Here is a 57671-nt window from a genome sequence, read left to right as displayed (position 1 = left end):
GACGTCGCCTCAGCGACCTCGAGAAGCAGCTGCGCAAGGACTCCCACGCCTCGCACGCGGCGCGACAGGAGCGGCAGCGCGAGATCCAGGGCCTGCGGCGGCAGCTTCAGCGGCACCCGTGCCACAGCTGCCCGGACCGCGAGAACCATGCCCGGTGGGGGGAGCGGTACTGGAAGCTCACGCGCGACACCGACCGCATCCGGCGCCAGATCCAGACGCGCACGGGGACCGTCGCGCGCCAGTTCGACCGGGTGGTCGACGTGCTCACGGCGCTGGACTACGTGCAGATCACCGACGACGGCACGGCGGCGCTGACTGACGCCGGGCGCACAATGCGGCGGATCTACGGGGAGCGCGACCTGCTCGTGGCCGAGTCGCTGCGCACGGGCATCTGGTCGGACCTGGATGCCGCGGCCCTGGCCGCGCTCGTGTGCTGCCTCGTCTACGAGCCGCGCCGCGACGACACCGCCGGCGAGCACGGGATGCCGCGCGGACCGTTCCGCGCCGCCCTCACCGAGACGCAGCGACTGTGGGCGCAGCTGGACGACCTGGAGCACGACCATCGGCTGCCGGGGTCGGCGGAGGTCGCGACCGGTCTCGCGCAGGCCATGCACTCCTGGGCCCGCGGGGCGAGCCTCGAGCGGGTCCTCGTCGAGGCGGACATGGCAGCGGGGGACTTCGTCCGGTGGGCGAAGCAGACGATCGACCTGCTCGACCAGCTCTCGCTCGTCGCCGCCGGCGACGTCGCGGTCACCGCCCGCCGCGCTCTGGACGCGGTGCGGCGCGGCATCGTCGCGTACTCGTCGGTGTGACCCGCGGGGCCGGCCCCGTGCGCTGACCTAGGCTGGAGCGGTGCCCGAACGCCGTGCCCTGCCATGCCCGCCGCCGCTGCTGCCACTGGGCATGGCGACGTTCGCGGCCGCCGTCGCGGGATTCGTGCTGACCCTCGCGTTCCCGGCGCTCGGCTGGTGGCCGATGGCGTTCCTCGCCGTCCCGCTCGCCCTGATCTGTCTCATTGGGCGCGGCGGGTGGGGTGCGGTCCTGGTCGGTTTCGTGTTCGGCATGGTCTTCTTCCTCGTCAACGTCTCGTTCACCGCCCGCTATCTCGGTCCGGTGCCGTGGCTCGCGCTGTCGATGCTGGAGGCGCTGCTCACCGCAGCGCTGGCCCCACCCCTCGCATGGGCGTACCGATGGCTGCCGAGGCTGGCACCCGGAGCGGTCGGCCGGCTTGTCCTGCTTCCGGCGCTCGTCGCCGGGCTGTGGACGATGCGGGAAGAAGTGCTGGGGACGTTCCCGTACGGCGGGTTCCCGTGGGGGCGCGTCGGGGTGACGCAGGTGGACGGACCGGCCGCGCAGGTCGCATCCTGGGGCGGAATGAACGGCCTCACGTTCCTCGTCGTGTTCGTCTGCGCGGCGGGGATCGAGTACGTCCGGCTCCGCCGGCTGCACGATCTGCGCGCGGCGGTCCCCGTCGTCGCGGCCGCCGCTGTGCTGCTTCTGCTGCCGCAGTTCCCCACGACGCCCGCCGGCTCGATCCGCGTCGGCGCGGTCCAGGGCAACGGGCCCACCGGCTACTTCGACCAGCGCACCCCCGGTGCGGTGCTGGATGCGCAGCTCGCGGCGACGGCGCCCATCCTGAACGAGCGGATGGACGTCCTGCTGTGGCCGGAGGGCGGCATCGACTCCGACCCGCTGCGCGACGACACGACGGCTGCGGTCCTGGACGGCCTGTCCGGCCGGCTGCGCGCGCCGCTGCTCGTGAGCGCCATCACCGAACGCGGCGCGGACCTCTTCAACTCTGCGCTGCTGTGGCAGGCAGGCAAGGCCAACCCCGTCGCGGTGTACGACAAGCGACATCCCGTGCCGTTCGGGGAATACGTCCCGGACCGGGCCGTGTACAGGTTCTTCGCCCCGGACCTGATCGACCTCATCCAGCGCGAGTACACGCCGGGCGTGAAGCCGCCGGTGTTCGACGTGCACGGCGTGGGTGTGGGGCTGGCCATCTGCTTCGACGTCATCTATGACGACGTGATCTGGGACGGCGCCCGCGGCGGCGCCGAGGTGTACATGTTCCAGACGAACAACGCCGACTTCCGCGGCACCGACGAGAACCTGCAGCAGCTGGCGTTCGCGCGGATGCGGGCCATCGAGACCGGCCGCTCCGTGGTGAACATCTCCACCGTGGGCACCAGCCAGATCATCGCCCCGGACGGCACCGAGATCGCCGGTCTCGCCGCGGACAGGCCGGGTGCCCTTCTCGAGGACGTCCCGGTGCGCACCGGGCTGACGCCCGCCGTGACGATCGGCCCCGTCCTGTCGTGGATCCTCGGCTGGGGGAGCGCCGTCGCCCTTGCCGCCGTCGGCGTGCTGGTGCGCTCTCGGCGGCGATACCGCGCAGACGCCGGCGATGCCGGCCCCGACGGGACCGGCATCGTGGAAACGCCGTGAAGGTCAGGCGGTGAGCTTCGCCGACTCGCCGTCCGCGCCCCGACGGGAGCGGATGTAGGCGAGACGCTCCTCGAGGAGCTCCTCGAGCTCGGGAATCGTGCGGCGCTCCAGCAGCATGTCCCAGTGCGTGCGAGGCGCCTTCTGGTCACTGTGGTCGACCGTCACCGTGCCCTCGCCGACCCGCAGGACCGCTTCGGCGCCGCACGTGCGGCACTCCCACGTCTGGGGCACGTCGGCGTCGGCCGCGAATGTCAGGGTCGTGTCGCGCTTGCACTCGGTGCACGCGTACGTCTTCTGCATGCGCTCATGGAAAATGACGCCCTCTTCGCTCTGTAGGCTCTGGGCGCCGAGTCGGATGCCGCGCAGGCTCCGGTCTGCCATTGTGTGGTCCTCTCGTCGCTACCCAGGTATAACGTGGCGACCTGTGCGCATCATCCGAACGGAGCGGGATGCGAAGGGTTTCACAGCGGATGCTCAGCGCCCGGCGTTCCCGCGCGTGTCGACCAGTGCCAGGGCCGCGTCTGCGCGGTCGGTGACAAGTCCGTCCACGCCCATATCGAGCAGCCGCGTCATGTCGTCGGGGTTGTTGACGGTCCAGACGTGGACCTCGACGCCGTTGCGGTGCGCGGCGTCCAGCAGCCGCCGGGAGAGGATCCGCACGCCGCGGTGACGCTCGGGGATCTGCAGCGCGTCGACGCCGCTCAGCGCCCGCGCCTCGAGGCGGCGCGACGATGTGGACACGGCAGTCAGAGTCCGCGTGATGGTGGCAGTGCCGGCGGATGTCGCGGGGGTGCCGCCCTCCGCGGCGGCCGCCGCCAGTGCCGTCCGCCGGCGCCGGTCGGAGAAGCTCGTGAGCAGGACCCGGTCGGCATACGATGCGACGATCCGGCCGGCGGGCTCTGCCGCGGCATCCGCCTTCACGTCGACGTTGAACAACACCGACGGGAACGCGTCGAGCGCCTGCGCGAGCGTGGCAAGGCCGCCGCGGTCGCCCATCACGTCCTCGAGCTCGTGCACCGTGACCTCGGCGATCCGTCGCGGGTCGCCGGTGACGCGCAGGAGGCTGTCGTCGTGGAACAGCACCACCGTGCCGTCCGCCGTGAGGTGGCAGTCGGACTCGACGTAGACCGCGCCCGCGCTCTGTGCTTGAGCTATCGCCGCGAACGAGTTCTCGGCGATGCCGTGTGCGGCGACATCCCGGGTCACCAGTCCGCGATGCGCGAGCACGCGGGGCGTCGCGGCGGCGGTGAACCAGGGATGGGTCACGGGGTGGGCGGTGTGAGCGGCGTGTCCGGGCCGGCCTCGTGCGCGGGGTGCGCGGGACGTCCGGATGCCGCGCCGCCCATCACGCCGCCGAACGCGCCGGTGAGGCCCTTCAGGGCGTCCGTGAACTCGCTGGGGATGATCCACAGCTTGCTGGACGCGCTGTCGGCGATCTTCGGCAGCGTCAGCAGGTACTGGTAGGCCAGCAGCTTGTCGTCGGCATTGCCCTCGTGGATCGAGGTGAACACCTTCTGGATCGCCTGCGCCTCGCCCTCGGCGCGCAGCACCTGCGCCTGCTTGTCGCCCTCCGCCTGCAGGATCGCCGCCTGCCGGCGCCCTTCGGCCTCGAGGATCTGCGACTGCTTGGAGCCCTCGGCGGTGAGGATCGCCGCCCGCCGGTCGCGCTCGGCGCGCATCTGCTTCTCCATCGAGTCCTGGATCGACACCGGCGGGTCGATGGCCTTCAGCTCGACGCGAGACACGCGGATGCCCCACTTGCCGGTCGCCTCGTCCAGCACTATCCGCAGCTTGCTGTTGATCTCGTCACGGCTGGTCAGCGCCTGCTCCAGGTTCAGCCCGCCGACCACGTTGCGCAGCGTCGTGGTGGTCAACTGCTCGACAGCACCGAGGTAGTTCGCGATCTCATATGTCGCGGCGCGGGCATCCGTGACCTGGAAGTAGACCACGGTGTCGATCGACACCACGAGGTTGTCCTCGGTGATCACCGGCTGCGGCGGGAACGAGACGACCTGCTCGCGCATGTCGATCAGCGGACGCAGGCGGTCGATGAAGGGCACCAGCAGGTTCAGACCCGGCTCGAGCGTCTTGTGGTACCGGCCCAGCCGCTCGACGACGCCGGCGGAGGCCTGCGGGATGATCCGGATGGCGCGGACGATCACGACCAGGACGAAGATGACGATGGCTATCGCCAGCAGCCAGCCGATCGCGGTGGGGAGGATCTCCTCGGGGGTCATGACTGCTCCTCCTGCGGAACGAAGTGGACGAAGGCGGTCGCGCCGTCGATGCGAACAACGCGCACGAGCAGCTGCGGCGGGATGTCCTCGGGGTCGGCAGTGCGCGCGGTCCAGGTCTCGCCATTGTCCAGCTTCACGATGCCGCCCAGCCGGGTGACGGTGGACAGCACGCGCCCGCCCATGCCGATGAGGGCGGCCACGTTCGACGGGGTGGGGTCCTCGCCGCGGCGCAGCCGCTGCAGCAGCGGGGGACGCAGCACGAAGATCAGAAGGACCGCGACGACCGCGGCCACCACGACCTGGGCCCACAAGGGTGCGCCGAAAAGGTCGGAGATGAGGCCGGCGAGTCCGCCGATCCCGAGCATCAGGAACGTGAAGTCGAGCGTCAGCATCTCGATCACCAGGAAGATCGCGATCAGCGCGATCCAGCCGATCCACGCGAACTGCTCGATCCCCGCGATGAGTTCCACTCCGCCTCCCTGGATGCCGTCGAGTGTGCTCTGAACCTAGCATGCGGGCACCGGCGGCAGCGCTTTGCGCACGGTGCCCGACGGGCGGGATTGGTAAGGTCGAAAGGCCCCGAGTGTGCGGCAGCGCACGGGGAGACATCCACGTCCGAACTCAGGAGCTCCCGTGTCCCAGACCCTCCCCGTCGACGCCCTGCGGGGCAAGACCGCGCTTGTGACCGGCTCGTCCCGCGGCATCGGCGCCGACACCGTCCGCTACTTCGCCGAGGCCGGCGCAGACGTCGTCATCAACTACCGCAACAAGGCCCCGCGGGCGCAGAAGCTGGCCACCCAGCTGGGCGAGCTCGGCGTGCGCGCCGTGCCGATCGCCGCAGACCTCACCGATCAGGCGTCCGTCGACGCCATGTTCGCCGAGGTGGCCGAGGCGTTCGGCGGGCTGGACGTGCTCGTATTGAATGCCTCCGGCGGCATGGAGGCTGGGATGGCGGAGGACTACGCGCTGCTGCTGAACCGCGACGCGCAGGTGCGCGTCCTCGAAGCCGCGATGCCGCTGATGCCGGCCGGTTCCCGCGTGGTGTTCGTGACCAGCCACCAGGCGCACTTCATCCGCACGACGCCGACGATGCCCGAGTACGAAGCCGTCGCACTGTCCAAGCGGGCGGGGGAGGACGCTCTGCGCGAGAAGATCCCGGCGCTGACGGAGCGCGGCATCGACTTCGTCGTGGTCTCCGGCGACATGATCGAGGGCACCATCACGGCCACGCTGCTGAACCGGCTGAACCCGGATGCCATCGCCTCACGCCGTGAGGCGGCGGGGCGTCTCTACAACGTCGCCGAGTTCGCGGCCGAGGTGGCGCAGGCCGCTGTCGAGCCGGTGCCCGCCGAGCACCTCCGGCTCGTGGGCGACACGTCCTCGTTCATCGCCTGACCGGGGCTGTTTTCCGGCTCAGTCAGGCCGTGGTGGTCCCGAACGAGAACGCGCGGGCAATCTGCAGGATGCCCAGGACGACCAGCGAGATCCCGAGCAGCCACCACAGCACCACGGCGCCCCACAACGGCGACAACAGCAGGACGATGCCGGCGGCGATGCTGAGGATGGCGAAGAACGCCGTCCACCCCTTCGACCGCGCCCCGGCGAGCGTGGTCAGCGCGACGACGCCCTCGACGATCCACATGATGCCGACGAGGATCCCGAGGAACGCGGCGAGGAACACGGCTGTGCGCGTGAGGTTGGCGAACGCTATCACGCCCGCCGCGACGTAGATGGCGCCGAGGATGATGTGGCCGATGCGCGCCCAGCCGCGCATCGTCTTGGAGAAGATGCCGAGACCGAGGTAGACGAGCCCGCCGACGACGGCGTAGATGGCGATGATCGCCGTCATCACGACGGCGGTCTTGCCGGGCCAGATGAGAATCAGGATGCCGACGATGAGCCCGATCAGGCCGCTGAGGCCGAGCGCGGTGCGGATTCCGTTCGTGGCGAAGCGGCCGAGGGGTGACGTTTCCGTGGACATGACGCGTCCTTTCGTGAGGCAACTGCCTGCGGCACAGGGTAGCCCCGCGCGAGTGCGCGGTCTACGCCGGCACGCGACCGGGCGGGGCTCGCAAAACGGGGTCTGACCAGGGGAGGGGCATCGTCTCCCGTATACGCTGGAGCCCATGATTGCCGCCGACAGCCATGACGCCATTCGCGTCCGCGGCGCCCGTGAGAACAACCTCAAGGGTGTCGACATCGATCTGCCCAAGCGCCGCCTGACGGTGTTCACCGGCGTGTCCGGGTCGGGGAAGAGCTCGCTGGTGTTCGCGACGATCGCCGCGGAGTCGCAGCGGATGATCAACGAGACCTACAGCGCGTTCGTGCAGGGGTTCATGCCGTCGCTGTCCCGCCCGGACGTCGATGTGCTGGAGGGTCTGACCACCGCGATCATCGTCGATCAGGAGCGTCTGGGTGCGAACCCCCGGTCGACCGTGGGCACGGTCACGGATGCCAATGCCATGCTGCGCATCCTCTTCTCCCGGCTGGGGGAGCCGTACATCGGGGGACCGACCGCGTTCTCGTTCAACATCCCGACTCAGAAAGCCAGCGGGATCATGACCTCGGCGAAGGGGGAGAAGCGGATCGTCCGCAACGAGGTCTATCTCGGCGGTATGTGCCCGCGCTGCGAGGGACGGGGCCAGGTGTCCGACATCGACCTGGCCGCGGTGGTGGACGAGTCACTGTCGCTGAACGAGGGGGCCATCCTCGTCCCGGGGTACACCCCGGACGGATGGATGGTGCGCGGATTCGCCGAGTCGGGGTTCTATCCCGCGGACCGGCCCATCTCCAGCTTCACGCAGAAGCAGCGGCACGCTTTCCTGTACAGCCTGCCGACGAAGGTGCGGATCCAGAACATCAACATGACGTACGAGGGGCTCATTCCCAAGATCACGAAGTCGATGTTGTCGAAGGATCTGGATGCGCTGCAGCCGCACGTGCGACGGTTCGTAGAGCGCGCGGCGACGTTCACGGTGTGCCCGGAGTGCGACGGCACGCGGCTCACCGCGGGGGCGCGGTCCTCGATGATCGACGGCGTGAGCATCGCGGATGCGTGCCGGATGCAGGTCACCGACCTGGCCGCGTGGGTGCGCGGGCTGGACAAGCCGCAGGCGGGGCCGCTGCTGGACGGGCTCAGCGCCAACCTCGACGCCTTCGTCACGCTGGGCCTCGGATATCTGAGCCTGGACCGTCCGTCCGGGACACTCAGCGGCGGGGAGTCGCAGCGGATCAAGCTGCTGCGACACCTCGGGTCGTCGCTGACCGATGTGACGTACGTGTTCGACGAGCCGACGATAGGGCTGCACCCGCACGACATCCAGCGCATGAACACGCTCCTGATGCAACTGCGCGACAAGGGGAACACGGTGCTGGTCGTGGAGCACAAGCCCGAGACCATCGTGATCGCCGATCACGTCGTCGACATCGGCCCCGGCGCCGGTCGCACCGGCGGCGAGATCTGCTTCGAGGGCACCGTCGACGGGCTGCGGGCAAGCGGCACCGTTACCGGCCGGCACTTCGACGACCGCGCGGCGCTCAAGGACACGGTGCGCGAGGCATCCGGCGCCATCCCGGTGCGGGGAGCGGCGACGCACAACCTGCGGGACGTGGACGTCGACATCCCGCTCGGCGTGCTGACGGTGCTGACCGGCGTCGCCGGCTCCGGCAAGAGCTCGCTGATCCAGGGCTCCGTGATCGGCCGCGACGGGGTGATCTCGGTGGATCAGGGGGCGATCCGGGGCTCGCGTCGCAGCAATCCGGCCACGTACACGGGGATGCTGGAGCCGATCCGCAAGGCGTTCGCGAAGGCGAACGGCGTCAAGCCGTCGCTGTTCAGCGCGAACTCGGAGGGCGCGTGCCTGTCCTGCAAGGGATCCGGCGTGATCGTCACCCAGCTGGGTTTCATGGATACGGTGGAGACGCCGTGCGAGGACTGCGGCGGGAAGCGGTTCCAGGCGGCGGTGCTGGACTACACGCTCGCGGGCAAGGACATCACGGAGGCCCTCGACCTGCCGGTGGCCGATGCGCAGCGCTTCTTCGCGACGGGGGAGGCGGCGATCCCGCCTGTTGCAAAGATCCTGGACCGGCTGGCGGATGTCGGTCTCGGATACCTGACGCTGGGGCAGCCGCTGTCGACGCTGTCCGGCGGGGAACGGCAGCGGATAAAGCTGGCCACGCAGATGGCCGAGGGCGGAGACGTGTACGTGCTGGACGAGCCGAGCTCGGGCCTGCATCTCGCGGATGTCGAGAACCTCCTGGGGCTGCTGGATCGGCTCGTGGATTCGGGCAAGACCGTGATCGTGATCGAGCATCACCAGGCGATCATGGCGCACGCGGACTGGATCATCGATCTCGGTCCCGGCGCCGGCCACGACGGCGGCCGCGTCGTGTTCGAGGGCACGCCGGCGCAGCTCGTCGCCGACCGCTCGACGCTGACCGGCCAGCACCTCGCGGCGTACGTCGGGGCGTGACGCTGTCGGCGCCGCTCGGCGTTCATCCCGCAGGACGATTGTGCGTGCGGGATGCCGCGCGCGGCGTGTCGCTGCCGTCGCCGCCGATTGTCCTGCGATGTGATCACAGCCCGATTCCAGCACCGATAATGCCCATTATGTCAGTTCGAGTCGAGCCGGTCTCGAGAACAGGCGATGCGGCGAGAACAGGCCGATCATGGGTGTGAACCGCCTGTTCTGGCCGCATCGCCTGTTTTGGCGATAACCGGGGCGCGCCCGACGGGCACGCCCCGAGCCCCCGACTACGCTGGAGGCTGCTGTCTCGCTCGAACGGAATTCCGGTGCCCACTGCTCTGTCCCCCGCGCCACCGTGGCGCGCCTGGCTGATCTGGGGCGTAGCGGTGGCGGCCTACGTGCTGTCGGTGACGAACCGCACCTCACTCGCGGCAGTGGGCGTGGACGCGGCTCACCGCTTCAACGCGGATGCTTCCACGCTGTCGATGTTCGCGGTGCTGCAGCTCGCGGTGTACGGGGCCATGCAGTTGCCGATCGGTGTGCTCCTGGACCGGATGGGGACGCGGCCCGTCATCGTGGCCGGAATGACGGTGATGGCGTTCGGCCAGCTCGTGATGGCCCTCTCCCCCAACGTCGGGATAGCGATCGTGGCGCGCATGCTTCTTGGCGCCGGCGACGCCGCGGTGTTCCCGAGCGTCCTGCGGGTCGTGGCCACCTGGTTCCCCGCACAACGCGCGTCACTCATGGTCCAGCTCACCGGACTCGTCGGCATGTCCGGACAGCTGGCCGCTATCGCGCCCCTCGCGGCGCTCGTCCACGCGACGACCTGGACCGTTGCGTTCGGCTCCCTCGCCGGCCTCTGCGTGCTGTTCTCGATCCTGCTGGTCGTGACGGTGCGAAACCGCCCGCCGGGAGTGCCCGCCGACGTGTCGGTGAACACCGACACCGGCGCCATCCGCGTCGTCACCTCCACCGTCGATACCCGCATCGGCGTGCGCGCCACACTCTCGCACCCCGGCACCCGTCTCGCATTCTGGTCGCACTTCACCACACCGTTCGCGGGCACCGCGTTCATCATGCTGTGGGGCATCCCGTTCCTGACCGCCGGTGAAGGCCTCTCCGCCGCCCAGGCGACGCTGGTCACGACCGTGTACATCGTCGTCGGCATGGTCGTCGGACCCATCATGGGAACCCTGTCCGGGCGGATGCCTAATCACCGGTCCCGCGCGCTCGTGCTCCCGTCGATCGCGTTCCAGATGGTCGCGTGGCTCGCCGTGATCGCCTGGCCCGGCCCCGCGCCGCTGTGGCTCCTGTTCACGCTCGCCGTGGCGATGGGCATCGGCGGGCCGGCCTCGATGATCGCGTTCGACCATGCCCGTACGCACAACCCCACGCATCGCCTGAGCACCGCGACCGGCATCACGAACACCGGCGGGTTCATCTCGAGCCTGGTCGCCATCTTCCTGATCGGGGCGGCCCTCGACCTGCAGGGCGCGGGGACGCCGGAGACCTACTCCCTCGAGGCGTTCCGCGTCGCCGCGCTGACGCTCGTGCCGCTGTGGGTGATCGGTTCCTTCTTCATCGTCCTGGAGCGGCGCCGCACCCGTGTCCTGCTCGGCATGGACCAGCCGCGTCGGCGGCGGTCGCCGCGACCCTGACCGTCAGCCCACGGGCGCTATCGTCTCCCACCGCGCGTACTTCGCGGCGTGCCCGTCACCGGACGAGGTGCCGGTCAGGCGTCGTCGCACCCAGGGCAGGACGTGCGCGCGGTAGTACGCCGCTCCCCCGATGCGGACGACGTCGGATGCCGGGAGTGACCACCACTCGGGCGGGGCTTCGTGGCCGAGCGCGCCGAGCACCCGGGCCGCCACCCGATGATGACCCCGCGCGTTCATGTGCAGACGGTCCTCGGACCAGTACCCCGGCGACCCGAGCTCGACGTCCGGCCAGTTCCAGGCGGTGACGACGTCGGGCCGGGTGTGCAGGCGCTCCTCCACGGCCGCCGCCAGAAGGTCGCCGCGCCGCTGCACGACGCGGCCCAGCGGAAGCTGGCGCGACGGGTTCGCGCCGGACAGGGCGATGAGGATGACGCCCTCCTCGTCGCACCGGCGCAGCACCGTCGAGAAGAGGTCCGCGACGTGCGCGATCGACGTGCGCGGGCGCAGCATGTCGTTCCCGCCCCCGTTGAACGAGAGATGCGTGGGTTTCAGGGCGAGCGCCGGCTCGAGCTGCCCGGCCACGATCGGCTCGATCAGCCGGCCGCGGATAGCGAGGTTCGCGTACGCTATGGGCTCGCCCAGTGCATCCGCCCAGCCCTGCGCCACAAGATCCGCCCACCCTCGGGGACGGCCGTCCGGCAGCTCGTCGCCCACCCCCTCCGTGAACGAGTCGCCGATGGCCACGTACCGCACAGAGGATGTCACTGTCACAGCCTACGACCGGCGCCGCCGCCCGCCCGGCGGCATAAGGTGGCGCTATGGCGCTGTTCACAGACCGCGCCGATGCCGGCAGGGTCCTGGCCGCGCGCCTGGCACGGTGGCGCGGCACTGACGCCGTGGTCGCCGGGATCGCCCGCGGCGGGGTCGTCGTGGCCGCAGCGGTGGCGCGCGCGCTCGAGCTTCCGCTGACCGCCGTCGCGGTGCGCAAGCTCGGCGTGCCCGGCCATGAGGAGTTCGCGCTCGGCGCGATCGCCGACGGCGTGCGCACCGTGGACGAACGCATCCGCCGCGCGAGCCGCACCTCCGCCGCGGCCCTCGCCGCCGTCGAGCGACGTGAGCGCGACGTGCTCCGGCGGCGTACCGCGATCGTCGGGGCCCCGGATGTCGCCGGGCGGACGGTGCTGCTCGTCGACGACGGGATCGCCACCGGCGCGACGGCGAACACCGCGGGCCGGGCGATCCGTGCGGCGGGCGCGGCCAGGGTCATCCTCGCCGTTCCCGTCGCGCCGTCGGACTGGTGGCCGGATCCGGATGCCGCGGACGACTACGTCTGCGCGCACCCCGCCGCACAGTTCTGGGCCGTGGGCGCGTTCTACGACCACTTCCACGAGACCACGGACGAGGAGATCGCCCGGATCCTCGACGCGGGATGACCGCTCCGCGCGGCTACCGGTCGCGCAGCAGCGCGTGCCGCAGTGTGTCCAGGCCGACACCGCCGAGGTCCAGGGCCGTGCGGTGGAACTCCTTGATGTCGAACGCGTCGCCACGGGAGGCACGGTACTCGTCGCGCAGCTGCTCCCAGATCCGCTGGCCGACCTTGTAGGACGGCGCCTGGCCCGGCCACCCGAGATACCGGTTCACCTCGAACTGCACGAACGCGTCCGGCATGTTCACGTTGTGCCGCATGAACTCGAGCGCGAAGCCCGCATCCCAGGTGGATCCCCCGTCCCCCAGGTGCGCCCATGCCGCCGGGCGCGGCTTGCCCAGGTGCACGCCGATGTCGAGCACGACGCGCGCGGCGCGCATCCGCTGACCGTCCAGCATCCCGAGCCGGTCCGCGGGGTCCTGCAGGTAGCCGAGCTGCTCCATCAGCCGCTCCGCGTACAGCGCCCAGCCCTCGGCGTGTCCGGAGGTGCCTGCGAGCAGGCGGCGCCACGAGTTCAGCTGTCCCCGGTTGTACACGGCCTGCGCTATCTGCAGGTGGTGGCCGGGCACGCCCTCGTGATACACGGTGGTCAGCTCGCGCCACGTGTCGAAGTCCTCGACGCCCTCCGGGACCGACCACCACATCCGGCCGGGCCGCGAGAAGTCGTCGGTGGGGCCGGTGTAGTAGATGCCGCCCTCCTGCGTGGGCGCGATCATGCACTCGATGCGGCGCACCGGCTCCGGGATGTCGAAGTGCGTGGCGGCGAGGTCCGCGACGGCCCGGTCGGCCGTGGCCTGCATCCACCGCTGCAGAGCCTCGGTGCCGTGCAGTCGCCGGGACGGGTCCGTCTCCAGGAAGGCGATGGCCTCGTCGACCGAGGCGCCGGCCCTGATCTCGCGGGCGACGGATTCCTGCTCGGCCACCATCCGGGCCAGTTCCTCGAGCCCCCACTCGTACGTCTCGTCCAGGTCGACGGCAGCGCCGAGGAACTGCCGGGAGAACAGCGTGTACAGGTCCCGGCCGACACCGTCCTGGTCGGTGGCGGCGGGCGCCAGCTCGCTGCCGAGGAACTCCGCGAGCCGGTCGTACGCGACCCGGGCGCCGCCGGCGGCATCAGACAGGGAGCGGGCGAGGGATGCCGGCAGCTGGCCCTCCGCGGGCGCCGCGTCGCCGACGAACGTGGCGAAGAACCCGTCGTCGGCACTGTACCGGCCGATCTGCGTGATCACTTCGGCGACCTGGCGGCGCGCGGGCACGACGCCCGCGTCGATGCCGGTGCGCAGGGTCTCGATGTACCCGTCGACGGCGGCGGGCAGCACCGTCAGCCGCGCGGCGATCGTCTCCCAGTCCTGCGCCGTCGCGGTGGGCATGAGGTCCAGCACATTGCGGATCTCCTGCGCCGGCGACTCGATCACGTTCAGGGCGCGCAGGTGCACGTTCGCGTCGTGGAGTTCGAGCTCGAGTTCGAGCTCCCGGCTGAGGTCCTCTTTTGTGACCTCGTCGATCCGGTCCACGGGGACGGCGGCGCTCAGCTCCCGCAGCCGCGCGCGTGCGCGGTCGCGCGCGGCGTCGGCGCCCGCCGGCGAGTAGTCGCCGTAGCGGTCGTTGTACTCGTCGCGCCCGATGTACGTCGCGACGGTCGGGTACAGCTCTGCGATGTCGTCGACCCATGCCTCGGCGATCGTGTCCACCGGGGTCGGGGTGCGTTCGGAACCGGTCATGGCCGCCATTCTCTCAGTGTCCCGCCTGATCCCAATCGCCACCGCGGCCGATCTGCACATCCAGCGGGACGGACAGGTCCGCGGCATCCCCCATCCGGGCGCGGACGATGCGCACCGCGGCATCCCACTCCCCCGGCGCGACCTCGACGACGAGCTCGTCGTGGATCTGCAGCAGGATCCGGGACGCCAGCGACTCCTCGCGGAACTGCTGGTGGATGCGGAACAGGGCGATCTTCATGATGTCGGCGGCGCTGCCCTGGATCGGGGCGTTCAGCGCCGCCCGCTCCGAGTTCTCGCGCAGCACGCGATTCGGGCTGGTCAGGTCCGGGAACGGCCTGCGCCGGCCGAAGATCGTCTCGGTGAACCCGTCGATGCGGGCCTTCTCGACGGACGAGCGCAGATAGTCGCGCACCGCGCCGAACCTCGCGAAGTACTCGGTCATCAGCTGCTTCGCCTCGGCCTGCTCGATGCGCAGCTGCTTGGACAGCCCAAAGGCGCTCAGCCCGTACACGAGCCCGTACGACATCGCCTTGACCTTCGTGCGCATGAACGGGGTCACCTCGGCGGGCTCGACACCGAACACGCGGGCGCCCACGAACCGGTGCAGGTCCTCCCCGGTGCGGAACGCCTCCACGAGCCCGGGGTCCTCCGACAGGTGCGCCATGATGCGCATCTCGATCTGCGAGTAGTCCGCAGTGAGGAGGCTCTCGTATCCCGCCCCGACCTCGAACGCCGACCGGATCCGATGGCTCTCGTCCGTACGGATCGGGATGTTCTGCAGGTTCGGGTCGGTGCTGGACAGGCGGCCGGTCTGGCTGCCGGTCTGCAGATATGTGGTGTGGATGCGGCGGTCGGCGCCGATCGCGACATCCAGCGACTCGATGATCTGGCGCAGCTTCGTGGCCTCGCGGTGCTGGAGGAGGAGGTCGAGGAACGGGTGCGGATGCGTCTCCTGCAGCGTCGTCAGGGCGCCGGCGTCCGTCGAGTACCCGGTCTTCGTCTTGCGTGTCTTCGGCAGGGCGAGCTCGTCGAACAGCACTTCCTGCAGCTGCTTCGGGGACCCGAGGTTGACCTCGCGGCCGATCGCTGCGTACGCGTCCTGGGCGAGCGCGTCGGCGCGCACGCCCAGCTCGGCGGAGTACGCGGTGAGCTTGTCGTGCGACACGGCGACGCCGGCCAGCTCCATGTCGGCCAGTGCCGCGAGGGTCGGCAGCTCGATGTCGGCGAGGACCGTCGCGACGGTGGCCGGCAGCCGCTCGCGCTGGGTCGCGGCGACGCGCAGCGTGTACCAGGACAGCTGTCCGGGGGTAGCCCCTTCGGTCTCGGGGACGAGCTGGGTGGGGTCGGCTTCGGGCAGCCGCTCGTCGAGGTAGCGCCCGACGAGGTCGCCGAGCGTCTTGTCGGGAAAGCTCGGCCGGTCCAGCCATCCCGCGAGGATGACGTCGTACGCGAGCCCCGCGACCGGGGCGCCGGCGCGGATGAGCGCCTTCACCTGCGGTTTCGCGTCGCTGAAGACCTTCGGTGCGTCCGCGGCGAGCCAGGGGGCGACTGCTGCGGCGACGTCGTCCGACCAGGTCGCCTCGGCCGCCGTGTCGGCGGTGGCCAGGCCCAGCCGGTGCGGTCTGCCCCCCTGGACGACGACGGTGACGCCGACCTCTCCGGATGCCGCGGCGAGCCACCCGGCCAGGCCCGCGGCATCCAGCTGCACGGCCACCGGTGCGGCGACGATCGGCGCATCCGCATCGGCGGTCTCCAGCGCGCCGGTCGCCTCGAACACGCGCGGCAGCAGCGTGCGGAACTCCAGCCGGGAGAAGATATCGCGCACCGCCTCCGCGTCGATCGGCTTGACCTCGAGCTCGGCGGGCCCGAGCGGGAGTTCGACATCCCGCAGCAGCCGGTTCAGGCGACGGTTGCGGCGCACGTCCTCGACGTGGTCGCGCAGATTCCCGCCGACGACGCCCTTGATCGTGTGCGCGTTCTCGAGGAGCGCCTCGAGCGTGCCGAACTGGCCGAGCCACTTCACGGCGGTCTTCTCCCCGACCTTCGGCACGCCGGGAAGGTTGTCGCTGGTCTCGCCGACGAGGGCGGCGATGTCGGGGTACTGCTCGGGTTCGACGCCGTATTTCTCGCGCACCGCGGCGGGGTCGTAGCGTTTGAGCTGCGAGACGCCCTGGACGCTCGGGTACAGAAGCGTCACGCGGTCGGTCACGAGCTGGATGCTGTCGCGGTCGCCGGAGCACACCAGGACGTCGTAGCCGAGGTCGGCGCCCTGCGCGGCGAGGGTGGCGAGGATGTCATCGGCCTCGACATCCTCCTTCGTCAGCACCGGGATGCTCATCGCGGCCAGGCAGTCCTGCAGCAGCGGGATCTGGCCGCGGAACTCGGCGGGCGTCTCGGACCGGGTGGCCTTGTACTCGGGGTACTCGCGGGTGCGGAAGGAGACCCGGGACGTGTCGAACGCCACCGCCATGTGCGTCGGCTTCTCCGCCTTGATCAGGTTCACGAGCATCGACAGGAACCCGTAGATGCCGTTCGTGTGCTGCCCGTCCTTCGTGGAGAAGTTCTCCACCGGAAGCGCGTAGAACGCGCGATATGCCAGCGAATGTCCGTCGACGACCAGAAGGGTAGGCTTTGCGGAGTCCGTCACCCTGTCAGCCTAGTCAGCGGCGTCGACATCCCCCGTCGCCGCCGGTGAGGGGAGAGCCATGTCCGCCGAGCCGTCCGCACCGTCGTGGGACGACCGTCCCGCCGACCCGCTGGAGTGGGCGCGGGCGCGGGGAACGGGTGCCCTCGCGGAGAAGATGGGCTTCGAGTGGATCGCATTCACCGCGCAGCAGTGCGTCGGCCGGATGCCGGTGGCCGGCAACACGCAGCCGGTGGGCCTCTTCCACGGCGGCGCATACGTGGTGCTGGGCGAATCGCTCGGGTCGATGCACGCGAACTGGCACGCGGGGCCCGGCCGGCTGGCGGTGGGCGTGGACATCAACGCGACGCACACCCGCTCCGCGCGCAGCGGATTCGTGACCGGCGTGTGCACGCCGATCCACCTCGGCCGCACGATCGCGGTGCACGAGATCGTCATCTCCGATGATCACGGCCGCCGGTGCTCGACGGTGCGGATCACGAACATGATCACCGAGCGAGCGCGGTCCTGATCCGCGCGGCGCTCAGCCCTTCTTCGGCGCGAGCTGCTCGATGATCGCCTTGGCGACATCCTGCATCGTCAGGCGCCGGTCCATTGACGCCTTCTGGATCCAGCGGAACGCCTCCGGCTCGGTGAGGCCCATCTTCTCGTTGAGCAGGCCCTTGGCGCGGTCGACGAGCTTGCGGGTCTCGAAGCGCTCGACCATGTCCTGCACCTCGGCCTCGAGCGTGATGATCTGCTCGTGCCGGGCCAGGGCGATCTCGATCGCCGGCAGCAGGTCGTTCGGGGTGAACGGCTTGACCACGTAGGCCAGGGCGCCGGCTTCGCTTGCGCGCTCGACGAGCTCCTTCTGGCTGAACGCGGTGAGCAGGACGACGGGGGCGATGTGGTTCTTGCTCAGCCGCTCTGCGGCGGAGATGCCGTCCAGCTGCGGCATCTTGACGTCCATGATGACCAGGTCGGGCCGCAGCTCGGTGGCAAGGGCGACCGCGGTCTCCCCGTCGCCGGCTTCACCGACCACGTCGAACCCGTTGTCGCGGAGGATCTCGACGATGTCGAGGCGGATGAGCGATTCGTCCTCGGCGACCACGACGCGACGCGGTGCGGATGCGGACCCGGAGTTCTGTTCCTGCTCAGTCACCTTTCGATCCTACGGTATCGCCGTTCCGCGGCGTGCGGTGGGGCGGCCGGCGGGGGGCGGCGGTGGGGACGCTGTGGGTGGGTAGGTAGGTGGGTGGGTGGGTGCGCGCCGTCGGCCGGGTCGCAGAAGATGCGGGATGAGGCGCCGTCGCGTCGCAACTTGTGCGACATCCCTCGGCGGGGTCTCACAAAAGGCGGCTTCACAGGTGCGTGACCCACCTGTTCTGCGACATGGGGAACGCCGCTGGCTCCCGCTGGCCTGCGATAGGCTCGACTCCAAGTGCGCCGGTGTGGCGGAATGGCAGACGCGACCGACTCAAACTCGGTTGCCCGCGAGGGCGTGTGGGTTCGACTCCCACCACCGGCACATTTTCCGCCCCCAGCGTTTTCACGCCCTTCTTCAGGCCGTGCGCCTCGTGAGGCGGATGACCGGGAGCACGCGGTCGGTCTTCTTCGTATAGCCCGCGAACCGGGGAGCTGCCTGTGTGATCTGCCGCCATGCAGAGTCCCGTTCGGCGCCGTGAAGCTCTTGTGCGGCGACGGGGATTTCCTCGCCGGCGAGGACGATGCGCGCATCGTCGGGTGCAGCGGCGAGGTTCCGGTACCAGGCGGGGTTCTTCGCCGCGCCCCCCGCCGACGCGCACACCAACCAGGACCCGCCGTGCTGCACCCAGTAGCCCACCGGCGTCTCGTACGTCTTCCCCGACGTGCGGCCCATCGTGACCAGCACGAGGACCGGGATGCCCATCATCTTCGTCTGCTTGCCCTTGCGGATCACTGTGACCTGCCGGGCCATGAACCACTTCATGGCCCGGTTCGGTTTCATGGTGATCCCGTAGGTGCCATCGGGTGTGGTGAAAGCCATCATCGGCTCCTGTTCGGATCTCCTGGGCGCGGGATTGACGCGGGCGTGAGACGGAGGACGGGGATCTTCCGCGCGGTGCGGCCCTCGTATGAACGGAATCCCGGGCTGGCTGCGGTGAACTTCGCCCAGGCCGCGTCTCGTTCCGGTCCGGTCAGATCGGCGACATGGACCTGCAGCGTGCCGTCGTCGGGTGTTTCAATCTGGATGTCCGGGTGGGCGACGAGGTTGTGGTACCAGGCCGGGTTGTCGTCGGCCCCGGCCTTGGATGCTGCGATGAGCCAGCTGTTCCCGTCGCGGATGCCCATCACCGGGGTGACCCGTGCCGTGCCGGTCTTCGCGCCGGTGTGGTGCAGCAGGACAAGGCTCCGCCCGAACCGGGCGACGGTGCCGCCGGTGGCGCGGAACTCGGCAATGACGGCGTCGTTGAACTGCGCATAGGGGTTCGTGGCCATGGTCTGCTTCCTTGTCTCTCGTTCCGAGCGGGATGTCAGTCGTGGTCCAGGATCATTGTCACGCCACCGCTGTGGCGCCGGACGCGTTCACACCCGGCGCCTCGCACAGTCCCCGCGTCGGCGCTCAGACCTGACGTGCCCTCCGCACGGCCACCCGGTGCGCGTTCAGCGATACGGCCGTCGCGTAGAGCACGACGATGCAGGCGAGCGCGATCAGCACACCCACCGCCGACAACAGCGCACCGAGCGGCATCAGCACCCACGGCAGGACGACGCCCACCGGTGCCCACGGTGCGACGTCGCGCCACGGCGCTCCGTACCGCAGGGACTCCGCGACGCTGGCCACCGCGAACAGGCTCACCCCGGCCGCCAGGCAGATCAGTGCCCCAGGCGGCAGCACCTCCGGCGCGTCGGCGATAGCAGTGCCGACGCCGGCGGCCAGCATCACTATTCCCGAGATGAGCAGGAACGGGAGGTACATCACGGCGTCCCGCAGCGGCGCCAGGCGCCCCGCTGCCGCGAGGCGATGCAGCCCGCGCTCGACGGCGGCGGGCGCGAACGCGAAGAACGCCCACGCCAGGGCGACGACGGCGGTGAACCCGAGCGCCGCGGCGGCCATCGACGCGGCCGCCCAACGGCCGTCGAGGGCCGAGATCACCGACAGCAGCGCCTCGCCGAACGCGATGACGACCACGAGCGTCACCCGCTCGATCAGGTGATCGAGGTCCATGCGCTCCGCCAGCGGACCGCCGCGGCGTCCGAGCCCGCTCAGCAGCGCCACCTCCAAGCCGACGGCGACGGCCCACAGCACCGCACCGTACGGCATCGGCACCGGGATCGATCCGAGCCACAGCGCCGCCGGCACCAGGCAGTACACGACCGGCCGCCACCACGGCCGGCCCACCGCGCGGCGCTTGAGGCTCCACGGCACCATCCACACCAGCCGGATCAGCCCGTTGCCGAGCGCGAACGCCCAGGCCCGCTCGCCGAAGGCGCCGGGGGCGGCGACCGCCATCATCCCCACCAGCGCCATCGCCGCGAACACGCACGTCCAGATCGCCGGTGTCACCCGCGCGCCGAAGATGTTCATGGTGACGCTGACGTTCACCCATGCCCACCACACGACGGCCAGCAGAGCCGCCGTCGCAGCGAACCGCCACCCGTCCGGGTCGCCGTGCAGTCCGCGGGCGATCTGTCCGACCGCGGTGACGAGCACGAGGTCGAACAGCAGTTCGGCCCAGTGCACGCGGCGCCCGCCGGTGGGCGCCGCCGGGTGCTCGACTGCGGCGTCGTGACCGGCACTGGCCATCGCGTCCTCCCGTTGCTGCCGGATGACACCGCGAACATACACCGAAGACGACGAAGCGGGATGCCTCGACAAAGGCATCCCGCTGTTCCGCGCTGCGCGACTACCGGCCGTCGCGATAGATCGGTGCGGCGCCATGCACCGCGTCGCCCACCTTGTGGATGCGGATGTCGTTCGTCGAGCCGATGATCCCCGGAGGGGATCCCGAGATCACGACGACCTTGTCGCCCACCTGCGCGAGGTTCTTGCCCAGCAGGTACTCGTCCACCTGGATGAACATCCGGTCCGTGTGCGGCACGTGTTCGGCGAGGGTGGCATGGATGCCCCACGTCAGCGCCATCCGGCGACGGATGGCAGGATCTGGAGTGAACGCTATCATCGGCATCTTCGGGCGCAGCCGCGACATCCGCCGGGCCGTGTCGCCGGACTCCGTGAAGATGCACACGTACTTCACGTCGATGAACTCCGCGAGCTCGAGTGCCGCGGCGGTGATCGCGCCGCCCTGCGTGCGCGGCTTCGTGCCCAGCGGCAGGATCCGCTCCAGCCCGTGATCCTCGGTGGATGCGATGATGCGCGCCATCGTCTCGACCACCACCACGGGATACTCCCCCACGCTCGTCTCGCCGGACAGCATCACCGCGTCCGCACCGTCCAGCACCGCGTTGGCCACGTCGCTGGTCTCGGCGCGCGTGGGCACCGGACTGCTGATCATCGACTCCAGCATCTGCGTCGCGACGATGACCGGCTTGGCCATCCGGCGGCACAGCTCGACCGCGCGCTTCTGCACTATCGGCACCGCCTCCAGCGGCAGCTCCACGCCCAGGTCGCCACGGGCGACCATGATGCCGTCGAAAGCGTCGATGATCTCCTCGAGATGGTCCACGGCCTGCGGCTTCTCGATCTTCGCTATCACCGGGACGCGGCGGCCTTCCTCGGCCATGATCTCGTGGACGCGCTGCACGTCCTTCGCGTCGCGCACGAACGACAGCGCGATGATGTCGGCGCCGATGCGCAGTCCCCAGCGCAGGTCCGCCTCGTCCTTGTCGCTGAGCGCCGGGACGTTCACGGCGACTCCGGGCAGGTTGATGCCCTTGTTGTTGGACACCGCGCCGCCCACGACGACCTTCGTGGTCACGGTGGTGCCGTCGGTGTCCACGACCTGGACGCGGACCTTCCCGTCATCGATCAGCAGGAAGTCGCCGGCCAAGACATCCGCCGGCAGCCCCTTGAACGTCGTGGAGACGATCTCCTTCGTCCCCGGGATGTCGTCGGTGGTGATCTTGAACACGTCGCCGACGGCGAGGTCGTGCGGGCCGTCCGCGAAGCGGCCGAGCCGGATCTTCGGGCCCTGCAGGTCCACGAGCACGGCAACCGGGCGCCCAGCATCGTCGGCGGCCTTGCGCACGTTGGCGAAGTTGCTCTCGTGCACGGTGTAGTCGCCGTGGCTGAGGTTGAAGCGGGCGACGTCCACGCCGGCGTCGATGATGGCGCGAACCATCTCGTACGACGACGTGGCGGGTCCGAGGGTGGCGACGATTTTCGCGCGTCTCATTCCGAGCAGTTCTCCGGGGATTGGTTTGTGAGGGGTACTTGCAAAAGAGGCTCCAGCCAGACTACGCGGGCTGTACCCCGATCGCGACATCGGCGGGGGCCACGAACGCGGGCAGCGTCGTGCGTCCGGTCAGGTACGCGTCCACGTTCGCCGCGGCCGCCCGCCCTTCCGCGATGGCCCAGACGATGAGGGACTGGCCGCGGCCGGCATCCCCGGCCACGAACACGCCGGGAACGGTCGATTGGAAGTCCGGGGTGCGCTTGACGGAGTGCATCCGTGTGAAGCCGACGCCGAGCTGGCCGGCCGCTGTCTCCTGCTCGGCGCCGGTGAATCCCATCGCAATCAGGACCAGGTCGGCGGGGATCTCGTGCTCGCTGCCGGCGCGCGGAATCCGCCTGCCGTCCACGTACTCGGTCTCCGCGACCCGCAGGGCGCGGACGTGCTCGTCGTCGCCGGTCAGGAACTCGACGGTCGATGCCAGATACGAGCGCTCCCCGCCCTCCTCGTGCGAGGTCTGCACCTCGAACACGGCCGGCATCATCGGCCACGGCTGGTGCTCGGGCCGCTCCTCGGGCGGGCGCCGGCCGATCGCCAGGTTCGTCACGCTGCGCGCACCCTGCCGGTGGGCGGTGCCGATGCAGTCCGATCCGGTGTCGCCGCCGCCGATCACTATGACGTGCTTTCCCTCGGCCGTGATCTGGCCCGGAATCGCGTCGCCCGCAACGGCCCGGTTCGACTGTACGAGGTAGTCCATGGCGAAGTGGATGCCGTCGGCGTCGCGCCCCGGCAGCGACAGGTCCCGCGGGACGGTGGCGCCCGTGGCGATCACCACGGCGTCGTAGCGGGCGCTGAGCTGGTCCCACGTGATGTCGCGGCCGATCTCCACCCCGGTGCGGAAGATCGTGCCCTCACCGCGCAGCTGCGCCAGTCGCAGTTCCAGGACCGCCTTCTCCAGCTTGAAGTCCGGGATGCCGTAGCGCAGCAGCCCGCCGACCCGGTCGTCCCGCTCGAACACGGCCACGGTGTGGCCGGCGCGCGTGAGCTGTTGCGCGGCGGCGAGGCCCGCGGGCCCGGAGCCGACCACCGCGACGGTCTTGCCCGTGAGCCGCCCGGGCGGCTGGGGCCTGACCCAGCCGTGCGCGAAAGCCTCGTCGGCGATCGTCTGCTCGATGCGCTTGATCGTGACCGCGGGCTGGTTGATGCCGAGCACGCATGCGCTCTCGCAGGGCGCGGGGCACAGCCTGCCGGTCAGCTCCGGGAAGTTGTTCGTCGCGTGCAGCCGCTCGCTGGCGAAGGCCCATTGGTCGCGGCGGACGAGGTCGTTCCACTCCGGGATGAGATTGCCCAGCGGGCAGCCGCGGTGGCAGAACGGGACGCCGCAGTCCATGCAGCGCGACGCCTGCCGGGCGACCATGCCGGTGTCGGTCCGCTCATAGACCTCGTCGAAGTCCATGATGCGCACCGAGACCGGGCGACGCGGCGGCTGCTCGCGGTACGTGAGCTTCAGGAATCCGCGTGGATCAGCCATGGGTCGCCTCCAGGATGCGGTGCCAGGCGACGTCCCCGTCTGGGTCGAGGCCCTCGTCGATGGCGTCACGACGGGTGCGCAGGACCGCGGCGTAGTCGCGCGGAAGGATGCGGACGAACTCCCCGATCCGGGCCGGGAAGTCGGCGAGCAGCTCGGCGGCCAGCGCCGATCCCGTCTCCGCACGATGCCGCTCCAGCAGGTCGCGCAGGATCTCGGCGTCCGCGGATCCCAGCTCGTCCAGGAGAAGGTCGCCCTCGGCCTGCGCCTGTTGATTGACGTGCGCGGGATTCAGCCGGTGCACGTACGCGGTGCCGCCGGACATCCCGGCCCCCAGGTTGCGCCCGGTCGCCCCGAGGATCACCGCGAGACCGCCGGTCATGTACTCCAGCGCGTGGTCGCCCACGCCCTCGACCACCGCCGTCGCCCCGGAGTTGCGCACGAGGAACCGCTCCCCCACGACGCCGGAGATGAACATGGTCCCGCTCGTGGCGCCGTAGCCGATGACGTTGCCGGCGATCACGTTGCGGGCGGCGTCGAACGTGACGCCCTGCGGCGGCCGGATCACAATCTGCCCGCCGGACAGACCCTTGCCGACGTAGTCGTTCGCGTCGCCCTCCAGGCGCAGCGTGATCCCCGCCGGCAGGAACGCGCCCAGCGACTGACCCGCGGAGCCGGTCAGGTCGACCTCTATGGCGTCGGTGGGCAGGCCGTTCTCGCCGTGGGCCTTCGTGAGGTGGTGGCCGAGCATGGTGCCGACGGCGCGCTCGGTGTTGCGCACCGGCAGCGCGACGCGCACGTGCCCGCCGTGCGCGATCACGTCGCGGGCGCGCTCCAGCAGCTGCACGTCGAAGTGGGAGCCGAGGTCATGGTCCTGCTCGGTGCCGTGGCGGCGCGGGGCATCCGCCGGGAAGGCGGGGCCGACCAGGATCGGGCTGAGGTCCAGCCCATGGGCCTTGAAGTGGCCGACAGCGTCATCCACGTCCAGCAGCTCGTTGTGCCCGACCGCCTCCGCGATCGAGCGCAGCCCCAGCTCGGCGAGCAGCTCCCGGACCTCCTCCGCGATGAACTGCATGAACGTGACGACGAACTCGGCCTTGCCGGTGAAGCGCCCGCGCAGCAGCGGATCCTGCGTCGCCACCCCCACCGGACAGGTGTTGAGGTGGCACTTGCGCATCATGATGCATCCCGACACCACGAGCGGCGCGGTGGCGAAGCCGAACTCCTCCGCACCCAGGAGTGCGGCGACCAGGACGTCCCGGCCGGTCTTCAGCTGCCCGTCGGCCTGCACGACGACACGCTCTCGCATGCCGTTGAGCATCAGCGTCTGCTGCGTCTCGGCCAGGCCCAGCTCCCACGGTGTGCCGGCGTGCTTGAGCGAGTTCAGCGGGCTCGCGCCGGTGCCGCCGTCGTGCCCAGACACGAGGATGACGTCGGCCAGCGCCTTCGCGCAGCCGGCAGCGACCGCGCCGATCCCGGACTGGCTCACGAGCTTCACGTGGATCCGGGCGGCCGGATTGGCGTGCTTGAGGTCGAAGATCAGCTGCTTGAGGTCCTCGATCGAGTAGATGTCGTGGTGCGGCGGCGGCGAGATGAGTCCCACCCCTGCGGTCGCGTGCCGGGTGCGTGCTATCCAGGGGTACACCTTGTCGGCGGGCAGCTGCCCGCCTTCTCCGGGCTTCGCGCCCTGGGCGAGCTTTATCTGCAGGTCCTCCGCGTGCGTGAGGTACAGGCTCGTGACCCCGAACCGGCCGGACGCGACCTGCTTGATCGCGCTGCGGCGCTGCGGATCCAGGAGCCGGTCGACGTCCTCTCCGCCCTCACCCGTGTTCGACTTGCCGCCGATCGAGTTCATCGCTATCGCGAGCGTCTCGTGCGCCTCCCGGGAGATCGAGCCGTAGCTCATCGCGCCGGTGGAGAAGCGCTTGACGATCTCGCTGACCGGCTCCACCTCGTCCAGCGGGATCGGAGTGCGCCCGGCGGTACGCAGGCGGAACAGTCCGCGCAGCGTCTTCAGCTGCGCCGACTGGTCGTCGACGAGCCTCGTGTACTCGCGGAAGATGTCGTAGCGCCGCGTCCGGGTGGAGTGCTGCAGGCGGAAAACGGTCTCCGGGTTGAACAGGTGCGGGGGGCCGTTGCGCCGCCAGTGGTATTCGCCGCCGGTCCACAGCCGCTCGTGTGTGAGCGCGGCGTCGTCGGCGGGGTACGCGGCGTCGTGCCGGATCTGGTTCTCCGCCTCGACATCCTCCAGGGTGATGCCGCCGAGCTTGGACTCGGTGCCGGTGAAGAACTCGTCGATCAGTTCCTGCCCGAGGCCGATGGCCTCGAACACCTGCGCGCCGCAGTACGAGGACACCGTCGAGATGCCCATCTTGGACATGATCTTCAGGACGCCCTTGCCGAGCGCGTGGATCACATTGTCGACCGCCTGTTCGGTGGTGATCCCGGTGATGTCGCCCGAGCGCACGAGGTATTCCACGGTCTCCATGGCGAGGTACGGGTTGACGGCGGACGCGCCGTAGCCCAGCAGCATCGCGACGTGGTGCACTTCGCGGACGTCGCCGGCTTCGACGACGAGCCCCACCTTCATCCTGTTCTGCATGCGGATGAGGTGGTGGTGGACGGTGGATGTCAGCAGCAGCGACGGGATCGGGACGAGGTCCTTGTTCGAGTCCCGGTCGCTGAGCACGATGAACTCGGCGCCGTCGGCGATCGCCGCGTCGACCTCGGCGCAGATCTGCCGGAGCCGGATCCGCATGGTGCCGGGGCCGGCGTCGAAGTGGTACAGGCCGCGGATGGTGACGCTGGTGCGGCCCGGCATCGTGCGGCCGATGTTCTGGATCTTCGCGAGCTCGTCATTGTCGAGCACGGGGAAGTCGATAGTGATCTGCCGCGCGTGATCGGGACCCCACGCCAGCAGGTTGCGCTCGGGTCCGATGCCGGTCTGCAGGCTCGTCACCACGGACTCGCGGATCGAGTCCAGGGGCGGGTTCGTGACCTGCGCGAACTGCTGCGTGAAGTAGTCGAACAGCAGCCGCGGCCGCTCGCTGATCGCGGCGATCGGCGTGTCGGTGCCCATCGCGCTGATCGGCTCGGCACCGTTCTGCCCCATCGGGGTCAGGATCATGCCGACTTCCTCTTCGGTGTACCCGAACGTGCGCTGTCGGCGGGTGATCGAGGAGAACGGGTGCACTATGTGCTCGCGGTCCGGCAGCTCGCTCAGCGCCAGCTTCTGGCGCAGCCACAGCGCCCACGGCTCCTGCGCGGCCAGCTCCGCCTTGATCTCCTCGTCCTCGACGATGCGGCCCGCGGCGGTGTCCAGGAGGAACATCCGTCCGGGGCGCAGCCGACCGCGGCGCGCTATCCGCTCCGGCTCGATGTCCAGGACCCCGGTCTCGCTCGCTATCACCACGAGGCCGTCGGTGGTCTGCGTCCAGCGGCCCGGGCGCAGCCCGTTGCGGTCGAGGGTCGCGCCCACGAGCGTCCCGTCGGTGAAGATCATGGCCGCGGGGCCGTCCCACGGCTCCATCTGCAGCGCGTGGTACTCGTAGAAGGCCCGGAGGTCGGGGGCCATCTCGGGCTGGGACTCGTACGCCTCGGGCACCATCATCAGGATCGCGTGCGGCAGGCTGCGGCCGGTGAGGGTCAGCAGCTCGAGCACCTCGTCGAAGGACGCCGAATCGCTGGCGCCCACGGTGCAGATCGGCAGCAGCGGCTCGATCTCGCCGATCAGATCCGAGGACAGTTGCGACTGGCGCGCGCGGATCCAGTTGCGGTTGCCGCCTACGGTGTTGATCTCGCCGTTGTGGGCGAGCATCCGCAGCGGCTGTGCGAGCGGCCACGAGGGGAACGTGTTCGTGGAGTAGCGGGAGTGGACCACGGCCAGCTCGGACGCGAAGCGCTCGTCCTGCAGGTCCGGGTAGAACGGCTCCAGCTGGAGCGTGGTGACCATGCCCTTGTAGCCGAGGGTGCGGGCCGACAGGGAGACGAAATACGCGCCCAACTCATGCTGGGCGCGCTTGCGGACGCGGTACACGCGTCGATCGAGGTGCAGCCCGGAGATCGCCGGGGCGCCGCCGATGGCGGGGCGGGACAGGAACAGCTGCTCGAACGCGGGGCGCGCATCCAGGGCCAGCTTGCCCAGGTGTGCATCGTCGGTGGGCACCTCGCGCCAGCCGAGGACCTCCAGGCCCTCGCTGCGGGCGATCTCCTCGATGCCCGCCTTCTGCCCGGCGCGTGCGGAGGCGTCGCGCGGGAGGAACACCATGCCGGCCGCGTATTCGCCGACGGGTGGGAGCGCGAATCCGGTCACGGCCCGCAGGAACGCGTCCGGCATCTGGGTGAGGATCCCGGCCCCATCACCGGTGCCGGCGTCCGAGCCGACGGCGCCGCGGTGCTCGAGGTTGCGCAGCGCGGTCAGCGCCAGGTCGATGATGTCGTGACCTGCCTGCCCGCGCAGCGTGGCGACCATGGCCAGGCCGCAGGCGTCCTTCTCGAAGGCAGGGTTGTACAGCCCCTGCCGCGGTGGGAGCGAACCCCCTGCGGCGGGCTCGCGAACGGTCGCTGACATGATGCCGTCCTCACATGATGGTCAGGATGGGACGACGTCGGCCCAGGAGACGGAGCAGATCGAACCGGCCGCGGGCCTACTTCACCGCGGCGACGGTTGCGGGCTCGGCGTTCGTGGCGTCGGCCGCGGAATCTCCGTCGTCGTCAGGCTCGCTGATGTCGACGAAGTCAGGGGTGTTTCCCGATTGTACACGGCCGCCCCATTCGCGCCCGGGACGGTACGGGGACGGCTCGAGGCCGGGATGCCGCCGCTTCTGCACGATCATGATGACAACGCCGATCACGACGCCGAAGATCGCCGCCCACACGTTCGTGCGCAGGCCGAGGAACACGTCGCTGGGGTCGATGCGGATCGTCTCCCATACCACGCGGCCCGCGCTGTACCAGATGAGGTACAGGCCGAACAGGCGTCCCCATTGCATGCGGAAGCGCTGACCGGCCCACAGCAGCACGGCGGCTCCCAGCAGGTTCCAGATCATCTCGTACAAGAACGTGGGGTGGAACAGCGTCCCCGCCGCCAGGCCCGCCGGGAAGGCGGGATTGCTGGACTCGATCTGAAGACCCCACGGCAGCGTGGTCGGCAGGCCGAACAGCTCGTGGTTGAAGTAGTTGCCCAGGCGCCCCATCGCCTGCGCGATGATGATGCCGGGCGCGAGGGCATCCGCGAAGCTCCAGAACCGGACGCCGGTCCAGCGGCATCCGATCAGCGCGCCGATCGCGCCGCCGATCAGGGCGCCGTAGATGGCGATCCCGCCCTCCCAGATGTACAGGGCGGAGGCCGGGTTCTTACCGGGGCCGAAGTAGAACGAGTAGTGCGTGAGCACGTGATAGATGCGTGCGCAGATGATCGCGAGCGGCACCGCGACCAGGGAGATGTCGATCACGACCCACGGCTCGGCGCCGCGCCGGGTGAGCCGCCGATTCGTCATCAGCGCCGCCACGATGATGCCGGCGATGATGCACAGGGCGTAGAAGTGCACGCGCAGCGGCCCGAGGTCGATATAGCTGACGGAGGGGCTCGGGATGCTGGCGAGGACGCCGGTCAGTGCACCGGCGGGGGCGAACGTCATGCGTACGAGTCTAGGCGCTCGCCGAACCGCCGCTGAGCGCGGCGCCCGCGGCGAGGGTGCGGGCCGCGTCGCCGAGGCCGGCGATCCCCTCGTCGCGCAGGGCCCGCACCAGCGCGGTGCCGACGATGGCGCCGTCCGCGTACTCCAGCACGCCAGCAACGTGCGCGGCGGTGGAGATGCCGATCCCGACGCAGCAGTACCGGGCGCCCTGGGCGCGCAGGCGCGCGACGAGGGTCCTGGCGGCGGCGTCAAGCTCCGACCGCTCCCCGGTGATGCCCATCGTGGACACGGTGTAGACGAACCCGGTGGTCTTGCGCACGATCATCGCGAGGCGCTCGTCGCTCGAGGTCGGAGCAGCCAGGAAGATCCGGTCCAGCCCCGTCCGTTCGCTCGCGGCGATCCAGTCGGCGGCGGCGTCCGGGGTGATGTCCGGGGTGATCAGCCCCGCTCCCCCGGCGGCCTTCAGGTCGTCGGCGAACCTGTCGACGTCGTACTGAAGCACGAGGTTCCAGTACGCCATGATCAGCACCGGGACGCCGGTGCGATCGGTGATCTCCCGCACGACGGGGAACAGGTCGCGCAGGCGGAAGCCCGCCGACAGCGATGCCTGGGCCGCCTCCTGGATGACGGGCCCGTCCATGACCGGGTCCGAATACGGCGGGCCGAGCTCGATGATGTCGGCGCCGTTCTCGGCGAGCGTGACGGCGGCCTCGACGCTCGTGCGCAGATCCGGGTAGCCTGCGGGCAGATAGCCGACGAGCACGCCCCGTCCGGCCGCGTGTGCGGCATCGATCACAGCGGCGATCCTCGAGGTCATCCGGCGGCTCCTTCGTCGTAGAGGCCGAAGTAGCGCGCGGCCGTGTCCATGTCCTTGTCGCCGCGTCCGCTCAGAGACACCGCTATCACGGCGTCCGGGCCCAGCTCGCGGCCGAGGCGCAGCGCCCCGGCGAGGGCGTGCGCGGACTCGATCGCGGGGATAATGCCCTCGGTCTCGCTGAGCAGCCGCAGCGCCTGCATGGCCTCGTCGTCGGTGGCCGGAATGTACGTCGCCCGGCCGATCGCGGCGAGCCAGGCATGCTCCGGTCCGACGCCGGGGTAGTCGAGCCCTGCCGAGATCGAGTGCGACTCGATCGTCTGGCCGTCCTCGTCCTGCAGCACGTAGGTGCGGGCGCCGTGCAGCACGCCGGGGCGGCCGCGCTCGATGGATGCCGCGTGCCGTGGCGTGTCGACGCCGTCGCCGGCCGCCTCCACCCCGTACAGGGCCACGCCGTCGTCGTCGAGGAACGCGTCGAACATGCCGATCGCGTTGGAGCCTCCGCCCACGCACGCGACGACGGCGTCCGGCAGCCGGCCAATCTCGTCCAGCAGCTGCGCGCGCGCCTCCTCACCGATGATCTTCTGGAAGTCGCGGACCATCGCGGGGAACGGGTGCGGGCCCGCGGCGGTGCCGAAGATGTAATTCGTCGTCTCGACGCTCGCGACCCAGTCGCGGTACGCCTCGTTGATGGCATCCTTCAGCGTCCGCGAGCCCGTCGTCACGGGGATGACGTCGGCGCCCAGCAGCCGCATCCGGGCGACGTTCAGCGCCTGCCGCTGCGTGTCGATCTCGCCCATGTAGATCGTGCACTCGAAGCCGAACAAGGCTGCCGCCGTCGCGGTGGCCACGCCGTGCTGCCCCGCCCCGGTCTCCGCTATCACACGGGTCTTGCCCAGGCGCTTCGTGAGGAGCGCCTGGCCGAGCACGTTGTTGATCTTGTGCGATCCGGTGTGGTTGAGATCCTCGCGCTTGAGGAACACGCGCGCGCCGCCGGCGTGCGCGGCGAACCGCGGCACCTCGGTGAGCGCCGACGGGCGTCCCGCATACGTGTTCAGCAGGCGCGACAGCTCGGCGCCGAACGCGGGGTCGGCGATGGCGGTCTCGTACACGGCGGTGAGCTCGTCGATGGCGGCGATCAGCGACTCGGGCATGTACCGGCCGCCGAATTCGCCGAAGAACGGGCCTCGGGCCTCGCGCAGACTCGTCATGCGTCCTCCCTCGCGCCGGCGCCCAGGAACGAGCGCAGCGTCGCCACCGGGTCGCCGGTGACCAGCGCCTCGCCGATGAGCACGACATCGGCCCCGGCCGCCCGGTAGTGGGCGACGTCCGCGGGCGTGTGCACGGCCGACTCGGCCACCTTGACGGCTCCGGCGGGGATGGTGTCCGCGAGCCGGCCGAAAAGGTCGCGGTCCAGGTCGAATGTGGTCAGGTCGCGGGCGTTCACGCCGATCAGGTGCGCGCCGATGTCGGCGGCGCGGGCTATCTCGTCGGCCGAGTGGGTCTCGACCAGGGCCGTCATGCCGAGGTCGGCGATGAGCCGGTGCAGGCGGGTGAGCACGGGCTGCTCGAGGCCGGCCACGATCAGCAGCACGAGGTCCGCGCCGGACGCGCGCGCCTCGAGCACCTGGTACTCGGTCGCGATGAAGTCCTTGCGCAGCACCGGCAGGGACACGGCGGCCTTGGCGGCTTCCAGGTCGGCGAGGCTGCCCTTGAACCGGCGGCCCTCGGTGAGCACGGAGATGGCGCTCGCGCCGCCCTGTTCGTACCGGCGTGCCTGCAGCGCGGGGTCGGCGATAGCGGCGAGGTCGCCGCGGGAGGGGCTCGCGCGCTTGATCTCGGCGATCACCTTCACGTGGTCGGCGGGGGCCAGCGCTGACCGCGCATCGCGGGCGGGGACCTGCGCCAGGGCGGCCTTCTCCACGTCGGCGAGCGGCCGCCGCGCCTCACGCGCGCGCGCATCCTCCACTGCGCCGGCCGTGAGGTCGGCGAGCATGCTCAATGGTCTTTGGGCTGGTACTTCGGACCGTTGATGCCGTAGCCCGCCTTCGACAGCACCCATCCCACGATAAGTCCGACCACCACGACGCCCACGCACGCCCACACCAGCCAGGGCACGTCGAGGAAGAACGCCGTCGTGCCGACCGCTACCCCGATCAGCATGATGATCACGGCGGTCCACGCGGCCGGTGAGTGTCCGTGGCCGGGGTCGGCGATGGGGTTGCTCATGGGGCTCCTTCGTGTGCGGGCGCGACGGGCCGCGTCCGGGCTCAAGTCTAGCGGGGGTCTGGTTCGCCGGTGGGATCCTCGCCCCGGGACAGGTCGTCCCACGAGTCGACGGCGTCCAGCGGCCCGGCGGCGCGGGGCGCGGCATCCGTCCGGTACTTGCGGCCGGTGCTTCCCCACCGCCGCGCGGTGAAAAGGACCAGCACGGCAACCGCGCACAACACAGCCCACACGACCAGCGTGACGACCGGCCATGCCGTCGCGGTGATGCTCTGCACGAGGTCGGCGACGGCCGACGAGCCGGTGATGCCGGTGGCGTCGGTGACGGTGCGCGCGACGGCGGAGGTCGGATGGGCGAACACGACGTGCCCGGTCAGCACCGCCTGCACAGCGCCGATGACCAGTGCCAGTCCCCCGAATGCGTACCGGAGGACGACACCGACGATCGACAGGGCGGCGCCGAGCGCGAGCACGGCAAGGCTCAGCGGCGCGAGCACCGGGAGCGCGGCAGCACCGCTGACGACGAGGTCGTGCGCGGCCGATCCCGCCAGCTGAACGTGCAGCCACGTCTGCGTCGACGACATCACGCCGAGCGCCCCGCACAGCACTACGCCGAGGACGCTGAGCAGGCGGGCCCGGGCCGTCACGGGCGTCCGCCGATCACGGGGTCGAGGTCGTCGGCGTCGAAGCACGTGCGGTCTCCGGTGTGGCAGGCGGCGCCCACCTGCTGGACCGCGACGAGCACGGTGTCGCCGTCGCAGTCCAGCCGCACGCCGCGGACGAGCTGGATGTGGCCGGACGTGTCGCCCTTGCGCCAGTACTCCTGCCGGGACCGCGACCAGAACGTGACGCGTCCCTCGGTGAGCGTGCGGCGCAGCGCCTCGGCGTCCATCCAGCCGAGCATGAGCACTTCACGGGTGTCCCATTGCTGGATGATCGCCGGGACAAGTCCACGGTCGTCGAACGCCACGCGGGCGATGCCGTCGTCGGGTGACGCGCTCATTGTGCCTTCTCCGTCCCGCGCACCGGGACGCCATCGGCTGCCAGCGCGCGCTTCACGTCGTCGATCGTGAGCTGCCCGGAGTGGAACACCGAGGCTGCCAGCACCGCGTCCGCCCCCGCCCGCACGGCCGGCGGGAAGTGCTCCGGTGCGCCGGCGCCGCCGGAGGCGATCACCGGGACCGAGGACACTTCGCGCATTAGCGTGATCAGATCCAGGTCGAAGCCCTGCTTCGTGCCGTCGGCGTCGATCGAGTTCACGAGCAGCTCGCCGGCGCCGCGCTCGATGGCCTCACGGGCCCAGTCCAGCGCGTCCAGCGCCGTCTCCACCCGCCCGCCGTGCGTGGTCACGGCGAAGCCGGAGGCGGCGGATGCCGAGCGCTTCACGTCGAGCGAGAGCACGAGCACCTGCGCCCCGAACCTGTCCGCAATCTCGTCGATCAACGCCGGACGCGCGATGGCGGCGGAGTTCACCCCGGCCTTGTCCGCGCCGACGCCGAGCAGGCGGGCCACGTCGTCGGAGGAGCGGACTCCGCCGCCCACGGTGAGCGGGATGAACACCTCCTCCGCGGTGCGCCGCACGACGTCGTATGTCGTGGCGCGGTCGTCGACGGTGGCCGTCACGTCGAGGAACGTCAGCTCGTCGGCGCCCTGGTCGAAGTACACCCGCGCGAGTTCGACCGGGTCGCCCATGTCGCGCAGGTTCTGGAAGTTGACGCCCTTCACGACCCGGCCGGCGGCGACATCCAGGCACGGGATCACCCGGCACGCCAGCGGCATCACAGCCTCGCGGCGTGGATGGCGGTGACAAGGATCGCTCGGGCGCCGAGCGCGTACAGGCTGTCCATCACGTTGTTCACGGACCGGCGCGGGCTCATGATCCGCACGGCAACCCACTCGGGGTCGCGCAGCGGCGAGATCGTCGGGGACTCGATGCCGGGAGCCAGAGCGACGGCCTGGTCGACGAGGTTCGCGGGCAGGTCGTAGTCGATGAGGACGTACCGGCGGGCGACCATCACGCCGCGCAGCCGCCGCAGCAGCGTCTGTGTGCCGTCGGCGTCGCGGGGGCCGGCGATGAGGACGGCCTCGGACTGCAGCATGACCGGTCCGAACACCTCCAGTCCCGCCTGGCGCAGCGTCGTCCCCGTCGAGACGACGTCGGCGACGGCATCCGCGACGCCCAGCCCGACGGCGGACTCCACGGCCCCGTCCAGCGGTACGAGGTCGACGGCGACGCCCTGCTCATCGAGGTACGCGTCCACGAGTCCCGGGTAGGCGGTGGCCACGCGCACGCCGTCGAGATCGGCGACGCTCTGGAAGCGGCCGGGAGGACCCGCGAACCGGAACGTCGAGTCGCCGAACCCGAGCGCCTCGACCTCGCGGGCGCGGGCGCGGGCGTCCAACAGCAGGTCGCGGCCGGTGATGCCGACATCCAGCGCCCCGGAGCCCACGTATGTGGCGATGTCGCGGGGGCGCAGGTAGAAGAACTCGACGTCGTTGCCGGGGTCGATGACGTGCAGGTCCTTGGGGTCGCGGCGGCCGGTGTATCCGGCCTCCGCCAGCATCTCCGCGGCCGTTTCGGCCAGCGAGCCCTTGTTGGGCACGGCGATTCGCAGCATGGGTGTCTTCCTGGTCGATTCTGGGGACGGTGAGGACGACATCACAGATGTCGGTATACGTCCTGAAGCGACAGTCCCTTCGCGAGCATCATGACCTGGAGGTGGTACAGCAGCTGGGAGATCTCTTCGGCGGCGGCGTCGGTCGTCTCATATTCGGCGGCCATCCACACCTCGGCGGCCTCTTCGACGATCTTCTTCCCGATCGCATGGATGCCGGCGTCCAGCTCCGCGACGGTGCCGGAGTCGGCAGGACGGGCCGCCGCCTTCTCGGACAGTTCTGCGAACAGGGAGTCGAACGTCTTCACTCTGCAAGGGTACCGAACCGGCGCCGTCACCCGGACCGCGTGACGGCGGCCCCGGTCAGTGCGTGTGCGCGGCGGCGAGCTTGCGGAGGGCCGCGATGGCCCGGTCGGGGTCGTCGGCGCCGAACACCGCGGAGCCCGCCACGAACGTGTCGGCGCCGGCGTCGGCGGCCTGCGCGATGGTGTCCGGACTTATCCCGCCGTCCACCTGCAGCCACACGGACGACCCGCGCCGGCGGGCCTCGTCGGACAGGCGCCGGAGCTTGGGCATCGTCTCGGGCATGAACGACTGACCGCCGAACCCCGGTTCGACGGTCATCACGAGGATCTGGTCGACGTCGTCGAGGATGTCGAACAGCGACTCGACCGGGGTCATCGGCTTGACCGCGATCCCCGCCCGCGCGCCGATGGCGCGCAGCCGGCGGGCGAGAGCGACGGGCTCGTTCGCCGCCTCGAGGTGGAACGTCACGGACGCCGCCCCGAGCTCGGCGTACCCGGGCGCCCACCGGTCCGGGTCGTCGATCATCAGGTGCACGTCCAGCGGAACCGGGCTGGTGGCCTGGATACGCTCCACCATCTGCGGGCCGAATGTGAGGTTCGGCACGAAATGGTTGTCCATCACGTCGACGTGGACGAAGTCCGCGCCCCCGATGCGGGCGAGCTCGGCCCTCATGTCGGCGAAGTCGGCGGCGAGGATGCTGGGGTTGATGCGCGGCGCGTCGGACACGTCCCCATTATGTCGGGCGGATCCGGGCCGCGCGGCCGTCAGCGGACGCGGCGCAGCAGCGTGATCGCCATCGCGTCGGTGCCGTGCCGGTGCGGCCACAGTTGCGCGCGCCCCGACCCGCTCGCCGGGACGGCGAGATCCAGGCGGGTGCGGGACACGGCCTGCACGACAGCGCGGGCGTCCAGCTCCGCCACCCGGTCGCCGAACGTGCGGGTCACCTCGGCGACGACCCCGGCGGTCTCGGCCAGGTGCGGCGAGCAGGTGACGTACGCGACGACGCCGCCGGGGCGCACGGCGTCCAGGGCGGCCGTCAGCAAGTCGGTCTGCAGCGCGGTCAGCGCCGGCACGTCGGCGGGCGTCTTGCGCCAGCGGGCCTCCGGGCGGCGGCGCAGCGCACCCAGCCCGGTGCACGGCGCGTCCACAAGGATCCGGTCGTACCCGCCGGATGCCGCGCGCAGGCGGCCGTCCTCCTCGGACACCGGAACGTCCAGCGGCACCGCGGCGAGGGCACGGCGCACGAGTCCCGCACGGGCGGGCACCGGCTCGTTCGCCTCGAGCCGCGCGCCGTGCGCGAGGGCCTCCGCGGCGAGGATCGCGGTCTTCCCGCCGGGTCCGGCGCACAGATCCAGCCAGCGCTCCCCCGCCGTGACCGGCAGCGCGCGCGTGAGGGCGAGCGCCGCCAGCTGCGATCCCTCGTCCTGCACGCGCAGTCGGCCGCCCGACGCCCGGATGAGCGGCTCCGGGTCACCGGAGCCGGGGACGAACCCGAACGGGGAGTAGGGCGTGCGCGGGGCCCCATCGGGGAGGGCGATCAGTCCCGGGAGGGCGGCCATCGTGACGTGGGGGGCCGCGTTGTCGGCCTGCAGCAGGGCGTCCAGCTCGTCCTTGCGGTCCTCGGCGGCCAGCGCCCGTCGCAAGGCACGGATGATCCAGACCGGATGCGCGGTGCGCAGCGACAGCCGCTCGTCGTCGGATCGCGCACTCTGCTCGATGCGGGCCAGCCACTGTCCGGGCGTGTCGCGTGACACGCGGCGCAGCACCGCGTTGGCGAATCCCGCGGCGGGTCGGCCGGCGCTCGTGCGCACCTGCTGCACTGTCTCGTTGACGGCGGCGTGCGACGCTATCCGCGTGGACATCAGCTGGTGCACGCCCAGGCGCAGCGCGTCCAGGACCTGCGGGTCGATCTCGGCGACCGGGCGGTCGGCGGCGGCCGCCACGACGGCGTCATACGTCCCCTGGCGGCGCAGCGTCCCATACGTCAGCTCGGTGGCCAGCGCCGCGTCGGCCGGCGCGAGACCCGCACGCTCGATCATCCGCGGCAGCAGCAGGTTCGCGTAGGCGTCGTCCGCGCGGACGGCGCGCAGGACGTCGTACGCGACGTCCCGGGCCGTGGTGCCGGTCACGACCCCGCCACCGGCTCGTCGGCGCGCAGCCCCCGCCACCAGTCCGCGGCGGACATCGCGCTGCGGCCGGCCGGCTGCACGCGCTCGACGACGACGGGCTCGGTGCCGGTGCCGATCAGGATGTCGCCGCCGTCCTCGGCGATGCGTCCGGGCGCGAGCGGGACGTCTCGGTCCCCCGCGCGCAGCACGAGGATCTTCAGCCGCGCGCCGTCCACTGTCGTGAACGCCCCCGGCTCGGGGGTCGTGCCCTGCCAGCGCGCGAGGACCCGCTCCAGGGGCTCCTCCCAGCGCAGGCGGCCGTCCTCGAGCGTCAGCTTGGGCGCGGATGTCGGCGCGCCGGTCTGCGGCCGCGGCACGGCGGTGCCGTCGGCGATGGCGTCGACGACGTCGGCGAGCAGGTAGCCGCCGCGGTGGGCGAGAGCGTCGAGGACGTCGGCGGCGGTGGCCTGCCCCGGCACGTCGTACCGCACCTCGCCGAGCACGTCGCCGGCGTCCAGCTCCCGTACCAGCCGGAACACCGTCGCACCGGTCGTCTGATCGCCGGCGATGAGGGCGCGCTGCACGGGGGCGGCGCCCCGCCAGCGCGGCAGCAGCGAGAAGTGCAGGTTCACCCAGCCGTGCGCGGGCGCGGACAGCAGGGGCTCGCGGACCAGGCCCCCGTATGCGACCACGACGCCGAGGTCGGGAGCGTGCTGCTGCACCACCGCGGTGGCCGCGTCACCCAGCGTCGCGGTCTTCAGGATCGGCAGCCCGAGGTCCTCGGCCGCGGCCGCCACCGGGGATGGTGTGAGCACGCGCCGGCGGCCCTGCGGGGCGTCGGGGCGGGTGAGCACCGCGACGATCTCGTGGCGGGATGCCGCGAGGCGGCGCAGGGATGGGACGGCGGCGGCGGGGGTGCCGGCGAACACGAGACGCATGGTCCTCCTCGCGGATGTCACAGCTCGGGATCGAGCACGTCGACCCGCACTTTGAGTGTATTCCGGGGCCCCGCGGGCGCACCCTTCGCGGGGCGGCGGGTGCGCAGCGCCGCCGCCACCACCGCCCCGCGGAGGGCCTCGGCCACAGGGCGGCCCTGCCCGTAGCCGAAGCGCACGAGAGCGCGCATGGCGAGCCCGTCCGCGACCGGCGCCGGGCCGAGGACGGCGTCGGCGCCGAGGGCGGGGACCGCGGTGCGTACGGCGGCAAGCGCCGCCTCGAGCTCGCGCGGCGTTCCCTCCAGTGTGGCCACGCGTACGGCAGGCGGCATCTTCAGCGGTGTGCGCTCGGCGAGCTCGCCGCGGGCGTAGCCCGGCTGCGTCCACGTGGCCAGGGCGCGGGCGACCGGGCCGGCCACGCCGACCAGGTGCACCGGCGCGCCCGGTGTCGCCAGGGCCGCCGCGTTCGACCACCAGCGCAGACACGACTCCCCGATCCGGAGGTCGTCAGATTGCAGCATCCGGTCTCCGTCCAGCAGGAGCACCGCCCGGTAACCGCCCGCGGCGATGGGCTCGGCGCCGCGCGTGGCGATCACGAGGGCGGGCCTGTCGTCGACGCGGGCCACGGGGTGGTCGCCGTCGGCGAGGATCACCCGGGTGTCGGGGAACGCCCGTCCGAGCTCGTCCGCAGTGCGCTCGCTGCCGGAGGACGCCATCCGCACCCGCTCCCCGCCGCACGATCCGCACGTCCAGCCGTGGGCGGACCGGCCGCACCACGCGCAGTCGGGCACCGCGCCGTGGCGGTGGGCGCGCAGCGGGCCGCCGCATTGCGGGCAGCGGGCGGGGCGCCTGCACTCGGCGCAGACGAGGCTCGGGGCGTACCCGGGCCGAGCGACTTGGACGAGCACGGGCCCGGTGCGCAGTCCTTCCCGCGCCGCGGCGAAAGCGGCCGAAGGCACGCGCGCGCCACGCGCCTCGCCCTCCCGGGTGGCGGACAGCACTATCCGCGGCGACATGCGCCGGGCGGGGGCGGCATCCGTCACCCAGCCCGCGTCCACGAGCCGCTGCACGTCGGTGGTGCGGGTGTGCCCCGCGAGCAGGAGGGCGCAGCCGTCGAGCTCCTGCCGGACGAGTGCGGCGTCGCGCGCGTGGACGCCGGGGCTCAGCGGCTCGGAAAGCAGCGGGTCGCCATCGTCCCACAGCGCGAGAAGTCCGGTCTCGTGCGCGGGCGCGTACACGGCGGACCGGTTGCCCAGCACGACGCACGGGGCGGGTGACAGGATGCGCAGGTAGGCGCTGTACCGCTCCGGCCCGGATTGCCGCGCGTCCACGCGCACCACTGCGTCTGCGGACAGGAAGGCCTCGAGCGCGCGCTGCAGCTGGTCGAGATCGCGGTGGTCCGGCGCGACGAGGACGGCGCTCGCCCCGCCGCTGAGGGTGCGGGCGGCGGCGGCCGCGATCAGGACGGCCCACGCCCCGACATCTGTCCCGTCCGGCAGGCGGTGCAGACGCGGGGACGCGTCGACGGCGGCGCGTCCGCGGGCCGCCAGCAGCTCCGAGAGGGCCGGGAACGCGGCAAGCACGGCGTCCGTGGCGGCGACGGATGCGTCGTCCACGACGGGGGCGTCCGGCGGCGCAGCGGCCAGCCAGGTCTTCTCGGCGCGCACGGTCCGCTTCGGGATGGCGAGGCGCAGGATGTCTCCCGCTCCCCCGGCTGCCCGGTCGGCGACACGTCGCGCGAGGGCGTACAGGGATGCCGGGAGCACGCAGACCGGGGAGATCACCGCCTCCAGGTCCGACAGCGGGCGGTCCGCCGGATCCGGATCGCCCTCCTCGACGAAGAAGCCCTCCACGACGCGGCCGGCGCTGCGCAGCGGCACCCTGACCCGGACACCCGGCTGAGCGTCGGCGCTCAGTGCGTCCGGGATCGCGTAGTCGAACAGCCGGTCCAGCTGCGGCAGCGGCGAGTCGACGAGCACGCGGGCGACGCGGCGCGCGGGCATGTCAGATCCCGGCGGCGCGGCGCAGCTCGTCGACGCGGTCGGTGCGCTCCCACGTGAAGTCGGGCAGGTCGCGGCCGAAGTGTCCGTACGCGGCCGTCTGCGCGTAGATGGGCCGCAGCAGGTCGAGCTGTTCGATGATCGCGCGCGGCCGCAGGTCGAACACCTCGCGGATGGCGCGGGCTATCACCTCATCGGGAAGCGCCCCGGTGCCGAACGTCTCGACGTACAGGCCGACAGGGCTCGCCTTGCCGATTGCGTACGCCACCTGCAGCTCGAGCCGCCGCGCGAAGCCGGCGGCCACCGCATTCTTCGCGGCCCACCGCATCGCGTACGCGCCGGAGCGGTCGACTTTCGACGGGTCCTTCCCGCTGAAGGCTCCCCCGCCGTGCCGGGCCGCCCCGCCGTACGTGTCGATGATGATCTTGCGACCGGTCAGGCCCGCGTCGCCCTTGGGCCCGCCGATCACGAACGGACCGGCGGGGTTGATGTAGAAGTCCGTGTGCGAGGCGTCCAGGCCCGTGGTCTCCAGGATCGGGTCGATCACCTCGGCGCGCACGGCGGCACGCAACGCCGCGATCGAGATGTCGGGGTTGTGCTGGGTGGACAGCACCACCGTTTCGATCGTGCGCGGGATGTCGCCCTCGAATCCGACGGTGACCTGCGTCTTCCCGTCCGGGCGCAGGAACGGCAGGGCCCCGCTGCGGCGCGCTTCGCTCAACCGCTCTGCGAGGCGGTGCGCGGTCCATGCCGTGATCGGCATGAACTGCGGCGTCTCCGTGGTGGCGTACCCGAACATGATGCCCTGGTCGCCTGCGCCCAGTCGGTCGTTGGGGTCGGTGGACCCGGCATCGCGATGCTCGAGGGCGCGGTCGACACCCGCGGCGATGTCACTGGACTGCTCGCCGATGGACACGCTCACCCCGCACGAGTCGCCGTCGAAGCCGGTCTCGCTGGAGGTGTAGCCGATCCGGTTCACGACCGCGCGCACGGTGGCCGGGACATCCGCCCACGCCTCGGTGCGCACCTCTCCGGCGACGTGGACCAGGCCCGTGGTCACCATGGTCTCGACGGCCACGCGGCTGGCCGGGTCCTTCGCCAGGAGCTCGTCGAGGATGCTGTCGCTGATCTGATCGCAGATCTTGTCGGGGTGCCCCTCGGTGACGGACTCGGACGTGAACAGGCGCAGCTGCGTCATCATGCTCCCAATGGCAGAACTCGGACGGGCACCAGTATGCCCCCAGCCGCCGACAGGACGGCGGCCGGGGGCACTGGATGACGGCGGATGACCTACTCGGCCTGACGCAGGCGGAGCTTGTCCTCGTGGATCTCGTGCAGCGCTATCGTCAGCGGCTTGTCCTCGACGGTCGAGTCAACCAGGGGTCCGACGTTGTCGAACAGGTTGCCCTCGTGCAGGTCCGAGTAGTAGTCATTGATCTGCCGCGCGCGCTTGGCGGCGTAGATGACCAGCTGGTACTTCGAGTCGACCTTCTGCAGAAGGTCGTCGATGGGCGGCTCGATGATGCCCTGGTTTGTTCCGGCCATGGGAAACCTCCTGGTTGAGGGACGAATGGACCTAGTTTACCCGGCGCACGAGCGCGGCGACGTCCGCGGCGGCCCGGGCGACGTCGTCGTTCACGACGCGGTAGTCGAACTCGCCCTGCGCGGCCAGTTCCACCTTCGCGGTGCGCAGACGCCGGGCGCGCTCCTCGGCGTCCTCGGTGCCGCGGCCGACCAGCCGCTGCACGAGCTCGTCCCAGCTCGGCGGCAGCAGGAACACGAGGGTCGCGGACGGCTCGGCGCGGCGCACCTGCCGTGCGCCCTGCAGGTCGATCTCCAGCAGCACGGACCGTCCATCGGCGAGGGCCCGCTCGATCGGCATCCGGGGGGTGCCATAGCGATACTTGTTGTGCACAGTGGCGTGCTCGAGCAGTTCGCCGTTCTCGACCATGCGGTCGAACGAGGCGTCGTCGACGAAGTAGTAGTGGGTGCCGTCGACCTCGCCGGGGCGCGGCGGCCGGGTGGTGGCCGACACCGACAGCAGCAGCTCGGGGTGCGCGGCCTGGATCTGCGCGGCGACGGTGCCCTTTCCGACGGCGGTGGGTCCTGCCAGCACCAGCAGCCGGCTGCGTCCGGCGCGGGGCTGGGGTTCCGGGAAGCGCCGGTCGAGCCAGGTCGCGACCGCCCGGCGCTGCCGGACGCCGAGCCCGCCGAGGCGCTTGACCGGCGAGATGCCGAGCTCGGCGAGGATCCGGTCGCGTTTGCCTTCGCCGATGGCCGGCAGCGCGGTGAGGAATTCGGTGATCCGCAGCGTCGCGGCAGCAGGGTCGCGGTCGACTCGGCGCATGACGTCCTGCGGCGTGACGACGCGGGTGCCGAGGTCGCGCTTGAGGCTCGCGCGGCCGCGGCGCGCGGCGATCGCCTTCCGGGATGCCGCGACCCGGTCGACCTCGGGAGGGTTCTTCGCGTCAACCACGGATGTACTCCTCTGCACGCGTGGCGATGGTGTCCGCGAGCCGGTCGGGTCCGGCGGACAGGATGCTGCGGCTCTCGGTCGCTATCACGGTCGGCGCGGCGGCGCCGAAGCGTCGGCCCAGTTCGGACGGCACGGCCCCCTGGTGGCCGAAGCCGGGCGCGAGGATCGGCGTGGGCGGCTGCGGCACCGGCAGCCCGGCGGTGGTCCAGTCCACCGTCGCGCCGATCACGAAGCCAAGGTCGCCCCACGCGCCGGCAGGGGTGTGCGCGGCATTCCGGGCCGAGACGTCCGCGACGATGCCGCCGGACACGGTGGCCCCGTCGGCCAGGCGCGCCCGCTGCACACCCGCGCCCTCCGGGTTGCTGGTCGCGGCGAGCACCAGGACGCCCTTGCCCGCCGACGCGGCGAGGTCGAACGCGCCGGCCAGCGCCTGCACGCCGAGGAACGGATTCACGGTGAGCGCGTCGACCTCGAGGGGCGCGCCGGGCGTCAGCCACGCCTGCGCGTACGCGTCCATCGTCGATCCGATGTCGCCGCGCTTCGCATCGCCGATGACGACCAGGCCCGCGTCGCGCCCGGCCCGCAGGACGTCCTCCAGCGCCGCATACCCGGCAGCGCCGTACCGCTCGAAGAACGACACCTGAGGCTTCACGATCCCGACCCGGCCGGCTGCGGCATCCACGACCCGCATCCCGAACGCGCGGGCGCCCTCGGCGGTCTCGGAAAGACCCCACGCGGCCAGCAGCGACGGATGCGGGTCGATCCCGACGCACAGGCAGCCGAACCGCGCCAGCGCGGCGCGGGTCCGCTCGCCGAAGCCGGTCACGCCACCACCACCGCCCGATCCCGGGCGTACTCCTGGAGGCTGCGCACCGCGAACCCGTCACCGATGGCATCCAGCGCACTCACTGCTGCGCCGAGGGTGGCGATCGTGGTGAACAGCGCCTTGTCGGCGGCGACCGCGGCAGCCCGGATCTCGTACCCGTCGGCGCGCGCCGACATCCCGCTGGGTGTGTTCACGACGATGTCGATCGCGCCTTCGTCGATGAGGTCGACGATGTTGCGCTGCCCGGTACCCTGTGTCTGGCTGAACTTGTTCACCACGGTGACTTGGATGCCGTTGCGCCGCAGGATCTCGGCGGTGCCCTCGGTGGCGACGAGCGTGAAGCCGAGTTGCTGCAGCCGGTGAGCGGGTAGGATCACGGCGCGCTTGTCGGAGTCGGCGACGGAGATGAACACCGTCCCGGTGCGCGGGATCCCCCCGTACGCGGCGGCCTGGCTCTTCGCGAACGCCGTGGGGAAATCGCGGTCGAAGCCCATCACCTCCCCCGTGGAGCGCATCTCGGGGCCGAGCACCGAGTCGACGGTCTTGCCCTCGGCGGTGCGGAACCGCTTGAACGGTAGCACCGCCTCCTTGACCGCCACCGGCGCGCCGAGGTCGACGGCGGAGCCGTCGCCGTCGGGCGGCAGCATCCCCTCGTCCCGCAGCTGCGCGATAGTGGCGCCCGCCATGATCCGGGCTGCGGCCTTCGCGAGCGGCGTGCCGAGCGCTTTGGACACGAACGGCACGGTGCGGCTTGCGCGGGGGTTCGCCTCGATCACGTAGAGAACGCCGGCGCTGACCGCGAACTGCACGTTCAACAGGCCCCGCACGCCGACCCCGGCGGCGATGCCGAGCGTGGCCTCGCGGACCCGGTCGATCTCGGTGCGGCCGAGACTCATCGGCGGGAGCGCGCAGCTGGAGTCGCCGGAGTGGATGCCGGCCTCCTCCAGGTGTTCCATGATGCCGCCGATGAACAGCTCCTCGCCGTCGAACAGCGCGTCGACGTCGATCTCCACCGCGTCGTCCAGGAAGCGGTCGACCAGCAGGGGCTTGCCGGGACCGATGATGGCGGCCTCGCCGATCCGGTCGAAGTAGTCGCGCAGGCTCGGGGTGTCGTACACGATCTCCATCCCGCGCCCGCCGAGCACGAAGCTCGGACGCACGAGGACCGGGTAGCCGATCTGCTCGGCGACAGTCACCGCGCCGTCGACGTCGATCGCGGTCCCGTGGCGGGGGGCGACGAGACCGGCGGCATCCAGGATCCCGCTGAAGAGGCCGCGCTCCTCGGCGAGGTCGATGGCGGCGGGGCTCGTGCCCAGGATCGTGTAGCCGGCGTCCTGGATGCCCTTCGCCAGACCCAGCGGGGTCTGCCCGCCGAGCTGGCAGACGACGCCGAGGATCGTCCCGGAGCGCGACTCGGCGTACAGCACCTCGAGGACGTCCTCAAGCGTCAGCGGCTCGAAGTACAGCCGGTCGCTGGTGTCGTAGTCGGTGGACACCGTCTCCGGGTTGCAGTTGACCATGACGGTCTCGAATCCGGCGTCGGACAGCGCGAACGACGCGTGCACGCACGAGTAGTCGAACTCGACGCCCTGGCCGATCCGGTTGGGCCCGGACCCGATGATGACGACCTTCGTGCGCTCGGACGGCGTCACCTCGGTCTCGGTGTCGTAGCTGGAGTAGTGGTACGGGGTCAGCGCGGGGAACTCCCCCGCGCAGGTGTCCACGGTCTTGTACACGGGCCGCACGTCGAGTCCGTGCCGGATGCCGCGCACCTCGGCCTCGGTCAGGTTCCGCAGCTGAGCGAGCTGCACGTCGCTGAAGCCGTGGTCCTTCGCGAGGCGCAGGATGTCGGCATCCAGCTCCGCGGCGTCCCGGACGGCGTCCGCGACCTCGTTGATCAGCACGATCTGGTCGAGGAACCACGGGTCCATCGCGGTCGCGTCGAACAGCTGCTCCACGGTGGCGCCGAAGCGCAGCGCCTGCTGGATGAGGATGATCCGGCCGTCGGTGGGGGTCTTCGACTGCTCGATGAGCTCGTCCACCGTGCGGCGCTCGTCGCCCCAGTGGAAGCTGGAGCCGCGCTTCTCCAGCGACCGCAGCGCCTTCTGCAGCGCCGTCGTGTAGTTGCGGCCGATCGCCATGGCTTCGCCGACGGACTTCATCGTGGTGGTGAGCGTCCGGTCGGCGGCCGGGAACTTCTCGAAGTTGAAGCGCGGCACCTTCACCACGATGTAATCCAGCGTCGGCTCGAAGCTCGCCGGCGTCACCCGGGTGATGTCGTTCGGGATCTCGTCCAGGCGGTAGCCGATCGCGAGCTTGGCCGCGATCTTCGCGATCGGGAAGCCGGTGGCCTTCGACGCGAGCGCCGACGAGCGGGACACGCGCGGGTTCATCTCGATGACGATGATCCGCCCGGTGGCGGGGTCCACGGCGAACTGGATGTTGCACCCGCCGGTGTCCACCCCCACCCGCCGGATGATCTCGATGCCGATGTCGCGCATCTCCTGGTATTCGCGGTCGGTCAGCGTGAGGGCGGGGGCGACGGTGATCGAGTCGCCGGTGTGCACGCCGACCGGGTCGACGTTCTCGATCGAGCAGACCACGACGGTGTTGTCGGCGGCGTCGCGCATCAGCTCGAGCTCGTACTCCTTCCAGCCGAGGATCGACTCCTCCAGGAGCACCTCGTGCGTGGGCGAGTCGTGCAGGCCCGCCCCGCCGATGCGACGCAGGTCCTCCTCGTCGTACGCGAATCCGGAGCCGAGGCCCCCCATCGTGAAGCTCGGGCGCACCACGAGCGGGTAGCCGAGCTCGGCGGCGCCGGCCAGCAGCTCGTCCACCGTGTGGCAGATGCGGCTGGCGGCGACCTCCGCGCCGGCCTCGATCACCAGTTCCTTGAAGATCTGCCGGTTCTCGCCCTTCTCGATGGCGTCGGGCCGCGCGCCGATGAGCTCGACGTCGTACTTCGCGAGGATCCCCCGCTCGTACAGCGCCATCGCGGCGTTCAGCGCTGTCTGCCCGCCGAGCGTGGGCAGGATGGCGTCCGGGCGCTCCTTCGCGATGATCGTCTCGATCACCTCGGGCGTGATCGGCTCGATGTAGGTCGCGTCGGCGAAGTCGGGGTCGGTCATGATCGTCGCCGGGTTCGAGTTGACGAGGATGACGCGCACGCCCTCGGCGCGCAGCACCCGGCACGCCTGGGTGCCGGAGTAGTCGAACTCGCAGGCCTGGCCGATCACGATCGGGCCGGACCCGATCACGAGGACGGAGTGGATGTCGTCGCGCTTGGGCATCAGTGTGCGTCCTCCCGGTGCGTGCGCACCATGTCAGCGAACCGGTCGAAGAGGTGATTGGCGTCGTGCGGACCGCCGGCGGCCTCGGGATGGTACTGGACCGAGAACGCCGGGATGTCCAGGGCCCGCAGCCCCTCCACGACGTTGTCGTTGAGCCCGATGTGGCTCACCTCGACGCGGCCGTACCCGTTGGGGCTGTCGGTGATGCCCTCGCGCGGCGCGTCGACGGCGAATCCATGGTTGTGCGCGGTGATCTCGACGCGGCCGGTGGCCTTGTCCAGCACGGGCTGGTTGATCCCGCGGTGGCCGAACGGCAGCTTGTACGTGCCGAAGCCGAGGGCGCGGCCCAGCAGCTGGTTGCCGAAGCAGATCCCGAAGAACGGGATGCGGTCATCCAGCACGCGGCGCAGGAGCGCAACCTGGTCGTCGGCGGCGGCGGGGTCGCCGGGCCCGTTCGAGTAGAAGACGGCGTCCACGCCCAGTGCGGCCAGCTGCTCGTACGTGGCGTCGTGCGGCAGCACGTGCACGTCGAAGCCGCGGGAGGCGAGGTTCTCGATGCTCGCCTGCTTGATGCCGAGGTCGATCAGCGCGACGCTGCCGACGCGCTCGCCGCGCGCCGGCACCATCACGGCGTCGGCCACGGACACCTGGGCAGACAGGTTCAGTCCCGCCATCTGCGGCGCCTCACGGACCTGACGCAGCTGCTCCTGCGGGTCGAGGGCGGCATCCGCGCCGGAGAAGATGCCTCCGCGCATGCTGCCGGCCGACCGGATGTGCCGGGTCACGGCGCGGGTGTCCACGCCGCTGATCCCGACGATGCCGTCGGCGACCAGGGCGGCGTCCAGCGAGGTGTCCGCGCGCCAGTTCGAAACGACGCGGGAGGGGTCGCGCACGATGTACCCAGCGACCCAGATGCGGCGCGACTCGGGGTCCTCGTCGTTCATGCCCGTGTTGCCGATGTGCGGCGCCGTCTGCAGCACTATCTGGCCGGCGTAGGAGGGGTCGGTCAGCGTCTCCTGGTACCCGGTCATCCCGGTCGCGAACACCACTTCGCCGAGGGTCGTGCCGCGGGCGCCGTACGCGCGCCCGCGGTGGCGGGTGCCGTCTTCGAGCACGAGGATGGCGGGGTCTGCGGTGAGGGTCATGCGGTGGGTCCTGTCGGAGGGGTCGGGATGAGCGGGCGGATGCTGTCGGCGAGGATCGCCGCCGAGGCATCCCGTGCTCGCAGGTAGGTGTCGACGGTCGCACCGGGGTCGGTGCGCCAGGTGACGCGGACGAGGCCGCCGCGCTCGACGACGCGGTCGATGGCGAGCGTCGCCTGCGTGACGGCGACGATGCGCTCGGCGGGCAGCACGGTGTCGGTCTGGCCGGGCATCTGCAGCGCCACGCCGGCGTCGGCGACGACGATCACGGCCTTCGAGCGGAACGCGAGGCCGGGCGCGGCCAGCCGCTGCAGGGGCTCGCCCTCCCGCGTAGTGGCGACGTACATGCCGTCGAAGCATGCGCGGATCTCGGCGTCGGCGGGCAGCACGGCCACCGTCAGCGGCGTCGCGTCGCGCCGGGAACGGCGCCACCACGCCCAGGCCATGAGCCCGAGCAGGATCACGGCGATGGCGATCATGAGGATGAGGGCGCCTTCGCGGGTCATGCGAGCACCTCGGCCGGCTCGCCGTCGGCGACGGTGACGCGGCCCGTGTGAATGGTCCAGCGCACGCTGCCCGGCAGCGTGCGGCCGCGGTACGGCGAGTTGCGGCTGCGGCCGTGCAGGTCGGCGTCGCCGAACACCGCGGATACGCGCGGGTCGTACAGCGTGAGCTCGGCGGGCTCGCCGACGGCCAGCGGACGCCCGTGCCCGGCGAGCCGGCCGATGCGGGCGGGGGTGCGGGACATCACGCGGGCGACGTCCGCCCAGTCGAGCAGGCCGGTGTCGACCATCGCGGCGTGCACGACGCGCAGCGCGGATTCAAGGCCCACCATGCCGTTCGCGGCGGCCTGCCATTCACAGCTCTTGGCCTCGTCCGGGTGCGGGGCGTGGTCGGTGGCGACGATGTCGATCGTGCCGTCGGCGAGGCCTTCGCGGACCGCCTGGACGTCCTCCCGGCGGCGCAGCGGCGGGTTGACCTTGAACCGCGGGTCGTACCCGCGGACGAGTTCCTCGTCCAGCAGCAGGTGGTGCGGGGTGACCTCGGCGGTCACGGCGATGCCGCGCTTCTTGGCCCACCGGATGAGGTCGACCGAGCCGGCCGTGGACAGGTGGCACACGTGCAAGCGGGAGCCGACGTGCTGGGCCAGCAGCACGTCGCGGGCGATGATCGCCTCCTCGGCGACGGCGGGCCAGCCCGCCAGTCCCAGCTCGGCCGAGACGCTGCCCTCGTTCATCTGGGCGCCCTCAGTGAGCCGGGGGTCCTGCGCGTGCTGCGCTATCACACCGTCGAACGCCTTCACGTACTCGAGCGCGCGCCGCATGATCAGCGGGTCCCAGACACAGAATCCGTCGTCGCTGAACACCCGCACCTGTGCGCGGGATGCCGCCATGGCGCCGAGCTCGGCGAGCCGCTCGCCCTTCTGCCCGACCGTGACGGCGCCGATCGGCTGCACGGTCACCAGCCCCGCGGCCTCGCCGAGCGCGAGCTCCTGCTCGACGACGCCGGCGGTGTCGGCGACCGGCGAGGTGTTCGGCATCGCGAACACGGCGGTGTATCCCCCGGCGGCCGCGGCGCGCGACCCGGTGAGGACGGTCTCGGAGGCCTCGTAGCCCGGCTCGCGCAGGTGCGTGTGCAGATCGACGAGGCCCGGCAGCGCAATGAGGCCGTCGCCGTCGATCTCGCGGGCGCCGGCGTGGCTGACGCCGGTGCCGATCTCGGCGATGCGCCCGTCGGCGACGAGGATGTCGGTGGGGGCGCCGCCGTCGGGACGCACGCCCCGCAGCAGGAGGGCCTCGGTCATCGTGCGTCCTCCTTCTGCTGCGGCTGCGCGCCGGTACCCGCGTCGCCGCGCTCCCCCGCCAGCAGCAGGTACAGCGCGGCCATGCGCACCGACACTCCATTGGTCACCTGGTCGCGCACGGTGGACCGGGGCGAGTCCGCTGCCTGTGCGCAGATCTCCAAGCCGCGGTTCATGGGACCGGGATGCATGACCATCGTACTCTGCGGCAGTGCCGCGAAACGCTCAGGGTCAAGGCCCCAGCGGCGGGAATACTCCCGTTCGTTGGGGAAATACGAGGCGTTCATGCGCTCCAGCTGGATGCGCAGCATCATCAGCGCGTCCGGACCCGCCGCCACGGCCTCGTCCAGGTCGTAGCCCACGCGCACCGGCCAGGCCGAGACATCCTGCGGCACCAGCGTGGGCGGCGCGACCAGGGTGACCTCCGCGCCGAGGGTGTCCAGGAGCCACACGTTCGAGCGGGCGACCCGCGAATGCAGGATGTCGCCGACGATCGTCACGTGCAGTCCGGCGAGGTCGCGGCCTCGGCTGTCGTCGCCGTAGCGGCGTTTGCGGATCGTGTACGCGTCCAGCAGCGCCTGCGTGGGGTGCTCGTGCGTGCCGTCGCCGGCGTTCACGACGCCCGCGCTGATCCAGCCGCTGGTGGCGAGGGTGCGCGGGGCGCCGGAGGCGCCGTGCCGGATCACGACGGCATCCGCGGCCATCGCCTGCAGCGTCTGTGCGGTGTCCTGCAGGGACTCGCCCTTGGAGACCGAGGATCCCTTCGCGGAGAAGTTGATGACGTCCGCGGACAGGCGCTTGGCGGCCACCTCGAACGAGATGCGGGTGCGCGTGGAGTCCTCGAAGAAGAGGTTCACGACGGTCTTGCCGCGCAGTGTGGGCAGTTTCTTGACCTCGCGGCGCTGCGTGTCGGCCATGTCCTCGGCGACATCCAGGATCCGCAGCGCGTCCTCGCGGGCGAGCGTCTTCGTGTCGAGCAGGTGCCTCATGACTCGATCGTCACCTCCTCGGCGCCGTCGACCTCGGTCAGACGCACGTTGACGCGCTCCTCGCGGGCGCTCGGCAGATTCTTGCCGACGAAGTCGGGCCGGATCGGCAGCTCGCGGTGACCGCGATCGACGAGGATCGCGAGGCGCACGGCGGTGGGCCGGCCGATGTCCTGCAGCGCGTCCAGGGCGGCGCGGATGCTGCGGCCGGAGAACAGCACGTCGTCGACGAGGACGACGGTGCGGCCGTCGATCCCGCCCGGCGGGATCGAGGTCGGCTGCGGCGTGCGTGTGGGGTGGCGGTGCAGATCGTCGCGGTACATCGTGACATCCAGCGCCCCGACCGGGACCGGGGTGCCGGTGATGCCGCCGATGAGGCTGGCGACGCGGTCGGCCAGCGTGACGCCGCGGGTGGGGATCCCCAAGATGACGAGGCCGTCTGCGCCCTTGTTGGACTCCAGGATCTCGTGGGAGATCCGAGTCAGTGCGCGCGATATGTCGGCGTCGTGAAGCACGGTGCGCGTGCTCATCGTCGCTCCCTTCTCCGCCTCACAGGACGGGGTTAAAGGTTGCTTTCCTTCCCCACCCTACCCCGTCCCGCGAGGCCCCCAACTCCGCGAGGCATCCCCCAACTCCGCGAGGCATCCCCCAACTCCGCGAGGCATCCCCCAACTCCGCGAGGCATCCCCCTTGTCAAAGGGCTGCCTCGGGAGTTTCGGGGCTGCCTCGCGAGTTTCGGGGCTGTCTCGCGAGTTTCGGGGCTGCCTCGCGGGGCGGGTCAGCCGGCGTGGCGGAGTGCGGCGTCGGTGACCGGGCACGCCTCAGAGCGGATCGGATGCCCCTGCGTGGTCAGGCACCGGCCGGAGGCCAGATCCCACTTCCAGTCGTGCATGCTGCAGGTCAGCACGCCGTCCTCGATCTTCCCGGTCTTCGACAGGTCCGCTCGCAGATGCGGGCACCGCCGCTGCACCATCCAGTCGCCGAGCTGGACATCCTCGCTCGTGTCGGCCTGCTCGGAGTACCAGTTCTCGACGTACTCGATGCGGTCGTTCGACAGGCACTTGAAGAACGTGTAGATGAACTCGTTGAACTTGCTCTTGCGTCCGGCGGCGAACTGCATGGACAGGAAGATCGAGTTCGACCAGTCGATCTCGTGGTCGCGGATGTTGGTCGAGACGAGGTCGGCGGGGATCGTGTACCAGAACTCGCAGTCCTCCTCCGCATACTCGCGCACCTTCGCCTTGGGGAAGTCGACGACCAGGTCCAGTGCGCCGATCGTCATCCGCACCGGTCCCCCGACGCCCAGCCGGATAGTGCGGGACTTGCGCAGCAGCGGCTCCCACCAGGCTTTCAGCTCGCCGAGCATCTCGGCCGGCGCGAGGACTGGGGCACGGGATGCCTCCTCGTCGCGCAGCTCCTGCTGGCGCGCGGCCTGCTGCTCGGCCAGGTACTCCCACTTGCGGGTGAACATGCGGTCGATCTCGGCATCCGTGTACAGCGTCTGCGTGATCCGCAACTCCCCGTCGTTCAGGTCGACCTGCGTGCCCGGCACGAACAGGTGGCCCTTCTGCTGCGGGCGCACCTCGCGCATGTGCGCGAGGAACTGCGCCTGGTCGGTGAAGATGGCGTCGTCCTCGGCACCCCAGCCGTTGTACCGGAACAGCTCGTCGCGCAAGAACATCGGCGGACCCGCCATCGGGAACACATGCTCGGCGTCGACCTTCTCGATGTAGTACATGGCGCGCTTGTTCTGCGCGTCGCGCTTGAGGCGCGCGAAGTTCTGCTTGGCGTCCTGCGGCAGGTCGTACACCATCGGCCACCAGATGGCGCCGGATGTCTGCGTGAAGTACGCCTCCGGCTTGGCGAAGCCCAGCAGCTTCTCCAGGTCCAGAGGGTGCGAGTCGTTCTGGTTCAGGATGCTGGCCGTGCCGTCGTCGAGCGACAGCGACGAGTCGCCGATGGGCCCGTCGCTCGGGGCCCGCAACGGTGTGATCATGAGCTTCAGCGCACCGAACTGCATGGGGACGCCGGCCTCGGTGTAGACGATGTTCGTGTATCCGAGTCCCCGGATGTCGTCCTCGAGGTCGTCGGTCGGGTAGTCGGGCAGCAGAACCCGGATGTCCTTGGGGATGTAGCGCTGCATCAGCCGCGGGTCGAAGTGGTCGCGGTGGCGGTGCGAGATGTACAGGAAGTCGGCGCGCCCGAAGCGCTCCCAGTCGAGGCCCCGGTTGTCGGGGAACGGGAACCACGACCCGTAGAAGCTGGGGCCGATGACGGGGTCGCAGATGATGCTTCCGCCTGCCGTCTCGATGAACATCCCGGCGTGGCCGAGGCCCGTGATCCGCATGAAACTCCTTCTGCATGGCTCGGGACAGAAGTCTACGCGGGCGCCCGAGAGGGCCCGGGCAGGATCACTCGGCGAACAGGGCTCGGATGTCGTCGGCGCTCAGCGCCCTCGCGAAAAGGTCGTCGTCGTCCATCACCGATCGGAACAGGCGCGCCTTGCGCTGCTGCAGGGCGAGGACCTTCTCCTCGATCGTGCCGGTAGCGATCATCCGGTACACGAACACACTGCGCGTCTGCCCGATCCGGTGCGTGCGGTCCACGGCCTGCGCCTCCGCGGCCGGATTCCACCACGGGTCCAGGAGGAACACGTAGTCGGCCTCGGTGAGGGTCAGCCCGAATCCGCCGGCCTTCAGGCTGATCAGGAACACCGGCGCGTCCCCGGCGCGGAAGCCCGTGATGACGTCGGCGCGGCGTCGCGTCGACCCGTCGAGGTATTCGTGTGGGATGCCGGCGACATCCAGGCTCTGCGCGGCCAGCGCCAGGAACGACGTGAACTGGCTGAAGACGAGGCAGCGGTGCCCCTCGGCGGCGAGCTCGGCGATCTGCGCGGTCAGCTCCTGCAGCTTCGCGGACGGGATGCGCGCGTGGGTCGCATCGACCAGGGCCGGAGCGAGGGCCAGCAGCCGCAGCAGTGTGAGTGAGCGGAACACGATGAACCGGTTCTTGTCGAGGTCCTCGAGCAGCCCGAGGACCTTCTGCCGTTCGCGCTGGAGCACCGTGTCGTACACGGCCCGGTGCGCGGGCGCCAGCTCGATGTGCAGCACCTGCTCCTGCTTGGGCGGCAGCTCGGCGGCGACCCGATCCTTCGTGCGCCGGAGCATGAGCGGGCGCACCCGGCGGCGCAGCCGCTCCAGGCGCGCCGCCCGGTACGGCGTGCCCTCCTGGTTCTCCGGGACTTTGCCCTGCTCGATGGGGCCGATGTACTCCTGGCGGAACCGCCGCGCCGACGGGAAGAGCCCCGGCGACGTGAGCGACAGCAGCGCCCACAGCTCGGCGAGGGTGTTCTCCATCGGCGTTCCCGTGATCGCGAACGTGACGTCGGCGGTGAGCGCGGCCACGGCCTTGTGCAGCTTCGTCGCGGGATTCTTCACGAACTGCGCCTCGTCGAGGACGACCCCGGCCCACCCCACTCCGGCGAACTCGGCCTCGTCCAGCCGCAGCAGCGTGTACGACGTGACGACGACATCGACATCGGTCGGGATGCCGCCGCCGCGGCGCGCCCGGGTCGCGTCGATGACCGCGACCCGCAACTCCGGGGCGAACCGGGCGGCCTCGTCCCGCCAGGTTGCCAGCACCGACGTCGGCGCCACCACGAGGAACGGCCTCTGCTCCCCCGTCTCGCAGGCATGGACCAGGAACGCGAGCATCTGCAGAGTCTTGCCGAGCCCCATGTCGTCGGCGAGGATGCCGCCGAGGCGATGCCGCCACAGGAACGCGAGCCAGTGGAACCCGGCCTGCTGGTATGGCCGCAGCTCGGCGCGCAGCCCGGCAGGAACGGGGGTGGGGTCGATCCGGGTGGTATCGCGGAGTCCCTCGACGGCCGCGCGCCACGAGACGGCCGGCGCTGCGACATCCGCGAGATCTTCGAAGTCCTCCCAGAGCGTCGTCTGGTAGCGGCTGATCCGCGGCCCGGTCTCCCATTCGGCCAGCTCCGCCGCCTCGTCGATCAGCTCGCGGAGCCGGTCGAGCGCGGGATGTCGCAGCGAGAAGTAGCTGCCGTCGACGAGCAGGAGCTTCGTGCGCCGCTTCGCGAGCGCGGTGAACAGCGGCTGGAACGGGATGGTGCGGCCGTCGATCGTGACGAGGATGCCGAGATCGAACCAGTCCGGATCGGTGCTCTCGACCGTGGAGACGGTGATCTCGGGGTCGCCGGTGAGTTCCCGATACGTGCGGCGGGGCCCCTTGATGACCACGCGGACGCCGACGGTCTCCTCCAGGGCGGGAACGGTGCGGGAGACGAATTCGGCCGCCTCGATCCCCTCGAGGCTGATCCGGGCCGTGAACGGCACCGGCGCGGTCGCGGCCCACGCGTCACGGACGCGGGCGGCGATCTCCGCTTCCGCGTCTGCATCCCGGTCGGGATCGGCCCCCTCCAGCGGGAACCGATCGCCGGAAGGGTACGCCCATGCCAGTTCGACCTCGACGACATCCCGCGGGCGGAAAGTCACCGTCGCCTCGAGCGTCGGCGGCGCCGGCTCGGGAAGGCGCACGCCGTCGCCGGCCGTGACGCGCGCACGGCGCGCGAGGCGCGGATAGCCGGTGCGCAGGAACTCCTCCCGCTCCGCGGCCGGCACCGCCATCCCCTCGGGCGTGCGGAGCAGGGCGCGGACCGGAGCGGGGAGCGGCACCGGTGCGAGGGTCAGCGAGATCCGGCCGCCGTGGATGCTCCACGCGTACGCGCCGGTGGCGGCCACCGGGCGCACGTGAGACGGGTCGACCGGGATGCCGTCGAACCGCACCTCGGGCACCAACCGCAACGCGTCGGCGTCACGGGCGACAGTGATCGACGCGTCCCCGGAGGCGGCGAGATGGACATCCTGTCCCTTGCCCGCCGCGACGATCTCAATGCCGCGGGCGGCCGCTGCGGCAAGGTGCGGCCACACCAGTTCCGAGGCGACGGTGTCGAGAGTGAGCCAGTCCGAGACATCGGCGAACGGACCGGTCACCCGCTGGTCGCGAGCGATGCTGTGCAGCTCCCGCATCCACTGCACGTGCTCGTCGAGGAAGACGGTGTCCGCACGTCGCAGTGTGTCCCACGTGAGGTCGCCGCGGATCCAGTTGCCGGTGGACCGGCTGCGGGTCAGCGCCCGCAGGCCGACCAGCAGCTCGCCGGGCGAAGTGGACACGCTGCGCGCGGTCGCCGTGACGACCTTGCGCGGAGCCCAGCGCGCGGCAGTCGCCTCGCGCTGCCGGAGCTCGACGCCGAGGGCGAGCGGGCTCGTCTCCCGGCTCGGCGTGTCGCCGCCGTCGAGCAGATCCCGCCACGTCGGCCGCGCGCTCGCTCCCGGGCGTGTCTCGGCGGGCTTCGGCGGCCGCGTCGGCGCAGCGGCGCGTTCGTTGCTCGCGAGGATCGTGGCGACCACATGCTTGCAGCCCGAGCGCATCGGGCACGAGCAGCTGGTGGCCAGGATCCGGCCGGTGGCATCCAGCCGGATGAGGGTGCGGTACAGCTGTGCGCCGCTGCCGCGGACGGCGCCGGTGACGGTGGACGGGTCCGGGATGTCGATGCGCTGCACGGCGCCGGTGCGGAAGTAGTCGATGCCGCGCACGAATCCGAACCCGTCCGCGGCGCGGCGGAGGTGCTCGGGGTCGACGAACGGTGCGGTCACGAGGTCCATTCCACTCCGCCCCGGCGACATCCGGGGTTCCGCGCTACGACGAGCGCGCTATGCGCGCGAGCACGCCGTGCACGAAGGCTCCCGAGTCGTCCGTGGAGAACTCCTTCGCGAGCTCCACCGCTTCGTCGATGGCGACGGCCGTGGGCACCTCGTCGTTGTAGAGGATCTCCCAGGCGCCGATGCGCAGCAGTGCGCGGTCGACCGCCGGCATCCGTGCCAGCGACCAGTCCTTCGCGAACGTGGTGATCAGCTCGTCGATCTCGGGCTTGTTGTCGATGACGCCGTCGACGATCTCCCGCGCGTACAGCCAGGACGTCTCGCGGGCCGGCTCGTTCGCCGCGCGCTTTGCCTCGGCGGCGAGGATCGTCGCAATCTCGTCACCGCGGACGTCGGACTGGAACAGGATGTCGAGCGCGCGTTTGCGCGCTTTCGTGCGTGCGCTCATCGGGGCGGCGGCGTCTCAGTTGACGCGGCCGAGATAGTCGCCCGTGCGGGTGTCGACCTTGACCTTCGTGCCGGTCTCCAGGAACAGCGGCACCTGGATCTCGTAGCCGGTCTCGACGGTGGCGGCCTTGGTGCCAGCCGACGAGCGGTCGCCCTGCAGGCCCGGCTCGGTGTACGTGATCTCGAGGACCACGGATGCCGGCATGTCGACGTACAGCGGGTTGCCGTTGTGCAGCGCGATGGTGACGGCCTGGTTCTCCAGGAGGAAGTTCTTCGCGTCGCCGACGACGGCGGCGGGGACCGTGATCTGGTCGTAGTCGCTGGCGTCCATGAAGACGAATCCGTCGCCGTCGCTGTACAGGTACGTGAAGTCGCGGCGGTCGACGTTCTCGATCTCGACCTTGGAGCCCGCGTTGAACGTCTTGTCGTTCGTCTTGCCACTGACGACGTTCTTGAGCTTGGTGCGCACGAACGCTCCGCCCTTGCCGGGCTTGACATGCTGGAACTCCACGACGCTCCAGAGCTGACCGTCGAGGTTGAGGACGACGCCGTTGCGGATGTCTGCGGTGGATGCCATGTGTCGAGGTTCCGTTCGTGAGGGGTTCGGGCTCGTGGCGGGCCCGACGTTCGATTCTACGGGATGCCGCTGTAGGCGCCGTGGCGGCGGGTCGCGGGCGTGGATGTGACGACGTCTGCCTATGAGATCGCGAACGGGGCCCTGCCCTTGGGCGTCAGGCGGCGGCGGGTGTGAAGCGTGGCGGTGGTGGGGTGGTCCGCCAGAGGTATTGGCGGGCGAGCCGGGTGGTCAGGATGATGGGTGGCGCCCCGCCGGGTGGGTGCAGCACGAAGTCGCGTGTCCCGTCCCGGGTGATTCGCCAGCGTCCGTGGTGCAGGTGCATGTGGTGGAACCGGCACAGCAGGATGCCGCGGTCGATGTCG

At 70.9% G+C, this 57671-nt stretch carries 50 protein-coding genes, 1 tRNA gene and 1 pseudogene (1 of these 52 running past the window's edge); 8 read left to right on the top strand and 44 right to left on the bottom strand.

Translation table 11 applies throughout. The features are described from left to right. Both GH740_RS09370 and lnt read left to right on the top strand, forming a co-directional pair. Positions 1–812 carry the final stretch of a DEAD/DEAH box helicase gene (locus GH740_RS09370; RefSeq protein WP_367641303.1) on the top strand. Its footprint begins 1663 nt before the window's first position, so 812 of the gene's 2475 nt are visible here — the last part of the coding sequence; its start codon lies beyond the left edge, outside the window; it ends in the stop codon at positions 810–812. 40 nt (positions 813–852) lie between these two features. Continuing rightward, positions 853–2448, top strand: coding sequence for an apolipoprotein N-acyltransferase (lnt, locus tag GH740_RS09365; RefSeq protein ID WP_367641301.1), 1596 nt, complete (start codon positions 853–855; stop codon positions 2446–2448). 3 nt (positions 2449–2451) lie between these two features. Here the strand turns inward: lnt and GH740_RS09360 are convergent, their stop codons facing one another. The 4 genes from GH740_RS09360 to GH740_RS09345 form a co-directional block, all read right to left on the bottom strand. Further along, positions 2452–2829 (bottom strand): RNA polymerase-binding protein RbpA, encoded by a 378-nt coding sequence (locus tag GH740_RS09360; protein ID WP_153745859.1) that lies wholly within the window; start codon positions 2827–2829, stop codon positions 2452–2454. Positions 2830–2922: 93 nt separating this feature from the next. Continuing rightward, entirely contained in the window at positions 2923–3714 is a 792-nt protein-coding gene (locus GH740_RS09355; protein ID WP_367641299.1) for a glycerophosphodiester phosphodiesterase family protein, read from the bottom strand. Further along, entirely contained in the window at positions 3711–4685 is a 975-nt protein-coding gene (locus GH740_RS09350; protein ID WP_153745858.1) for an SPFH domain-containing protein, read from the bottom strand. Before GH740_RS09350 ends, GH740_RS09355 begins: the two co-directional genes overlap by 4 nt. Further along, positions 4682–5155, bottom strand: a complete 474-nt coding sequence (locus tag GH740_RS09345) for an NfeD family protein (protein WP_367641296.1) — start codon at positions 5153–5155, stop codon at positions 4682–4684. Before GH740_RS09345 ends, GH740_RS09350 begins: the two co-directional genes overlap by 4 nt. A gap of 163 nt (positions 5156–5318) precedes the next feature. Here GH740_RS09345 and GH740_RS09340 point away from each other — a divergent pair, with 163 nt between their 5' ends. Beyond that, on the top strand, positions 5319–6080 hold the full coding sequence (locus GH740_RS09340) for an SDR family oxidoreductase (protein WP_367641295.1): 762 nt from the start codon (positions 5319–5321) through the stop codon (positions 6078–6080). A gap of 22 nt (positions 6081–6102) precedes the next feature. Here GH740_RS09340 and GH740_RS09335 read toward each other — a convergent pair whose 3' ends face one another. Next, positions 6103–6666: an HdeD family acid-resistance protein gene (locus GH740_RS09335; RefSeq protein WP_153745857.1), complete on the bottom strand. Its 564-nt coding sequence runs from the start codon at positions 6664–6666 to the stop codon at positions 6103–6105. Positions 6667–6811: 145 nt separating this feature from the next. On the opposite strand from GH740_RS09335, the gene GH740_RS09330 reads away from it, so the two are divergent. Together GH740_RS09330 and GH740_RS09325 are read left to right on the top strand one after the other, a co-directional pair. Further along, complete coding sequence (locus tag GH740_RS09330; protein WP_153745856.1) at positions 6812–9157, top strand: excinuclease ABC subunit UvrA; 2346 nt, start codon at positions 6812–6814, stop codon at positions 9155–9157. A 320-nt stretch (positions 9158–9477) separates the two neighbouring features. Further along, entirely contained in the window at positions 9478–10809 is a 1332-nt protein-coding gene (locus tag GH740_RS09325; RefSeq protein ID WP_367641292.1) for a nitrate/nitrite transporter, read from the top strand. A gap of 3 nt (positions 10810–10812) precedes the next feature. Here the strand turns inward: GH740_RS09325 and GH740_RS09320 are convergent, their stop codons facing one another. Continuing rightward, positions 10813–11574, bottom strand: coding sequence for an SGNH/GDSL hydrolase family protein (locus tag GH740_RS09320; protein ID WP_367641290.1), 762 nt, complete (start codon positions 11572–11574; stop codon positions 10813–10815). Between the two features lie 53 nt (positions 11575–11627). Here GH740_RS09320 and GH740_RS09315 point away from each other — a divergent pair, with 53 nt between their 5' ends. Then, complete coding sequence (locus GH740_RS09315; protein ID WP_153745855.1) at positions 11628–12242, top strand: phosphoribosyltransferase family protein; 615 nt, start codon at positions 11628–11630, stop codon at positions 12240–12242. A gap of 13 nt (positions 12243–12255) precedes the next feature. Here the strand turns inward: GH740_RS09315 and GH740_RS09310 are convergent, their stop codons facing one another. Both GH740_RS09310 and polA read right to left on the bottom strand, forming a co-directional pair. After that, a complete protein-coding gene (locus GH740_RS09310) occupies positions 12256–13956 on the bottom strand; it encodes a DUF885 domain-containing protein (RefSeq protein ID WP_153745854.1) in 1701 nt (566 codons plus the stop codon). A 13-nt stretch (positions 13957–13969) separates the two neighbouring features. Next, positions 13970–16603 (bottom strand): DNA polymerase I, encoded by a 2634-nt coding sequence (polA, locus tag GH740_RS09305; RefSeq protein WP_367641287.1) that lies wholly within the window; start codon positions 16601–16603, stop codon positions 13970–13972. 58 nt (positions 16604–16661) lie between these two features. Between polA and GH740_RS09300 the strand changes: the two genes are divergently transcribed. Then, positions 16662–17111, top strand: a complete 450-nt coding sequence (locus GH740_RS09300) for a PaaI family thioesterase (RefSeq protein ID WP_153745853.1) — start codon at positions 16662–16664, stop codon at positions 17109–17111. A gap of 12 nt (positions 17112–17123) precedes the next feature. Here the strand turns inward: GH740_RS09300 and GH740_RS09295 are convergent, their stop codons facing one another. Further along, positions 17124–17741 carry an ANTAR domain-containing response regulator gene (locus GH740_RS09295; protein ID WP_367641285.1) on the bottom strand — a complete coding sequence of 206 codons (618 nt, stop codon included), beginning with the start codon at positions 17739–17741 and terminating at the stop codon, positions 17124–17126. Positions 17742–18024: 283 nt separating this feature from the next. On the opposite strand from GH740_RS09295, the gene GH740_RS09290 reads away from it, so the two are divergent. Continuing rightward, positions 18025–18107, top strand: a tRNA-Leu gene (locus tag GH740_RS09290). Positions 18108–18140: 33 nt separating this feature from the next. On the opposite strand, the gene GH740_RS09285 is transcribed toward GH740_RS09290, so the two are convergent. From GH740_RS09285 to GH740_RS13880, 35 genes and pseudogenes are all read right to left on the bottom strand, one after another. After that, on the bottom strand, positions 18141–18605 hold the full coding sequence (locus GH740_RS09285; RefSeq protein ID WP_153745852.1) for a nitroreductase/quinone reductase family protein: 465 nt from the start codon (positions 18603–18605) through the stop codon (positions 18141–18143). Further along, entirely contained in the window at positions 18605–19057 is a 453-nt protein-coding gene (locus GH740_RS09280) for a nitroreductase/quinone reductase family protein (RefSeq protein ID WP_153745851.1), read from the bottom strand. Before GH740_RS09280 ends, GH740_RS09285 begins: the two co-directional genes overlap by 1 nt. A gap of 124 nt (positions 19058–19181) precedes the next feature. Further along, positions 19182–20366 carry a low temperature requirement protein A gene (locus tag GH740_RS09275; RefSeq protein WP_172978343.1) on the bottom strand — a complete coding sequence of 395 codons (1185 nt, stop codon included), beginning with the start codon at positions 20364–20366 and terminating at the stop codon, positions 19182–19184. A gap of 100 nt (positions 20367–20466) precedes the next feature. Beyond that, the gene (gene pyk, locus GH740_RS09270; RefSeq protein ID WP_153745849.1) at positions 20467–21915 is read right to left on the bottom strand and encodes a pyruvate kinase; all 1449 of its coding nucleotides are present in this window, start codon (positions 21913–21915) and stop codon (positions 20467–20469) included. A 61-nt stretch (positions 21916–21976) separates the two neighbouring features. Continuing rightward, positions 21977–23443 carry a glutamate synthase subunit beta gene (locus GH740_RS09265; protein ID WP_153745848.1) on the bottom strand — a complete coding sequence of 489 codons (1467 nt, stop codon included), beginning with the start codon at positions 23441–23443 and terminating at the stop codon, positions 21977–21979. Continuing rightward, entirely contained in the window at positions 23436–28010 is a 4575-nt protein-coding gene (gene gltB / locus GH740_RS09260; protein ID WP_153745847.1) for a glutamate synthase large subunit, read from the bottom strand. Before gltB ends, GH740_RS09265 begins: the two co-directional genes overlap by 8 nt. Positions 28011–28086: 76 nt before the next feature. Then, positions 28087–29079, bottom strand: coding sequence for a prolipoprotein diacylglyceryl transferase (gene lgt, locus GH740_RS09255; RefSeq protein ID WP_153745846.1), 993 nt, complete (start codon positions 29077–29079; stop codon positions 28087–28089). 10 nt (positions 29080–29089) lie between these two features. Continuing rightward, the gene (gene trpA, locus GH740_RS09250) at positions 29090–29896 is read right to left on the bottom strand and encodes a tryptophan synthase subunit alpha (RefSeq protein WP_153745845.1); all 807 of its coding nucleotides are present in this window, start codon (positions 29894–29896) and stop codon (positions 29090–29092) included. Beyond that, positions 29893–31104 (bottom strand): tryptophan synthase subunit beta, encoded by a 1212-nt coding sequence (trpB, locus tag GH740_RS09245; protein WP_153745844.1) that lies wholly within the window; start codon positions 31102–31104, stop codon positions 29893–29895. Before trpB ends, trpA begins: the two co-directional genes overlap by 4 nt. Next, complete coding sequence (gene trpC, locus GH740_RS09240) at positions 31101–31889, bottom strand: indole-3-glycerol phosphate synthase TrpC (protein ID WP_153745843.1); 789 nt, start codon at positions 31887–31889, stop codon at positions 31101–31103. The genes trpB and trpC overlap by 4 nt, the downstream gene beginning before the upstream one ends. 2 nt (positions 31890–31891) lie before the next feature. After that, positions 31892–32122, bottom strand: coding sequence for a DUF6704 family protein (locus GH740_RS09235; RefSeq protein WP_153745842.1), 231 nt, complete (start codon positions 32120–32122; stop codon positions 31892–31894). A 47-nt stretch (positions 32123–32169) separates the two neighbouring features. Further along, a complete protein-coding gene (locus GH740_RS09230) occupies positions 32170–32766 on the bottom strand; it encodes a Trp biosynthesis-associated membrane protein (RefSeq protein WP_367641279.1) in 597 nt (198 codons plus the stop codon). After that, positions 32763–33122 (bottom strand): phosphoribosyl-AMP cyclohydrolase, encoded by a 360-nt coding sequence (gene hisI / locus GH740_RS09225; protein ID WP_153745841.1) that lies wholly within the window; start codon positions 33120–33122, stop codon positions 32763–32765. Before hisI ends, GH740_RS09230 begins: the two co-directional genes overlap by 4 nt. After that, positions 33119–33898, bottom strand: a complete 780-nt coding sequence (gene hisF / locus GH740_RS09220; protein WP_153745840.1) for an imidazole glycerol phosphate synthase subunit HisF — start codon at positions 33896–33898, stop codon at positions 33119–33121. Before hisF ends, hisI begins: the two co-directional genes overlap by 4 nt. Beyond that, positions 33898–34737 (bottom strand): ATP phosphoribosyltransferase, encoded by an 840-nt coding sequence (gene hisG, locus GH740_RS09215; RefSeq protein WP_153745839.1) that lies wholly within the window; start codon positions 34735–34737, stop codon positions 33898–33900. Before hisG ends, hisF begins: the two co-directional genes overlap by 1 nt. Before the next feature lie 41 nt (positions 34738–34778). After that, positions 34779–35042, bottom strand: a complete 264-nt coding sequence (locus tag GH740_RS09210; protein ID WP_367641276.1) for a phosphoribosyl-ATP diphosphatase — start codon at positions 35040–35042, stop codon at positions 34779–34781. A gap of 55 nt (positions 35043–35097) precedes the next feature. Next, positions 35098–35766: a ribulose-phosphate 3-epimerase gene (gene rpe / locus GH740_RS09205; RefSeq protein WP_367641274.1), complete on the bottom strand. Its 669-nt coding sequence runs from the start codon at positions 35764–35766 to the stop codon at positions 35098–35100. 38 nt (positions 35767–35804) lie between these two features. After that, positions 35805–37169 (bottom strand): RsmB/NOP family class I SAM-dependent RNA methyltransferase, encoded by a 1365-nt coding sequence (locus GH740_RS09200; RefSeq protein ID WP_367641272.1) that lies wholly within the window; start codon positions 37167–37169, stop codon positions 35805–35807. Continuing rightward, the gene (fmt, locus tag GH740_RS09195; RefSeq protein WP_153745837.1) at positions 37166–38086 is read right to left on the bottom strand and encodes a methionyl-tRNA formyltransferase; all 921 of its coding nucleotides are present in this window, start codon (positions 38084–38086) and stop codon (positions 37166–37168) included. Before fmt ends, GH740_RS09200 begins: the two co-directional genes overlap by 4 nt. Positions 38087–38103: 17 nt before the next feature. Further along, positions 38104–40086, bottom strand: coding sequence for a primosomal protein N' (locus tag GH740_RS09190; RefSeq protein ID WP_153745836.1), 1983 nt, complete (start codon positions 40084–40086; stop codon positions 38104–38106). A gap of 1 nt (position 40087) precedes the next feature. Next, positions 40088–41281: a methionine adenosyltransferase gene (gene metK, locus GH740_RS09185; RefSeq protein ID WP_153746011.1), complete on the bottom strand. Its 1194-nt coding sequence runs from the start codon at positions 41279–41281 to the stop codon at positions 40088–40090. A gap of 92 nt (positions 41282–41373) precedes the next feature. Then, positions 41374–41628: a DNA-directed RNA polymerase subunit omega gene (gene rpoZ / locus GH740_RS09180; RefSeq protein WP_153745835.1), complete on the bottom strand. Its 255-nt coding sequence runs from the start codon at positions 41626–41628 to the stop codon at positions 41374–41376. A gap of 31 nt (positions 41629–41659) precedes the next feature. Continuing rightward, positions 41660–42559: a guanylate kinase gene (gene gmk / locus GH740_RS09175; RefSeq protein ID WP_367641268.1), complete on the bottom strand. Its 900-nt coding sequence runs from the start codon at positions 42557–42559 to the stop codon at positions 41660–41662. Further along, complete coding sequence (gene pyrF / locus GH740_RS09170) at positions 42552–43385, bottom strand: orotidine-5'-phosphate decarboxylase (RefSeq protein ID WP_367641266.1); 834 nt, start codon at positions 43383–43385, stop codon at positions 42552–42554. Before pyrF ends, gmk begins: the two co-directional genes overlap by 8 nt. Beyond that, positions 43382–46675, bottom strand: coding sequence for a carbamoyl-phosphate synthase large subunit (gene carB, locus GH740_RS09165; RefSeq protein WP_153745834.1), 3294 nt, complete (start codon positions 46673–46675; stop codon positions 43382–43384). Before carB ends, pyrF begins: the two co-directional genes overlap by 4 nt. Beyond that, positions 46675–47820, bottom strand: coding sequence for a glutamine-hydrolyzing carbamoyl-phosphate synthase small subunit (gene carA / locus GH740_RS09160; RefSeq protein WP_153745833.1), 1146 nt, complete (start codon positions 47818–47820; stop codon positions 46675–46677). The genes carB and carA overlap by 1 nt, the downstream gene beginning before the upstream one ends. Then, entirely contained in the window at positions 47817–48323 is a 507-nt protein-coding gene (locus GH740_RS09155) for a hypothetical protein (protein ID WP_153745832.1), read from the bottom strand. Before GH740_RS09155 ends, carA begins: the two co-directional genes overlap by 4 nt. Beyond that, positions 48320–49621 carry a dihydroorotase gene (locus GH740_RS09150; protein WP_153745831.1) on the bottom strand — a complete coding sequence of 434 codons (1302 nt, stop codon included), beginning with the start codon at positions 49619–49621 and terminating at the stop codon, positions 48320–48322. Before GH740_RS09150 ends, GH740_RS09155 begins: the two co-directional genes overlap by 4 nt. Beyond that, positions 49618–50607: an aspartate carbamoyltransferase catalytic subunit gene (locus GH740_RS09145; RefSeq protein WP_153745830.1), complete on the bottom strand. Its 990-nt coding sequence runs from the start codon at positions 50605–50607 to the stop codon at positions 49618–49620. The genes GH740_RS09150 and GH740_RS09145 overlap by 4 nt, the downstream gene beginning before the upstream one ends. Continuing rightward, a complete protein-coding gene (gene pyrR / locus GH740_RS09140) occupies positions 50604–51134 on the bottom strand; it encodes a bifunctional pyr operon transcriptional regulator/uracil phosphoribosyltransferase PyrR (protein ID WP_153745829.1) in 531 nt (176 codons plus the stop codon). Before pyrR ends, GH740_RS09145 begins: the two co-directional genes overlap by 4 nt. Before the next feature lie 248 nt (positions 51135–51382). Next, complete coding sequence (locus GH740_RS09135) at positions 51383–52951, bottom strand: Rieske 2Fe-2S domain-containing protein (RefSeq protein ID WP_153745828.1); 1569 nt, start codon at positions 52949–52951, stop codon at positions 51383–51385. A 64-nt stretch (positions 52952–53015) separates the two neighbouring features. Continuing rightward, the gene (locus GH740_RS09130) at positions 53016–56288 is read right to left on the bottom strand and encodes a DEAD/DEAH box helicase (RefSeq protein ID WP_153745827.1); all 3273 of its coding nucleotides are present in this window, start codon (positions 56286–56288) and stop codon (positions 53016–53018) included. Between the two features lie 34 nt (positions 56289–56322). Then, on the bottom strand, positions 56323–56733 hold the full coding sequence (nusB, locus tag GH740_RS09125; RefSeq protein ID WP_153745826.1) for a transcription antitermination factor NusB: 411 nt from the start codon (positions 56731–56733) through the stop codon (positions 56323–56325). Between the two features lie 15 nt (positions 56734–56748). Then, entirely contained in the window at positions 56749–57309 is a 561-nt protein-coding gene (gene efp, locus GH740_RS09120; RefSeq protein WP_153745825.1) for an elongation factor P, read from the bottom strand. Positions 57310–57463: 154 nt separating this feature from the next. Next, positions 57464–57671: pseudogene (locus tag GH740_RS13880) on the bottom strand (HNH endonuclease); the annotation flags it as partial.

The organism is Microbacterium sp. SYP-A9085 (genome assembly GCF_009649635.1).
Lineage (GTDB): Bacteria > Actinomycetota > Actinomycetes > Actinomycetales > Microbacteriaceae > Microbacterium.
Note: the sequence above shows the minus strand (reverse complement) of the source record. Positions and strands in the feature narration are given on the sequence as shown.

What these genes read in the sequence shown, in the direction of transcription:
- GH740_RS09360 (WP_153745859.1), bottom strand. Translation starts at nt 2,829, where the DNA reads ATGGCAGACCGGAGCCTGCGCGGCATCCGACTCGGCGCCCAGAGCCTA.
- GH740_RS09350 (WP_153745858.1), bottom strand. Translation starts at nt 4,685, where the DNA reads ATGACCCCCGAGGAGATCCTCCCCACCGCGATCGGCTGGCTGCTGGCG.
- GH740_RS09335 (WP_153745857.1), bottom strand. Translation starts at nt 6,666, where the DNA reads ATGTCCACGGAAACGTCACCCCTCGGCCGCTTCGCCACGAACGGAATC.
- GH740_RS09330 (WP_153745856.1), top strand. Translation starts at nt 6,812, where the DNA reads ATGATTGCCGCCGACAGCCATGACGCCATTCGCGTCCGCGGCGCCCGT.
- GH740_RS09315 (WP_153745855.1), top strand. Translation starts at nt 11,628, where the DNA reads ATGGCGCTGTTCACAGACCGCGCCGATGCCGGCAGGGTCCTGGCCGCG.
- GH740_RS09310 (WP_153745854.1), bottom strand. Translation starts at nt 13,956, where the DNA reads ATGACCGGTTCCGAACGCACCCCGACCCCGGTGGACACGATCGCCGAG.
- GH740_RS09300 (WP_153745853.1), top strand. Translation starts at nt 16,662, where the DNA reads ATGTCCGCCGAGCCGTCCGCACCGTCGTGGGACGACCGTCCCGCCGAC.
- GH740_RS09285 (WP_153745852.1), bottom strand. Translation starts at nt 18,605, where the DNA reads ATGGCTTTCACCACACCCGATGGCACCTACGGGATCACCATGAAACCG.
- GH740_RS09280 (WP_153745851.1), bottom strand. Translation starts at nt 19,057, where the DNA reads ATGGCCACGAACCCCTATGCGCAGTTCAACGACGCCGTCATTGCCGAG.
- GH740_RS09275 (WP_172978343.1), bottom strand. Translation starts at nt 20,366, where the DNA reads ATGGCCAGTGCCGGTCACGACGCCGCAGTCGAGCACCCGGCGGCGCCC.
- pyk (WP_153745849.1), bottom strand. Translation starts at nt 21,915, where the DNA reads ATGAGACGCGCGAAAATCGTCGCCACCCTCGGACCCGCCACGTCGTCG.
- GH740_RS09265 (WP_153745848.1), bottom strand. Translation starts at nt 23,443, where the DNA reads ATGGCTGATCCACGCGGATTCCTGAAGCTCACGTACCGCGAGCAGCCG.
- gltB (WP_153745847.1), bottom strand. Translation starts at nt 28,010, where the DNA reads ATGTCAGCGACCGTTCGCGAGCCCGCCGCAGGGGGTTCGCTCCCACCG.
- lgt (WP_153745846.1), bottom strand. Translation starts at nt 29,079, where the DNA reads ATGACGTTCGCCCCCGCCGGTGCACTGACCGGCGTCCTCGCCAGCATC.
- trpA (WP_153745845.1), bottom strand. Translation starts at nt 29,896, where the DNA reads ATGACCTCGAGGATCGCCGCTGTGATCGATGCCGCACACGCGGCCGGA.
- trpB (WP_153745844.1), bottom strand. Translation starts at nt 31,104, where the DNA reads ATGACGAGTCTGCGCGAGGCCCGAGGCCCGTTCTTCGGCGAATTCGGC.
- trpC (WP_153745843.1), bottom strand. Translation starts at nt 31,889, where the DNA reads ATGCTCGCCGACCTCACGGCCGGCGCAGTGGAGGATGCGCGCGCGCGT.
- GH740_RS09235 (WP_153745842.1), bottom strand. Translation starts at nt 32,122, where the DNA reads ATGAGCAACCCCATCGCCGACCCCGGCCACGGACACTCACCGGCCGCG.
- hisI (WP_153745841.1), bottom strand. Translation starts at nt 33,122, where the DNA reads ATGAGCGCGTCACCCGACGACGGCATCGCCCGCGTGGCGTTCGACGAC.
- hisF (WP_153745840.1), bottom strand. Translation starts at nt 33,898, where the DNA reads ATGCCGCTGGCGTGCCGGGTGATCCCGTGCCTGGATGTCGCCGCCGGC.
- hisG (WP_153745839.1), bottom strand. Translation starts at nt 34,737, where the DNA reads ATGCTGCGAATCGCCGTGCCCAACAAGGGCTCGCTGGCCGAAACGGCC.
- fmt (WP_153745837.1), bottom strand. Translation starts at nt 38,086, where the DNA reads ATGCGTCTCGTGTTCGCCGGCACCCCCGCCGCCGCCGTCCCATCCCTG.
- GH740_RS09190 (WP_153745836.1), bottom strand. Translation starts at nt 40,086, where the DNA reads ATGCCCGCGCGCCGCGTCGCCCGCGTGCTCGTCGACTCGCCGCTGCCG.
- metK (WP_153746011.1), bottom strand. Translation starts at nt 41,281, where the DNA reads ATGACGCAGCTGCGCCTGTTCACGTCCGAGTCCGTCACCGAGGGGCAC.
- rpoZ (WP_153745835.1), bottom strand. Translation starts at nt 41,628, where the DNA reads ATGGCCGGAACAAACCAGGGCATCATCGAGCCGCCCATCGACGACCTT.
- carB (WP_153745834.1), bottom strand. Translation starts at nt 46,675, where the DNA reads ATGCCCAAGCGCGACGACATCCACTCCGTCCTCGTGATCGGGTCCGGC.
- carA (WP_153745833.1), bottom strand. Translation starts at nt 47,820, where the DNA reads ATGACCCTCACCGCAGACCCCGCCATCCTCGTGCTCGAAGACGGCACC.
- GH740_RS09155 (WP_153745832.1), bottom strand. Translation starts at nt 48,323, where the DNA reads ATGACCCGCGAAGGCGCCCTCATCCTCATGATCGCCATCGCCGTGATC.
- GH740_RS09150 (WP_153745831.1), bottom strand. Translation starts at nt 49,621, where the DNA reads ATGACCGAGGCCCTCCTGCTGCGGGGCGTGCGTCCCGACGGCGGCGCC.
- GH740_RS09145 (WP_153745830.1), bottom strand. Translation starts at nt 50,607, where the DNA reads ATGAGGCACCTGCTCGACACGAAGACGCTCGCCCGCGAGGACGCGCTG.
- pyrR (WP_153745829.1), bottom strand. Translation starts at nt 51,134, where the DNA reads ATGAGCACGCGCACCGTGCTTCACGACGCCGACATATCGCGCGCACTG.
- GH740_RS09135 (WP_153745828.1), bottom strand. Translation starts at nt 52,951, where the DNA reads ATGCGGATCACGGGCCTCGGCCACGCCGGGATGTTCATCGAGACGGCA.
- GH740_RS09130 (WP_153745827.1), bottom strand. Translation starts at nt 56,288, where the DNA reads ATGGACCTCGTGACCGCACCGTTCGTCGACCCCGAGCACCTCCGCCGC.
- nusB (WP_153745826.1), bottom strand. Translation starts at nt 56,733, where the DNA reads ATGAGCGCACGCACGAAAGCGCGCAAACGCGCGCTCGACATCCTGTTC.
- efp (WP_153745825.1), bottom strand. Translation starts at nt 57,309, where the DNA reads ATGGCATCCACCGCAGACATCCGCAACGGCGTCGTCCTCAACCTCGAC.